The 56,643-nt window shown below is 54.2% G+C and carries 57 protein-coding genes (1 of these 57 only partly in view); 30 read left to right on the plus strand and 27 right to left on the minus strand.

Annotated elements, in window-relative coordinates:
- Nucleotides 1-75: 75 nt before the first annotated feature.
- The 10 genes from RT120_RS13350 to cpxP form a co-directional block, all read right to left on the minus strand.
- Nucleotides 76-1,380 (minus strand): SLC13 family permease, encoded by a 1,305-nt coding sequence (locus RT120_RS13350; RefSeq protein WP_312983199.1) that lies wholly within the window; start codon nt 1,378-1,380, stop codon nt 76-78.
- Between the two features lie 84 nt (nt 1,381-1,464).
- Entirely contained in the window at nt 1,465-2,187 is a 723-nt protein-coding gene (locus RT120_RS13355) for a GntR family transcriptional regulator (RefSeq protein ID WP_312983201.1), read from the minus strand.
- A gap of 67 nt (nt 2,188-2,254) precedes the next feature.
- Nucleotides 2,255-3,295, minus strand: a complete 1,041-nt coding sequence (locus tag RT120_RS13360) for an ADP-ribosylglycohydrolase family protein (RefSeq protein ID WP_312983203.1) — start codon at nt 3,293-3,295, stop codon at nt 2,255-2,257.
- Between the two features lie 11 nt (nt 3,296-3,306).
- The gene (locus RT120_RS13365) at nt 3,307-4,266 is read right to left on the minus strand and encodes an aminoimidazole riboside kinase (protein ID WP_312983205.1); all 960 of its coding nucleotides are present in this window, start codon (nt 4,264-4,266) and stop codon (nt 3,307-3,309) included.
- A 10-nt stretch (nt 4,267-4,276) separates the two neighbouring features.
- A complete protein-coding gene (locus RT120_RS13370) occupies nt 4,277-5,611 on the minus strand; it encodes an MFS transporter (RefSeq protein WP_312983208.1) in 1,335 nt (444 codons plus the stop codon).
- Between the two features lie 293 nt (nt 5,612-5,904).
- Nucleotides 5,905-6,669, minus strand: coding sequence for a CDP-diacylglycerol diphosphatase (locus RT120_RS13375; RefSeq protein WP_409515049.1), 765 nt, complete (start codon nt 6,667-6,669; stop codon nt 5,905-5,907).
- Between the two features lie 60 nt (nt 6,670-6,729).
- Nucleotides 6,730-7,719 (minus strand): sulfate ABC transporter substrate-binding protein, encoded by a 990-nt coding sequence (locus RT120_RS13380; RefSeq protein ID WP_312983209.1) that lies wholly within the window; start codon nt 7,717-7,719, stop codon nt 6,730-6,732.
- Between the two features lie 139 nt (nt 7,720-7,858).
- Complete coding sequence (gene pfkA, locus RT120_RS13385) at nt 7,859-8,821, minus strand: 6-phosphofructokinase (protein ID WP_312983211.1); 963 nt, start codon at nt 8,819-8,821, stop codon at nt 7,859-7,861.
- A gap of 180 nt (nt 8,822-9,001) precedes the next feature.
- Entirely contained in the window at nt 9,002-9,904 is a 903-nt protein-coding gene (fieF, locus tag RT120_RS13390) for a CDF family cation-efflux transporter FieF (protein WP_312983212.1), read from the minus strand.
- Nucleotides 9,905-10,049: 145 nt separating this feature from the next.
- Entirely contained in the window at nt 10,050-10,556 is a 507-nt protein-coding gene (gene cpxP / locus RT120_RS13395) for a cell-envelope stress modulator CpxP (protein WP_312983214.1), read from the minus strand.
- Between the two features lie 148 nt (nt 10,557-10,704).
- On the opposite strand from cpxP, the gene cpxR reads away from it, so the two are divergent.
- The 3 genes from cpxR (at nt 10,705) to trmL (ending at nt 13,333) form a co-directional block, all read left to right on the plus strand.
- A complete protein-coding gene (gene cpxR, locus RT120_RS13400) occupies nt 10,705-11,403 on the plus strand; it encodes an envelope stress response regulator transcription factor CpxR (RefSeq protein ID WP_125294970.1) in 699 nt (232 codons plus the stop codon).
- Entirely contained in the window at nt 11,400-12,773 is a 1,374-nt protein-coding gene (gene cpxA / locus RT120_RS13405; RefSeq protein WP_312983215.1) for an envelope stress sensor histidine kinase CpxA, read from the plus strand. Before cpxR ends, cpxA begins: the two co-directional genes overlap by 4 nt.
- A gap of 86 nt (nt 12,774-12,859) precedes the next feature.
- On the plus strand, nt 12,860-13,333 hold the full coding sequence (gene trmL / locus RT120_RS13410) for a tRNA (uridine(34)/cytosine(34)/5-carboxymethylaminomethyluridine(34)-2'-O)-methyltransferase TrmL (protein WP_312983217.1): 474 nt from the start codon (nt 12,860-12,862) through the stop codon (nt 13,331-13,333).
- On the opposite strand, the gene cysE is transcribed toward trmL, so the two are convergent.
- The 5 genes from cysE to RT120_RS13435 all read right to left on the minus strand — a co-directional run bounded on the left by cysE (nt 13,330) and on the right by RT120_RS13435 (nt 16,467).
- Nucleotides 13,330-14,151 (minus strand): serine O-acetyltransferase, encoded by an 822-nt coding sequence (gene cysE, locus RT120_RS13415; RefSeq protein WP_312983219.1) that lies wholly within the window; start codon nt 14,149-14,151, stop codon nt 13,330-13,332. The two genes, trmL and cysE, sit on opposite strands and share 4 nt — an antisense overlap.
- 75 nt (nt 14,152-14,226) lie before the next feature.
- The gene (gene gpsA, locus RT120_RS13420) at nt 14,227-15,246 is read right to left on the minus strand and encodes an NAD(P)H-dependent glycerol-3-phosphate dehydrogenase (RefSeq protein ID WP_312983220.1); all 1,020 of its coding nucleotides are present in this window, start codon (nt 15,244-15,246) and stop codon (nt 14,227-14,229) included.
- Nucleotides 15,246-15,713: a protein-export chaperone SecB gene (gene secB / locus RT120_RS13425; protein WP_002436726.1), complete on the minus strand. Its 468-nt coding sequence runs from the start codon at nt 15,711-15,713 to the stop codon at nt 15,246-15,248. The genes gpsA and secB overlap by 1 nt, the downstream gene beginning before the upstream one ends.
- A gap of 51 nt (nt 15,714-15,764) precedes the next feature.
- Nucleotides 15,765-16,016, minus strand: coding sequence for a glutaredoxin 3 (gene grxC / locus RT120_RS13430; protein WP_125294979.1), 252 nt, complete (start codon nt 16,014-16,016; stop codon nt 15,765-15,767).
- Between the two features lie 19 nt (nt 16,017-16,035).
- Complete coding sequence (locus tag RT120_RS13435) at nt 16,036-16,467, minus strand: rhodanese-like domain-containing protein (RefSeq protein ID WP_312983222.1); 432 nt, start codon at nt 16,465-16,467, stop codon at nt 16,036-16,038.
- Between the two features lie 245 nt (nt 16,468-16,712).
- On the opposite strand from RT120_RS13435, the gene gpmM reads away from it, so the two are divergent.
- Genes gpmM through RT120_RS13450 form a run of 3 tightly spaced genes read left to right on the plus strand, consistent with a single transcriptional unit; the run spans nt 16,713 to nt 20,492 of the window.
- Nucleotides 16,713-18,260 (plus strand): 2,3-bisphosphoglycerate-independent phosphoglycerate mutase, encoded by a 1,548-nt coding sequence (gene gpmM / locus RT120_RS13440; protein WP_312983224.1) that lies wholly within the window; start codon nt 16,713-16,715, stop codon nt 18,258-18,260.
- 9 nt (nt 18,261-18,269) lie between these two features.
- Nucleotides 18,270-19,550 carry a murein hydrolase activator EnvC gene (gene envC / locus RT120_RS13445; protein ID WP_312983226.1) on the plus strand — a complete coding sequence of 427 codons (1,281 nt, stop codon included), beginning with the start codon at nt 18,270-18,272 and terminating at the stop codon, nt 19,548-19,550.
- 3 nt (nt 19,551-19,553) lie between these two features.
- Entirely contained in the window at nt 19,554-20,492 is a 939-nt protein-coding gene (locus RT120_RS13450; protein ID WP_312983228.1) for a divergent polysaccharide deacetylase family protein, read from the plus strand.
- A gap of 14 nt (nt 20,493-20,506) precedes the next feature.
- Here RT120_RS13450 and RT120_RS13455 read toward each other — a convergent pair whose 3' ends face one another.
- From RT120_RS13455 to kbl, 3 genes are all read right to left on the minus strand, one after another.
- The gene (locus RT120_RS13455) at nt 20,507-21,310 is read right to left on the minus strand and encodes a glycosyltransferase family 2 protein (protein ID WP_312983371.1); all 804 of its coding nucleotides are present in this window, start codon (nt 21,308-21,310) and stop codon (nt 20,507-20,509) included.
- 163 nt (nt 21,311-21,473) lie between these two features.
- Nucleotides 21,474-22,502 carry an L-threonine 3-dehydrogenase gene (gene tdh / locus RT120_RS13460; RefSeq protein ID WP_312983230.1) on the minus strand — a complete coding sequence of 343 codons (1,029 nt, stop codon included), beginning with the start codon at nt 22,500-22,502 and terminating at the stop codon, nt 21,474-21,476.
- Nucleotides 22,503-22,511: 9 nt separating this feature from the next.
- On the minus strand, nt 22,512-23,708 hold the full coding sequence (gene kbl / locus RT120_RS13465) for a glycine C-acetyltransferase (RefSeq protein ID WP_312983231.1): 1,197 nt from the start codon (nt 23,706-23,708) through the stop codon (nt 22,512-22,514).
- A gap of 229 nt (nt 23,709-23,937) precedes the next feature.
- Here kbl and rfaD point away from each other — a divergent pair, with 229 nt between their 5' ends.
- Genes rfaD through RT120_RS13490 form a run of 5 tightly spaced genes read left to right on the plus strand, consistent with a single transcriptional unit; the run spans nt 23,938 to nt 28,973 of the window.
- On the plus strand, nt 23,938-24,870 hold the full coding sequence (rfaD, locus tag RT120_RS13470; RefSeq protein WP_312983233.1) for an ADP-glyceromanno-heptose 6-epimerase: 933 nt from the start codon (nt 23,938-23,940) through the stop codon (nt 24,868-24,870).
- 9 nt (nt 24,871-24,879) lie between these two features.
- Nucleotides 24,880-25,926 (plus strand): ADP-heptose--LPS heptosyltransferase RfaF, encoded by a 1,047-nt coding sequence (gene rfaF, locus RT120_RS13475; protein WP_312983235.1) that lies wholly within the window; start codon nt 24,880-24,882, stop codon nt 25,924-25,926.
- A gap of 2 nt (nt 25,927-25,928) precedes the next feature.
- On the plus strand, nt 25,929-26,900 hold the full coding sequence (gene rfaC, locus RT120_RS13480; RefSeq protein ID WP_312983237.1) for a lipopolysaccharide heptosyltransferase RfaC: 972 nt from the start codon (nt 25,929-25,931) through the stop codon (nt 26,898-26,900).
- Complete coding sequence (locus tag RT120_RS13485; RefSeq protein ID WP_312983238.1) at nt 26,900-27,808, plus strand: sugar glycosyltransferase; 909 nt, start codon at nt 26,900-26,902, stop codon at nt 27,806-27,808. Before rfaC ends, RT120_RS13485 begins: the two co-directional genes overlap by 1 nt.
- On the plus strand, nt 27,789-28,973 hold the full coding sequence (locus tag RT120_RS13490) for an O-antigen ligase family protein (protein ID WP_312983240.1): 1,185 nt from the start codon (nt 27,789-27,791) through the stop codon (nt 28,971-28,973). Before RT120_RS13485 ends, RT120_RS13490 begins: the two co-directional genes overlap by 20 nt.
- A 35-nt stretch (nt 28,974-29,008) precedes the next feature.
- On the opposite strand, the gene RT120_RS13495 is transcribed toward RT120_RS13490, so the two are convergent.
- Nucleotides 29,009-29,971, minus strand: coding sequence for a polysaccharide deacetylase family protein (locus RT120_RS13495; RefSeq protein ID WP_312983242.1), 963 nt, complete (start codon nt 29,969-29,971; stop codon nt 29,009-29,011).
- Between the two features lie 111 nt (nt 29,972-30,082).
- On the opposite strand from RT120_RS13495, the gene rfaQ reads away from it, so the two are divergent.
- The 7 genes from rfaQ to coaD all read left to right on the plus strand — a co-directional run bounded on the left by rfaQ (nt 30,083) and on the right by coaD (nt 37,115).
- On the plus strand, nt 30,083-31,159 hold the full coding sequence (gene rfaQ / locus RT120_RS13500) for a putative lipopolysaccharide heptosyltransferase III (RefSeq protein ID WP_312983244.1): 1,077 nt from the start codon (nt 30,083-30,085) through the stop codon (nt 31,157-31,159).
- Entirely contained in the window at nt 31,156-32,283 is a 1,128-nt protein-coding gene (locus RT120_RS13505) for a glycosyltransferase family 4 protein (protein ID WP_312983246.1), read from the plus strand. The genes rfaQ and RT120_RS13505 overlap by 4 nt, the downstream gene beginning before the upstream one ends.
- Nucleotides 32,284-32,285: 2 nt before the next feature.
- A complete protein-coding gene (locus RT120_RS13510; RefSeq protein WP_312983247.1) occupies nt 32,286-33,380 on the plus strand; it encodes a glycosyltransferase in 1,095 nt (364 codons plus the stop codon).
- 36 nt (nt 33,381-33,416) lie between these two features.
- Complete coding sequence (locus tag RT120_RS13515) at nt 33,417-34,403, plus strand: glycosyltransferase (RefSeq protein ID WP_312983249.1); 987 nt, start codon at nt 33,417-33,419, stop codon at nt 34,401-34,403.
- A 176-nt stretch (nt 34,404-34,579) separates the two neighbouring features.
- On the plus strand, nt 34,580-35,854 hold the full coding sequence (waaA, locus tag RT120_RS13520; RefSeq protein ID WP_312983251.1) for a lipid IV(A) 3-deoxy-D-manno-octulosonic acid transferase: 1,275 nt from the start codon (nt 34,580-34,582) through the stop codon (nt 35,852-35,854).
- Nucleotides 35,854-36,630, plus strand: coding sequence for a glycosyltransferase family 2 protein (locus tag RT120_RS13525; protein WP_312983253.1), 777 nt, complete (start codon nt 35,854-35,856; stop codon nt 36,628-36,630). Before waaA ends, RT120_RS13525 begins: the two co-directional genes overlap by 1 nt.
- The gene (gene coaD / locus RT120_RS13530; protein ID WP_312983255.1) at nt 36,627-37,115 is read left to right on the plus strand and encodes a pantetheine-phosphate adenylyltransferase; all 489 of its coding nucleotides are present in this window, start codon (nt 36,627-36,629) and stop codon (nt 37,113-37,115) included. The genes RT120_RS13525 and coaD overlap by 4 nt, the downstream gene beginning before the upstream one ends.
- A gap of 6 nt (nt 37,116-37,121) precedes the next feature.
- On the opposite strand, the gene mutM is transcribed toward coaD, so the two are convergent.
- The 4 genes from mutM to radC all read right to left on the minus strand — a co-directional run bounded on the left by mutM (nt 37,122) and on the right by radC (nt 39,319).
- Complete coding sequence (gene mutM, locus RT120_RS13535; protein ID WP_312983256.1) at nt 37,122-37,931, minus strand: bifunctional DNA-formamidopyrimidine glycosylase/DNA-(apurinic or apyrimidinic site) lyase; 810 nt, start codon at nt 37,929-37,931, stop codon at nt 37,122-37,124.
- 72 nt (nt 37,932-38,003) lie between these two features.
- Complete coding sequence (gene rpmG / locus RT120_RS13540; protein WP_003024094.1) at nt 38,004-38,171, minus strand: 50S ribosomal protein L33; 168 nt, start codon at nt 38,169-38,171, stop codon at nt 38,004-38,006.
- Between the two features lie 20 nt (nt 38,172-38,191).
- The gene (gene rpmB, locus RT120_RS13545) at nt 38,192-38,428 is read right to left on the minus strand and encodes a 50S ribosomal protein L28 (protein ID WP_002436699.1); all 237 of its coding nucleotides are present in this window, start codon (nt 38,426-38,428) and stop codon (nt 38,192-38,194) included.
- A 216-nt stretch (nt 38,429-38,644) separates the two neighbouring features.
- On the minus strand, nt 38,645-39,319 hold the full coding sequence (radC, locus tag RT120_RS13550; protein ID WP_312983259.1) for a RadC family protein: 675 nt from the start codon (nt 39,317-39,319) through the stop codon (nt 38,645-38,647).
- A 166-nt stretch (nt 39,320-39,485) separates the two neighbouring features.
- On the opposite strand from radC, the gene coaBC reads away from it, so the two are divergent.
- From coaBC to slmA, 3 genes are all read left to right on the plus strand, one after another.
- Nucleotides 39,486-40,700: a bifunctional phosphopantothenoylcysteine decarboxylase/phosphopantothenate--cysteine ligase CoaBC gene (gene coaBC / locus RT120_RS13555; RefSeq protein ID WP_312983260.1), complete on the plus strand. Its 1,215-nt coding sequence runs from the start codon at nt 39,486-39,488 to the stop codon at nt 40,698-40,700.
- Nucleotides 40,678-41,136 (plus strand): dUTP diphosphatase, encoded by a 459-nt coding sequence (gene dut / locus RT120_RS13560; protein WP_312983262.1) that lies wholly within the window; start codon nt 40,678-40,680, stop codon nt 41,134-41,136. The genes coaBC and dut overlap by 23 nt, the downstream gene beginning before the upstream one ends.
- Before the next feature lie 115 nt (nt 41,137-41,251).
- Nucleotides 41,252-41,848 carry a nucleoid occlusion factor SlmA gene (gene slmA, locus RT120_RS13565; protein WP_312983263.1) on the plus strand — a complete coding sequence of 199 codons (597 nt, stop codon included), beginning with the start codon at nt 41,252-41,254 and terminating at the stop codon, nt 41,846-41,848.
- A 32-nt stretch (nt 41,849-41,880) separates the two neighbouring features.
- Here slmA and pyrE read toward each other — a convergent pair whose 3' ends face one another.
- Nucleotides 41,881-42,522: an orotate phosphoribosyltransferase gene (pyrE, locus tag RT120_RS13570; RefSeq protein ID WP_312983265.1), complete on the minus strand. Its 642-nt coding sequence runs from the start codon at nt 42,520-42,522 to the stop codon at nt 41,881-41,883.
- Between the two features lie 80 nt (nt 42,523-42,602).
- Nucleotides 42,603-43,319: a ribonuclease PH gene (gene rph, locus RT120_RS13575; RefSeq protein ID WP_312983267.1), complete on the minus strand. Its 717-nt coding sequence runs from the start codon at nt 43,317-43,319 to the stop codon at nt 42,603-42,605.
- 123 nt (nt 43,320-43,442) lie between these two features.
- Between rph and RT120_RS13580 the strand changes: the two genes are divergently transcribed.
- From RT120_RS13580 to RT120_RS13590, 3 genes are all read left to right on the plus strand, one after another.
- Nucleotides 43,443-44,306, plus strand: coding sequence for a YicC/YloC family endoribonuclease (locus RT120_RS13580; RefSeq protein WP_312983269.1), 864 nt, complete (start codon nt 43,443-43,445; stop codon nt 44,304-44,306).
- Between the two features lie 144 nt (nt 44,307-44,450).
- Nucleotides 44,451-45,530, plus strand: coding sequence for a glycosyltransferase family 9 protein (locus RT120_RS13585; protein WP_312983271.1), 1,080 nt, complete (start codon nt 44,451-44,453; stop codon nt 45,528-45,530).
- A gap of 94 nt (nt 45,531-45,624) precedes the next feature.
- Nucleotides 45,625-46,242: a trimeric intracellular cation channel family protein gene (locus tag RT120_RS13590; protein ID WP_312983273.1), complete on the plus strand. Its 618-nt coding sequence runs from the start codon at nt 45,625-45,627 to the stop codon at nt 46,240-46,242.
- Between the two features lie 29 nt (nt 46,243-46,271).
- On the opposite strand, the gene murF is transcribed toward RT120_RS13590, so the two are convergent.
- Both murF and ligB read right to left on the minus strand, forming a co-directional pair.
- Nucleotides 46,272-47,708, minus strand: coding sequence for a UDP-N-acetylmuramoyl-tripeptide--D-alanyl-D-alanine ligase (murF, locus tag RT120_RS13595; protein ID WP_312983275.1), 1,437 nt, complete (start codon nt 47,706-47,708; stop codon nt 46,272-46,274).
- A 137-nt stretch (nt 47,709-47,845) separates the two neighbouring features.
- Complete coding sequence (gene ligB / locus RT120_RS13600; RefSeq protein ID WP_312983276.1) at nt 47,846-49,531, minus strand: NAD-dependent DNA ligase LigB; 1,686 nt, start codon at nt 49,529-49,531, stop codon at nt 47,846-47,848.
- Nucleotides 49,532-49,784: 253 nt separating this feature from the next.
- Here ligB and gmk point away from each other — a divergent pair, with 253 nt between their 5' ends.
- The 6 genes from gmk to RT120_RS13630 form a co-directional block, all read left to right on the plus strand.
- Complete coding sequence (gmk, locus tag RT120_RS13605; RefSeq protein WP_312983373.1) at nt 49,785-50,408, plus strand: guanylate kinase; 624 nt, start codon at nt 49,785-49,787, stop codon at nt 50,406-50,408.
- A gap of 54 nt (nt 50,409-50,462) precedes the next feature.
- Nucleotides 50,463-50,738, plus strand: a complete 276-nt coding sequence (rpoZ, locus tag RT120_RS13610; RefSeq protein WP_002436668.1) for a DNA-directed RNA polymerase subunit omega — start codon at nt 50,463-50,465, stop codon at nt 50,736-50,738.
- A 19-nt stretch (nt 50,739-50,757) separates the two neighbouring features.
- On the plus strand, nt 50,758-52,872 hold the full coding sequence (gene spoT, locus RT120_RS13615; protein ID WP_312983278.1) for a bifunctional GTP diphosphokinase/guanosine-3',5'-bis pyrophosphate 3'-pyrophosphohydrolase: 2,115 nt from the start codon (nt 50,758-50,760) through the stop codon (nt 52,870-52,872).
- Nucleotides 52,873-52,876: 4 nt separating this feature from the next.
- Complete coding sequence (gene trmH / locus RT120_RS13620; protein ID WP_312983280.1) at nt 52,877-53,599, plus strand: tRNA (guanosine(18)-2'-O)-methyltransferase TrmH; 723 nt, start codon at nt 52,877-52,879, stop codon at nt 53,597-53,599.
- Nucleotides 53,600-55,681 (plus strand): ATP-dependent DNA helicase RecG, encoded by a 2,082-nt coding sequence (gene recG / locus RT120_RS13625; protein ID WP_312983281.1) that lies wholly within the window; start codon nt 53,600-53,602, stop codon nt 55,679-55,681.
- Between the two features lie 429 nt (nt 55,682-56,110).
- Nucleotides 56,111-56,643, plus strand: the 5' portion of a protein-coding gene (locus RT120_RS13630) for a fimbrial protein (protein WP_312983283.1). 1 nt of this gene lie beyond the right edge of the window; only the first 533 of its 534 coding nucleotides appear in the window; it begins with the start codon at nt 56,111-56,113; its stop codon straddles the right edge of the window (only 2 of its three bases are visible, at nt 56,642-56,643).

Below are 56,643 nucleotides of genomic sequence, written 5' to 3' on the forward strand. Positions count from 1 at the left end.
TATCAGAATATGGTGCTGGTTTATTAGCGCTGAGTTTGTGGGGATCCCTCAGTGCCTCGGCAGGGTTTTTTGTTTTTATAGCTGGTGCAACAGCCGGAACCAGGCATAATCCAGCGGCAGTAAAATCAGGAACGTGACCACCGCCAGCGCCAGGCAGAGTTTGATCCCCGCCCTGGCAGGCACTTTACCCAGCGCCATTGCCACCACGATGGGCGACGCCTGATACGGCAGCAGCGGCGTTGAATAGCCCAGCACCTGAATCATAATCACCGACAGCAGCGGGAAACCCGTCGCCTGTGCGAAACTCTGCGCCAGCGTGGTAAACAGCGCCGGGACGCCGTTGGCGGTCATAATGAAGTTCAGCGCCGAAGTGATGCCGGTCAGCGCCACAAAGCTGGTAAAGGGCCGTTGCGGGTCAAGCGGCATCACTTTCAATAACGATTCCCCTACCACGCGCCCCAGGCCGGTTTCCGTCACGGTGATCGCCAGCCCGAGGATCCCGGCGACATAAATACAGGTGCGGAAATTCACCCCGCTGGCGAACTCATCGCCATTGATAAAGCCCACACGCGGCAGCAGCGTAATCACCGCCGCCGCCAGCCCGGTCCAGGCTGGCCCAACGCCGTGCCAGCTTTCGGTAACCCACAGCGTCAGCACCACCAGCAGCATCCAGGCCAGGCGTTTTTCCGCGCCGCTCATCGGCCCCATTGGCGCGAGGGTTTTCGGTGGCGTCGGCTTGCCGGGGAACATCCAGACAATCAGTACAATCAGCAGGAAGCCTTTCAGCAGGCCGAGCACCGGTGTATGCAGCAGCAGATAGGGCAGATAGTTAAGATGAATGCCGTATGAACCTTCCGCCGCGCCGCTCATCACCAGATTAGGCACGTTAGCGGGCAGAATGGTGGCGGAAAGCTGGAAGGTGCCGAAACCGACCGCCAGCGCCAGCCCGTACCAGCTGCGGGTGCCGTCTTCGATGCCAAAGCGTTTCGCCATCGCCGCCACGATAGGCATTAACAGCGCGATGCGGCCCATGTTAGACGGCATGACAAACGCCAGCGCATAGCTGAGCAGCACTACGCTTGCCACCATCAGCCACCAGGAGTCGTTAAGCCGCGCCGACAGCGCCCTTGCCACTCTGTCAGCCAGGCCGGTTTTACGGATTGCCACGCCCAGCACAAAGCCGCTGAATACCAGCCAGAACGCCGACGAGGCGAAGCCGCCGAACAACGTGTCTGCCGGGGCGATTTTCGCCACCATCGCCACGGTGAAGAACAGCAATGCGGTAATAAACTCCGGCAATAGCGAGGTGGCCCAGAGCACAATGGTGATGCCAATCACCAGCGAAGGAAGGAATAGCGGGTGGGAAAGCCAAAGCGACATACCTGTCTCCTGTCGTTTTTTGCAGCAAGTCTACGGGCAGCCCTGGGTTAAGTAAATCTCACCTTCCCCACCAGAACCGGCAGGTTAGTGATAATGAATCTCACCGAAGTAGTCAGACAGGACGTAATAGCGGCAGTATTCAAACGGGCGTTCCTGGCCCGCCAGAAAGGTCTGCCGCGCCACGGAGAGCAGCGGTTTATTTTCCGGGATTTGCAGCTTTTCGCACAAATCGGGCGTGGGAAGAATAGCGTCGACTTTTTCCGTCGCAGAATCGCTGCTGACATTCAGCAAACTATAGAGCGACGTATTGGCCAGATCGTCCGCAGTGAGGCTGAGCCCCGGAAAGAACGACAGATCCAGATAGATTTTTTCGTGGTTGAACGGGCGCTGGTTCAGGTAACGAATGCGGGAAATAAACAGGAAGTGGTGGTGCGACGGCAGGCTCAGGCCATCCGCCAGCGCATCCCGGGCGCGACGCGGGCCGATATCAAGAATGCGGTTTTCGATTGCCACGCTGGCATCGCGTAAGTCGCTGGTAATGCCGCGAAACGTATGACCGTAGCTGACGCCTTCCGGTACTGCGCTGACGACCGAACCGCTGCCGCGCTGGGACGTGATCACCCCGGCGTTGATCAGTTCGCTCCAGGCCTGTTTCACCACGATTAACGAGACGTTATAGGTGCGGGCAATCTCTTTCTGGGTCGGAAGCTGGCTGCCTAAGGCCCAGGTTCCATCCTGAATATGCTGGCAGATGATGTAGAACAGCTGCTTGTAGAGCGGTGTGAAACTTGCCTTATCGACCTGCAACCTGTTTACCTCGAATTTCCGCCAGCAGGGGGACGGTTAACCCGTCCCCGGCAAGGTAAACGCTCGGCTACCCCGCAATCTGCCTGGCAAGCTCAGCCAAATCGAAATTATTCATTCGATTGATGGTCGTTAAATAGTCGTCAGGGAAGGCATTCGCGCCGTGGAATGCGCCGGAAAGTGCCCCAACCATGGTGGCAACGGTATCGGTGTCATTGCCGATATTAACGGCGGAAATGATAGCATCAACCGCAGAATCGGGACAACACGCGAACAGGCCAAAGGCGGCGGGCACCGCTTCGCTGACATGCAGGCCAGTGCCGATGATATCGCTGATTTCCACAATCGCGGTTTCCCAACTGGCGTGCCGTTTACCGATGGCCACCGCCAGTTCGATACGCCGCGCCACCGACGGACCGGCGACCATCATCGCCCCCTGCTGCTGGGCCAGCGCGTAGCCGCGATCGGCACCGTAAATGCCCGCCGCAATAATGCTATCGGCGCTGGTAGTCGCCCGCAGCGCTTCGCTGGTCGCCGCCGCCATTGCCGCAGCGCCGGACATCGCCAGCACGTTGTTATGGGTGAAGCGGGTAATCTTCAGCGCCGCATCGATCGCCAGCTCCAGATCGCCAGGATGCAGAACCGCCGCTGGCCAAATTTTCATCGCCGCGCCGTTAGTGGCTTCGGCATTCCCTTTGTTGACGATCTGCACTGACTGCTTTTCGCCTTCCAGTTCGCCCTGCAATGACGCACGATTATCGTTGAACAGCGCTTTCATGGCCGCCCGGGTCGTTGGACCGGTGAAGTTGGCGTAGAAGGGATAGGCCAGCCAGCGGGTAAAGGCTTCGCGCATCACCTCGTCGGTGACCTGGCGCTGGTGGTTCAACAGTGCGTCGATAATGTATTTCGCCTGGATAAAGTCATCGGTGCACATTCCCGCGTCGTTGCAGCGGCCAAAGGTATCCGCAGGCGGTTTCTGAAAGGTGGTCACCCAGCCGCCAAAATAGTCTTTAATCTGCTGTTGGGTTCTGACTTCCGTCGCCGCGCCCATGGCATCAGCGGCGGCGGCACCCACTAAACAACCTAAAATTTTATTGTGATCAACGTGCATGACTAACTCCTTTACGAATGAACGGGGTCTACGCCGCACGGATGCGCGGCGAGAAAATCGGTTAACTGGTGGGGGTACGGCAGCGCGGTCATCGCTCCTTTGGCGGTAACCACCAGCGCACCACAGGCATTGGCGTGGCGGATGGCCGCGGCAAGCTCCATCATTCCCCAGCTTTCGCACCGGGAAAGGTGCAACAGCAGGCCGCCGACAAACGCGTCGCCCGCGCCGGTGGTGTCGATGACAGGAACCTGCGGTGCCGGGAAATGCTGCTCGCCCTGCGGGCAAATCAGATACGCGCCCGCTGCGCCCAGTGAAATCACGGTGGTGTCGCAGCCCATTTCCCGCAGCAGGTAGCGCGCGTCCTGCCAGCGAGCCACGCTGCCCAGACGGCACAGCTCATCGGCAGACACTTTGCAGATGCTGGCCAGCGCCACGGACCGCGCCATGAGCGCCGGGATCTCGCTGACGTCGCGCCACATGCTCTCCCGCAGATTGACGTCAAACATCACCTGACCGCCTGCTGCGCGCATGCGCCGCGCGCCTTCCAGGCAGGCTTCCCGCGCGGGTGAATCCGTGAGCCCGATTGAACTGAAGTAGAACCACTCACCGGGCTGGAAAACCGGCAAATCAGCGATGTCGACAAAGGTGTCGGCACTGGGCTTCACCAGGTAGGTGAAGCTGCGCTCGCCGTCAGGCGTTAAATTGACGATCAGCACTGCGCTGGTGAGGTGCGCATCAAGCCGCAACTGCGTGACGTCCGCGCCCTCTTTTTGCAGAACATCCTTCAGAAACCGCCCGGCGTCATCGTCGCCCAGGCGGCCAATGAATCCGCAGTTTCCGCCCTGGCGCGCGATACAGGCCGTCACGTTTGCCGACGCGCCGCCGGGGCATTTCAGATAGGTTTTGTCGGTGTCCGGCACTAAATCCACCGAGGCATCGCCAATAACCCAAACCTTTTTAGCGGGTTGCATATGCGCCTCCTTACACCGCACGCTGGGTAAGCTCAGCGCGGATTTCCCGGTAATAGTCGTTATTGATCAGGTACTTTTTCATCAGCAATCCAATCACCAGATGGAACACCGCCGGGATCAGGGTCATCATCAGCGCAATACCCATCAGCGCCCGGTCGCTCTGTACCGCATCCGCCTGATAGCCGAAATAGCTCAGCAAGAAGCCGAGGATGCCGCCCGCGATGCCCATGCCAAATTTCTGAAAGAACAGAATGCCGCCAAACGCCAGGCCAGAGACACGAAGGCCGTTCTTTTTCTCGCCGTAATCCACCGCTTCGGCAATCGACGACCAGAACACCGGCATTTGCATGTCGCAGAAGAAGTTGATCAGGAAATAGAAAACAAATGCGAGGATCAGGTTTTCATGCCCCACCACGAAATACATAGCGATACTCAGCACGAAGGTGATCAACTGGGTATAACGGAACATTTTGATTTTGTCGTAGAACTTGGTAACCCAGGTGGTGACGATCATCGCCAGTATTGAGGCCACGACGCCTACGGTCAGGAACGGAGAGATCAGGCTGTCGCCGCCGCCGAGAAAGTATTTTGCGTAATAGGCCGCAACCGAGCCGCGGATCACGTAGCCGCACATCAACAGCAGAATGACCACACCGAGAATAATCCACTGATCGTTACGCAGCAGATAAGTGAACTGCGTTTTCAGCGACATTGCCGGGATTTCCGGTTCGCTGCGCTCGCGGGTAGTGAAGAAGCAGAACACGAACAGCAGCGCACCCATAATGCCCATCAGGCCCATAGAGAGCTGATAGCCCAGCGCCTTATTGCCCTGCCCCAGCCATACCGCCAGCATCGGAACCACGATAGTCACCAGGAACGCGGCGATTTTAGTCATCACGAAGCGATAGCCGTTGGCACTCAGGCGTTCTACCGGATCATCGGTAATCACCCCGATCAGCGAAATGTAAGGGATGGTGATGGCGGTATAGACCAGCGTCATCAGAATGTAGGTAAAGTACGCCCACGCCAGTTTGGCGGTGTAGGCCACGTCGGGAGTGATAAACATCAGATACACCGCGAAGCCGAACGGGATGGCGAACCAAAGCATCCATGGTCGGTAGCGGCCCCAGCGGGTAGTAAATTTATCGGTAAGAATACCCATGGCCGGATCGATAATCGCGTCGATCATGCGCACGACAACAAACAGCACGCCGACATCCGCCGCCCGCAAGCCGTAAATGTCGGTATAGAAGTAGGCGAGCAAGAGCTGCATGGCGATGATAACGACATTAATCGCCATATCCCCTGCGCCAAAACCTATTTTTTCCACGATAGAAAGTTTCATGACGGTATCCCTGGTGAGCCCGGTCTGAAGACGCATGGCTGTGGGTTTTATTTAACTACCTGAAAGTGAAACGGTTAAATTTGCCTGGTGATGGGCAGTGCGCCGTTTATCTACGGCACACAGTCAGTGTAGGGATCGTTTAAAAGATATAAAGGTATACTCTTATATCTTTTGATCAGTTTCACAATAAATATTGCTCAGGCTGATTTATCCAGCCTGATAATGCGATCGCCTTGGCAAAAACGGGTGAGCGTGCCGCCGGTATCCACGACACGCCATAAAGCGCAGAAAAATTATTGTGAATTGAGCAGTGCGCAGTCGTGATCCTGCAACTTTTCGGCATTGGCGAGATTGAGGTTAAGCAGATTGCGTTCGGTCGCCAGTAACACAAAAGAGCCGTCGGGCTGCTGCGCCATCGCCAGCGCAAAGCGCCCCATATGGGCACGCGCTCCCGGCACTTCCTGGGCCAGCATGATGAAAGGGCTGCGCCGAACCAGCTCCGCCTCACTGACCCGGCGCACCAGATACGGCGTGTCATCAATGCCGCCAGGCAGCGGCAGCCACTGGCTGCTGATCCGCGCCGCTTCGTGGTTAAGCTTTTCGCGCACGTCCGGGCGCAGGCAGGAAATATGAATATGCAGATGGTTCTGGGTGCGACCCAGTGTCGAGTTTAAGGTCAGCGAGACGACGTTATTCGGCACCGCCGCGCCGCGCCGCTCGCTCATTACGCGCCGTGCCTGCCAGGCTTGCCAGAAATAATTCGGGGTTTTGGGATGCAGCAGCATCGGGCTTTCGATGCCGTTAATACGCCAGGTGGGCATAAGCAAATATTGCAGCGGGCCGTTGCGGTCTTTAAAAATCACAAAGCCGGCATCCATCTTCACTTCTTCGCAGGGGGCAGGATTGTCGTGCCGCTGTTGATTGGGCACGCACTGATGAAACACGATATCGCGCAGGGCGTCTGACTGGCCTTTGAAGTAAAACCACAGGCCGCCCGCTATCGCGGCGATAATCAGCAGGAGACAGACCAGAACGGTCAGCGCTTTTTTCATCTTCATGCCCTTTGCCTTCGTGAAGATGAAGTCTGGCACAAAAACGGCCCCGAAGGGCCGTCTGATTTAGCGTTTACTGATTTGGTCGAAGGTGCCGCCGTTGGAGAAGTGCTCTTTCTGCGCTTTGGTCCAGCCGCCAAACACTTCGTCAATGGTGAACAGCTTCAGTTTCGGAAACTCGCTTTCATATTTCTTCGCAACTTGCTCATCACGCGGGCGGTAGAAGTTTTTCGCGGCGATCTCCTGGCCTTCCGGCGTGTAGAGATATTTCAGATAGGCTTCGGCCACGGCCTGAGTGCCTTTTTTCTCTACCACTTTATCGACTACCGATACGGTCGGCTCAGCCAGGATAGATTCGCTCGGGGTAACGATCTCAAATTTGTCTTTGCCTAATTCGTTGGTTGCCAGCAACGCTTCGTTTTCCCAGGCAATCAGCACGTCGCCGATACCGCGCTCAACGAAGGTATTGGTTGAACCGCGTGCGCCGGAATCCAGCACTTCAACGTTTTTGAACAGCGCTTTAACGAATTCCTGTGCTTTAGCCTGATCGCCGTTGTTCTGATGGAGCGCGTAACCCCAGGCTCCCAGATAGTTCCAGCGCGCGCCGCCGGAGCTTTTTGGGTTTGGCGTGATCACGGAAACGCCCGGTTTCACCAGATCGTTCCAGTCTTTGATTTGTTTCGGGTTGCCTTTGCGCACCAGGAAAACAATGGTGGAAGTGTAAGGCGCGGAGTTGTCCGGCAGGCGTTTGATCCAGTTTTTATCAATGCGACCACGCTCGGCAATGGCGTCGACATCATAGGCCAGCGCCAGCGTCACGACGTCGGCTTCAATCCCATTGATGACTGACGTCGCCTGTTTGCCCGAACCGCCGTGTGACTGGCGGATCACCACGTTATCGCCGGTCTCTTTTTTCCAGTGCTCGCTAAAGGCTTTATTGTATTGATCGTACAGTTCACGCGTCGGGTCATAAGACACGTTCAGTAATTGAATATCCTTCGCCAGTACGCTGGTCGATGCCAGAAGCAATGTTAATCCCACGCCAAACTTATTCATCGCACGCTCTCTTCTAAATTGTGTGTATGAAAATAGCCTGCCAGAAATGCCTGAGATGATTAAAGAATAAAAAAAGATTGGCTATAACTTTAGGGAATAACATCAGGCAATAAAAAGCCGGGCGAACCCGGCTTTTTGATCAGTACAGTTTTTTGGCGCAGTCGAGCCAGTCGCCTTTGAAGGTACGCTTCATATTTTCGATAGCGTCGATGATGTCGTGGTGAACCATCTTCTCGTTCTGAATGCCCACGCAGCGACCGCCATGGCCCTGAAGCAGCAGTTCAATGGAATATGCGCCCATACGGGAAGCCAGAATACGGTCGTAAGGCACCGGAGACCCGCCACGCTGGATGTGGCCCAGTACTGTAGCGCGGGTTTCACGCTGGGTTTCAGCTTCAATGTAGCGCGCCAGTTCATCGATATCGCAGATGTGCTCGGTAATGGCCACAATGGCGTGTTTCTTGCCTTTCGCGATACCGGCTTTGATTTCCGCCACCAGGTCGTCGCGGTTGAACTCAACTTCCGGCAGAACGATAAATTCGCAACCACCGGCAATCGCTGCCGCCAGGGTCAGGTCGCCGCAGTAACGGCCCATCACTTCAACAATAGAAATACGCTGGTGAGAGGTAGAGGTATCACGCAGACGGTCGATAGCTTCAACCACGGTGCTCAGTGCGGTGAAGTAACCGATGGTGTAGTCAGTACCGGCAACGTCGTTATCAATGGTGCCCGGCAGGCCGATGCACGGAAAGCCCATTTCGGTCAGGCGCTTAGCACCCATATAGGAGCCGTCGCCGCCGATAACCACCAGCGCGTCCAGACCGCGTTTTTTCATGTTCTCGATAGCCACCGCGCGAATGTGTTCTTCGCGGAACTCAGGAAAACGAGCGGAGCCCAGGAATGTGCCGCCACGGTTAATCATGTCAGACACACTGTAACGGTCGAGCTGAACCATACGGTCTTCATACAGGCCGAGATAGCCGTCATAAATACCAAAAACTTCCAGACCTTCTGTCAGCGCGGCGCGCACCACGCCGCGAATGGCGGCGTTCATGCCTGGCGCATCACCGCCACTCGTCAATACCCCGATTTTCTTAATCATGACTACCTCTGAACGTAGAATACAATATTGAATCCTGTTGCCGGAAACGCCTGCATCACCAGGCGATGGACTAATGATGCAGATAGTATATCAATAGCTTCCAGCTGAATTGATTCAGGTCAGACCGAACGGCGGTAAATTATACAAAAAAAGCCGTTTGGCTCACTTTTCCAGCGGCTATTAAAGCTGAAAATTTCCCTGTCGCCCCTGCGGCACAACAGAGCAGGGATCCTGATGAATAATCACGTCCGATCCCGGAAAACGCCCCAGGATCGCTTGTTCCACTTGCTCAGCCACAATATGCGCCTGAACCAGCGGTAAGTTGTCGTCCATTTCCAGATGGATTTGAATAAAGCGGGTCGGCCCTGACTGCCGCGTGCGAAGATCGTGTGCGCCCCGGACACCAGGCCACGATGAAACAATGTCGATGATGACCTGATGCTCATCATCCGGTAATGCGCGGTCCAGCAGTGACTGGACGGCTTCATAGCCCATCCGTAACGCGCTATATAATATATAGATGCCAATACCCAGCGCAAACAAGGCATCAGCACGATGCCAGCCATACCAGGAAAGCGCAAGCGCCACCAGAATAGCGCCGTTCATCATAACATCAGATTGATAATGAAGCATATCTGCCCGCACCGCCTGGCTTTTGGTCTTACGCACCACCCAGCGCTGAAACGTCACCAGGATCAGGGTACTGATCAGGGCAATAACGGTAACGCTGATACCAATCTGCGGTGATTCCATCGGCGCGGGGTTCGCCAGCCGTTCGAAACCGGTCAGAAACAGAAATAGCGCCGAGCCGGAGATAAACATGCTCTGCGCCAGGGCGGCCAGCGACTCGGCTTTACCGTGGCCGAACGCATGTTCGTCATCGGCAGGCTGTAAGGAGTAGCGCACCACCAGTAGATTGGTCAGCGAGGCGGCGATATCCACCAGCGAATCCACCAGTGCAGCCAGAATACTGACCGAGCCGGTTTTCCACCAGGCAAAGATTTTGACAATCAGCAGCAGCGACGCCATGACCGTAGCGGCAATGGCGGCGCGGCTAACCAGACGCCCATAAGATTGATTCATAAAGACTCCCGCATGTCGATTCGCAAAGTATAACGAATCACGCGGTAAACTCAGACGGGTGCCAGGCGAAAGCAGGACAAAAAAAACCCCTCCGGTTAGGGAGGGGAAGACAGGGATGGTGTCTATGGCAAGGAAAACAGGGTTGTTACTGGTTACTACGGGTACTGCTACTAAACACGTTTGCCGAGGAGGACCGTTGCATTTGCGAGACTTCCCGCAACTGAAGCATGCGATACTGGTGCTTCTCGTTTAAAACCGCTTGCTGCTCCGGCGTTAACAGCCGGTACATTTGGTTGCGCACTTTCGCCATCTCGACCTGGCGCGCGACCTGCTCTTGTGCCATCTTTTCGGCCTGAGCCCGCACAGCGGTTTCATCAAAATTTTCTGCGGTGACCAGGCGATGCATGGTCTCCATTTCGCTAACATTAACAGGCGGCTGTTCATGCTTCGCCTGCTGCATGAGGTCGCGCATCTGTTGACGTTGCTTTTCGGTTAATCGAATGCCGTCAAACATATGGCTCTGCACACTGTTTCGTTGCGCCAGCCCTTCTGCGGGGTGCCAGTTATCGCCTGTAACGACTTCAGCAGCCTGGCTTGCGAACGTACTGAATGCCAGTGTTGAGGCCATGACGGCAGCGGTAACTTTGCGCATCACTGACTCCTGGAAACTTGGGTGCTGCGATTCAACGAGGACCAGTTTACGATTCAGGCTGCAAACATGCGTCAGGGGGTGTAAAACAACGTAAAGTCATGGATTACCGGGCCTTGATGACGTAATTTTTGCCTCGGAGGTATTAACAATGAATAAAATCCTGTTAGTTGATGATGATCGTGAACTCACTTCTCTTTTAAAAGAGCTTCTCGACATGGAAGGTTTTAATGTGCAGGTCGCCCACGATGGCGAGCAGGCGCTTAATCTTCTGGATGACAGCATCGACCTGCTTTTGCTCGACGTGATGATGCCGAAGAAAAACGGTATCGATACGCTTAAAGAGCTACGTCAGACTCACCAGACGCCCGTAATTATGCTGACCGCGCGCGGCAGCGAGCTGGACCGCGTGTTAGGCCTTGAACTGGGCGCGGATGACTATTTACCGAAGCCGTTCAATGACCGTGAACTGGTGGCGCGTATCCGCGCTATCCTGCGCCGTTCCCACTGGAGCGAGCAGCAGCAAAACAGCGACAACGGCTCGCCGAACCTGGAAGTTGATGCCCTGAGCCTGAACCCAGGCCGCCAGGAAGCCAGCTTCGACGGCACCGCGCTGGAACTTACCGGCACCGAATTCACCCTGCTTTATCTACTGGCCCAGCATTTAGGCCAGGTGGTGTCCAGGGAGCATCTCAGCCAGGAAGTGTTAGGAAAGCGCCTGACGCCGTTCGATCGCGCCATTGATATGCATATTTCTAATCTGCGCCGCAAACTGCCAGATCGTAAAGACGGGCATCCGTGGTTTAAAACCTTACGTGGACGGGGTTACCTGATGGTATCCGCTTCATGATTGGTAGCCTGACCGCGCGAATATTTGCGATTTTTTGGCTGACCCTGGCCCTGGTTTTGATGCTGGTATTGATGTTGCCGAAGCTCGATTCACGTCAAATGACCGAGCTGCTGGAAAGCGAGCAACGCCAGGGCGTGATGATTGAACAGCATGTCGAAGCTGAACTGGCTAACGACCCGCCCAATGATTTGATGTGGTGGCGCAGGCTGTTCCGCGCCATTGACAAGTGGGCACCGCCGGGTCAACGCCTGGTACTGGTCACCAGCGAAGGGCGCGTGATAGGCGCAGAACGCAGCGAAATGCAGATCATTCGCAACTTTATCGGCCAGGCAGACAACTCCGATCATCCGCAAAAGAAAAAGTACGGTCGCCAGGAAATGGTCGGCCCCTTTTCCGTGCGTGACGGTGAAGACAACTATCAGCTTTACCTGATCCGCCCGGCCAGCAACTCGCAATCTGACTTTATCAACCTGTTGTTCGACCGCCCGCTATTGCTGCTCATCGTTACCATGCTGGTCAGCTCGCCATTGTTGTTATGGCTGGCCTGGAGCCTGGCGAAACCGGCGCGTAAGCTGAAAAATGCCGCCGATGAAGTGGCGCAGGGTAATTTACGCCAGCACCCGGAACTGGAAGCCGGACCGCAGGAGTTTCTCGCGGCGGGAGCCAGCTTTAACCAGATGGTGACGGCGCTGGAACGCATGATGACCACCCAGCAGCGGTTGCTGTCTGATATCTCCCATGAGCTACGCACGCCGCTCACGCGCCTGCAACTGGGCACCGCGCTGCTGCGCCGCCGGGCTGGCGAAAGCAAAGAGCTGGAGCGCATTGAAACGGAAGCCCACCGGCTGGACAGCATGATCAACGACCTGCTGGTGATGTCGCGCAATCAGCAAAAAAATGCGCTGGTCAGCGAGACCATGAAGGCCAACCAACTGTGGCGCGAAGTGCTGGATAACGCCGCGTTTGAAGCCGAGCAGATGGGCAAATCGTTCGAAGTGGCTTACCCGCCAGGTCCATGGCTGCTGTATGGCAACCCAAATGCGTTGGAAAGCGCGCTGGAAAACATTGTGCGTAATGCCCTGCGCTATTCGCACACCCAAATTTGCGTCAGCTTCTCGGTGGATAAAGAGGGCATTACCGTCACGGTGGACGACGACGGCCCCGGCGTCAGCCCGGAAGACAGGGAGCAGATTTTCCGGCCGTTCTACCGTACCGATGAGGCGCGCGACCGGGAATCCGGCGGCACCGGGCTTGGCCTGGCGATTGTCGAAACCGCTATTCAGCAGCATCGTGGCTGGGTCAAAGCCGAAGACAGCCCGCTCGGCGGTCTGCGTCTGGTGATCTGGCTACCGCTGTATCGCCGCACCTGATAACCGCGTCTCTCTGCATAACGGAGAGACGCGTTTTTCTCCCCGCTCACTTCTGCTATTCTGCGCCCCTTGTTGATGGGGGCCTTATGCTTAATATCGTACTTTTCGAACCTGAAATTCCGCCGAACACAGGCAACATCATCCGCCTGTGCGCCAACACCGGTTTTAAACTGCATATCATCGAGCCGATGGGATTCACCTGGGATGACAAGCGCCTGCGCCGGGCGGGTCTGGATTATCATGAGTTTGCCGCCGTAACCCGTCATGCCAGCTACGAGACTTTCCTGGACGCGCAAAAACCGGAGCGCCTGTTCGCATTAACCACCAAAGGCACGCCCGCCCACAGCGCAGTGCGCTATGCCGCTGGCGATTATTTCGTGTTTGGCCCGGAGACGCGTGGGTTACCGGCGAGCGTGCTGGATGCCCTGCCCGCGCAGCAAAAAATTCGTATTCCGATGATGCCGGACAGCCGCAGCATGAACTTATCTAACGCGGTGTCGGTGGTGGTGTATGAAGCGTGGCGCCAGCTCGATTACGCAGGCGCCGTACTGCGCAGTTAAATACCGTCGCCGTATTCGAAGCCGTTATTCACGCCGTTGAAATGCTGATCCATATCCATGGCGGGCTTATCGCTTTCCGGCTTGCCGACAATACGCGCCGGTACGCCTGCGGCGGTGGTATGTGGGGGAACCGGTTGCAACACCACCGAGCCCGCGCCGATTTTCGCGCCGCGCCCGACCTCGATATTGCCGAGAATTTTCGCCCCGGCGCCAATCATCACTCCTTCACGGATTTTCGGATGGCGATCGCCACTGGTTTTACCGGTACCGCCAAGGGTTACTGATTGCAGGATGGAGACATCGTTTTCCACCACGGCGGTTTCACCAATCACAATGCCGGTGGCGTGGTCGAGCATAATACCGCGGCCAATTTTCGCCGCCGGGTGAATATCCACCTGGAAAGAAACCGACACCTGGTTTTGCAGGAAAATCGCCAGCGCGCGACGGCCCTGATTCCATAGCCAGTGACCGATACGGTACGCCTGCAACGCATGGAAGCCTTTCAGATACAGCAGCGGCGTGGAGTATTTATCTACCGCCGGGTCGCGGGTACGCACGGCCTGAATATCACAGGCGGCGGATTCAATCATCTGCGGGTCGGCGTCATACGCCTCTTCCACCACTTCACGGATCGCGATGGCGGGCATAATCGGCGACGCCAGTTTGTTCGCCAGCATGTAGCTCAGCGCGCTGCCGAGATTTTCATGTTTTAGCAACGTAGCATGGTAAAAACTGGCAAGCATTGGCTCGCAGTCGGCGAGCGCCCTCGCTTCGGCTTTTATGTTATTCCATACCAAATCCAGTTCTTCACACGGCATTGCTCTCTCCAGAAAAACAAGCAGCGCCCGGTAAAAGAACTTACCGGTGCGCGATAAAGGTAACAGTGGGCTCCATTAATGACTGCTTTTCTCGTCCTTGCGTGCTCGCCCGAGCAACGTTAATGCTGCCTCGCGCGCATTTTTTCCGCAATACAATACTTGATAAATTTCCTCGGTTATTGGCATCTCCACCCCAAAGCGCGCTGCTAACTCACGCACTTCTTTGGTGTTGCGATAACCTTCCACCACCTGGCCAATGGTCTGCTGGGCAGTGGTGACGTCCATGCCTTGTCCAAGCATCATGCCGAAACGGCGGTTACGGGACTGATTGTCAGTACAGGTCAGCACCAGGTCGCCCAGGCCCGCCATCCCCATAAAGGTAGTGGGATCGGCACCCAATGCGGCACCAAGACGCGTCATCTCGGTGAGCCCGCGGGTAATTAACGCGGTGCGCGCGTTCGCGCCAAAGCCGATACCGTCAGACATCCCGGCGCCAATCGCGATAACGTTTTTCACCGCGCCGCCCAACTGCACGCCGATGAAGTCCGGGTTGCTGTAAACGCGGAAGCTTTTCCCACAGTGCAGCAGCTGTTGAAGATCCTCAGTGAAGGTTTCATCGGTAGACGCCAGCGAAATCGCCGTCGGCAGGCCTGCCGCCAGCTCTTTGGCAAACGTCGGCCCGGAGATCACCGCCAGCGGGATATCCTCGCCCAGCGCTTCACGGGCAACGTCCTGCAACAGACGCCCGGTTTCCGCTTCCAGCCCTTTGGTGGCCCAGACCACGCGCGCATCACTGCGCATCAGCGGTTTAATCTGGCGCAGCACTTCGCCGAACACATGGCTTGGCACCACCACCAGAATATTGCGGCTGGCCGCCAGCGCGGTAGCGAGATCGCTTTCAAGATGGAGAGAGTCGGGGAAAGGCACATCCGGGAGAAACGCGGCGTTGCAGCGGTCAGCCTGTAACGTCGCGATATGTTTAGGATCGTGGCCCCAGAGCACAACCTGGTGGCCGTTTCTCGACAGGGTAATGGCAAGAGCGGTGCCGTAAGAGCCGGCACCGATGACTGTCATTGAAGCAGTAGTGTTATTCATCAGGCATCCTGATGGTCTTGCGCACCTTCGCCGGACTGCTGTTGCAGATAGTTCATGAACAACGCGTCGAAGTTAACCGGCGCAAGGTTCAGTTGCGGGAACGTGCCGCGGGAAACCAGGCTAGTAATACATTCACGTGCATACGGGAACAGAATGTTCGGGCAGTATGCACCCAGGCAATGCGCCAGCTGCGTGCCTTCGATGCCGCCAACGGAGAAGATGCCCGCCTGCTGTACTTCGCACAGGAACGCGGTGTCGTTTTCCAGCGTAGCGGTGACAGTTACGCGCAGAACCACTTCATAAACGTCGTCTGCTAACTGGTTGGATGCGGTATCCAGGTCCAGTTTGACTTCCGGCTGCCAGTCTTTCTGAAACACATGCGGCGCATTCGGTGCTTCAAAAGAAATATCCTTGGTGTAAACGCGTTGGATCTGAAAGGTCATTTCAGTGTTGTTTTGTTCTGACATGTGTAAACCCTTTATTGTTTGTCCTTCAAAGTGCCTTACGGCGAAGCAGCGCTAGCGCAACAGGGGATCGAGTCCACCACGCGCATCCAGCGCATACAAGTCGTCACAACCGCCAATGTGCTGTGCATCAATAAAAATTTGCGGCACCGTGGTGCGGCCACTGCGCTTAATCATCTCTTCCCGTTTAGCAGCGTCCCCGTCAATGGGTAGCTCTTCAAACGCGACGCCTTTGCTCGCCAGCAATGCTTTTGCACGATGGCAGTAAGGGCAAGTCACTTTGGTATAGATTTCGATATTGGCCATGGCGATACCTTAGCGTGAGTTATTTTCCGCGCACCAGTGGAAGGTTTTCACCACTCCAGCCTGCTACACCGTCTTTCAGCACGAATACACGCTCGAAACCGGCTTTCATCAGCGCGTTAGCGGATTCCTGGGCTGACATGCCGTTGCCATCAACCACAATAATCGGCTGCGCTTTATGCTTATCCAGCTCGCCCGTGTTATTGGCTTTGATTTCATTGGGCAGCATGTTGAGGGCGCTGGCGATATGGCCTTTGCGGAAATCGTCGCGCTGACGAATATCCACCACCACTGCGTCTTCTTTGTTGATTAAACGCGTCGCTTCACCACGCGAGATCACCTTCACTTTAGAAGTAAGGCTTTTGAACGTGGTAAAGAGCACCGCCCCCAGTAACGCGACCCAGGCGATACTAAGTATGGGGTGACGGCCAACGAATTGCATAATTTCTTGCATGGGGGGTAAAGGCTCCCGACTAAGTGAAAAAAACCAGGTGAGGAGTATACCTTTGCATTGGTCCAATTACAGCCAGCGCGCGACAGGTAATGCATATTCTGCGGGCTGTTACGGAAAAAATGACCAAAAGCGCCAAAAGGGACAGACTACCCGCCCGCTTTTTTTGATCTTCTGCGGCTATTCGTGCCAATAAGTTGTAGTAAAATTACGCAAATTTTTTATCTTTAAGCAATGAGGTTATCGCAATGTCGGTTTCTAAAAAACCAATGGTCCTGATGATTCTGGACGGCTACGGCTACCGTGAAGATCAGCAGGATAACGCTATTTTCAGCGCTAAAACGCCAGTAATGGACAGCCTGTGGGCAAAACGTCCGCATACCCTGATTGACGCATCAGGTCTGGAAGTGGGTCTGCCGGATCGTCAGATGGGCAACTCCGAAGTGGGCCACGTGAACCTGGGCGCGGGCCGCATCGTGTATCAGGATTTGACCCGTCTGGACGTTGAAATTAAAGAACGTACTTTCTTCTCTAATCCGGTACTGACCAGCGCGGTAGATACCGCAGTTGCTTCCGGCAAAGCTGTGCACATCATGGGGCTGCTCTCCGCAGGCGGCGTACACAGCCACGAAGACCACATCCTGGCGATGGTGGAACTGGCAGCAGAACGCGGCGCGGAAAAAATCTACCTACACGCTTTCCTGGACGGACGCGACACCCCGCCGCGCAGCGCCGAATCCAGCCTGAAACGCTTTGAAGAAACCTTCGCCGCCCTGGGCAAAGGTCGTATCGCCACTATTATTGGCCGTTACTACGCCATGGACCGCGACAACCGTTGGGACCGCGTAGAGCTGGCTTACGATCTGATGACCCTGGCACAGGGCGAATACCAGGCAGACAGCGCCGTTGCCGCTCTGGAAGCTGCGTATGCGCGTGACGAAAACGACGAATTCGTTAAACCAACCGTGATCCGCGCCGAAGACCAGCCAGACGCCGCGATGGAAGACGGCGATGCGCTGATTTTCATGAACTTCCGTGCTGACCGCGCCCGTCAAATCACCCGCGCGTTTGTTAACGCCGATTTCGACGGTTTCGCCCGTAAGAAAGTCGTGAAGTTCTCTAACTTCGTGATGCTGACCGAATACGCCGCCAACATCGACACCGCCTGCGCTTACCCGCCGAGCTCGTTGGTTAACACCCTCGGCGAATGGATGGCGAAAAACGACAAAACTCAACTGCGTATTTCTGAAACCGAAAAATACGCCCACGTTACGTTCTTCTTTAACGGCGGCGTGGAAGATTCCTTCGCGGGCGAAGATCGCATCCTTATCAATTCTCCGAAAGTGGCGACATACGACCTGCAACCGGAAATGAGCTCTGCAGAATTAACTGAAAAATTAACCGCCGCGATCCGCAGCGGTAAATATGACGCCATTATCTGCAACTACCCGAACGGCGATATGGTTGGTCACACCGGCGTGTTTGACGCAGCGGTGAAAGCGGTGGAAGCGCTGGATAACTGCATCGCTCAAGTGACTGAAGTTGTTGAGTCTGTTGGCGGCCAGCTGCTGATTACCGCTGACCACGGCAACGCCGAGCAGATGCGTGACCCGTCTACCGGCCAGGCGCATACCGCGCATACCAACCTGCCAGTTCCGCTGATTTATGTGGGCGGAAAATCGGTTAAAGCGGTAGAAGGCGGCAAATTGTCTGATATCGCGCCGACAATGCTGTCCCTGATGGGCATGGACATCCCGCAAGAGATGACTGGTAAGCCGCTGTTCATCGTGGAATAATCCCTCCCCATGAGGGGAAAGGTGCACTTTTCAATTCGGGGCATGAAACCACAGCGGTTTTGTTTAATGACCCTGCTATACGCCAGCGTGCTTAGCGCTGGCGTATTGTTATACCCATTTTCCGCCACGGCGGATGAGCGCGATCAGCTCAAATCCATTCAACAGGATATCGCCGCCAAAGAGCGCGCGGTACGCCAACAGCAACAGCAACGCAGCACGCTTCTGGCGCAGCTAAAAGCCCAGGAACAGGCTATCGCCGCCGCCACCCGTGCCTTGCGTGAAACCGAAAACAGCCTTGCGCAGCTGAATCGCCAGATCAGCGCAATGAACACCTCTATCGCCAAACTGGAAAAACAGAAAGCCTCGCAGGAGCGTAACCTCGCCGCCCAGCTCGACGCCTCGTTCCGCCAGGGCCAGCACACCGGCATCCAGCTCATTCTGAGCGGCGAAGAGAGCCAGCGCGGCCAGCGTTTGCAGGCCTATTTCGGCTACCTGAACCAGGCGCGTCAGGAAACTATCGCGCAGCTGCGCCAGACCCGTGAAGAAGTGGCGTCGCAGAAAGCCGAGCTTGAAGAGAAGCAGAGCGAGCAGCAAACCCTGCTGTATGAACAGCAGGCGCAGCAGGCGAAGCTTGAACAGGCGCGTAACGAGCGTAAGAAGACGATTAGCGGTCTGGAATCTTCTATCCAGCAGGGGCAGAACCAGCTTAGCGAGATGCGCCAGAACGAATCGCGCTTGCGCAACAGCATCGCCCGTGCGGAAGCAGCGGCTAAGGCTCGCGCCGAACGGGAAGCCCGCGAAGCCGAGCAGGTGCGTAGCAAACAGCAGGAAGCCAGCCGTAAAGGCACCACCTACAAGCCGACCGAAAGCGAACAGTCACTGATGTCGCGCACCGGTGGGCTGGGCTCGCCGCGCGGCCAGGCTTACTGGCCGGTACGCGGTTCTTTACTGCATCGCTATGGCGAACAGCTACAAGGTGAACTACGTTGGAAGGGGATTGTTATCGGCGCGTCGGAAGGCACGGAAGTTAAAGCCATTGCCGATGGCCGCGTGATCCTCGCCGACTGGCTGCAAGGCTACGGCCTTGTGGTGGTGGTTGAACACGGTAAAGGCGATATGAGCCTGTACGGTTACAACCAAAGCGCGCTGGTTAGCGTCGGGACCCAGGTTCGCGCCGGTCAGCCTATCGCGCTGGTAGGCAACAGCGGCGGTCAGGGCCGCCCTTCACTCTATTTCGAAATTCGTCGGCAGGGACAAGCCGTTAACCCACAACCGTGGTTGGGAAGATAAGTTTTGCTTCAATTTCGACGATTACTGCTTTCACTTGCCGCCAGTCTGGCGGTATTCACTCCGGCCATGGCGGGCAAACTGGCGATAGTGATTGATGACTTTGGTTATCGCCCACAAACCGAAAACCAGATCCTGGCTATGCCGCCCGCGATTTCCGTCGCCGTTCTGCCTAATGCGCCGCACGCCCGGGAAATGGCCACCAAAGCCCACAACAGCGGCCATGAGGTCTTGATCCACTTGCCTATGGCGCCGCTCAGCAAACAGCCGCTGGAAAAAGACACGCTGCGACCAGAAATGAGCAGTGATGAAATCGAGCGCATTATCCGCGATGCGGTTGGCAACGTGCCGCATGCCGTGGGTCTGAACAACCATATGGGCAGCGCTATGACCTCCAGCCTGTTCGGTATGCAAAAAGTGATGCAGGCGCTGGGGCGTTATAACCTCTATTTCCTCGACAGTATGACCATCGGCAACAGCCAGGCAATGCGCGCGGCGGCAGGCACCAGCGTGAAAGTCATTAAGCGCAAAGTGTTTCTCGACGACACCCAAAACGAAGCCGATATCCGCACCCAGTTTAATCGTGCTGTGGCGCTGGCGCGGCGCAACGGCTCTGCCATCGCCATCGGGCATCCCCACCCTTCCACCGTGCGCGTCTTGCAGCAGATGGTCTACAGCTTGCCTGCGGATATCACGCTGGTACGGCCGAGCAGCCTGTTGAATGAGCCGCAAACCGATACCTCGACGCCGAACCTGACGCCGCCGCCCTCTACTACGCCGCGTAATCCGTTCCGGGGCGTGAAGATCTGCAACAGCAAACAGCCGCCTGAGCCGGTGTACGCCACGCGCTATTTCTCCGTGATGGGTGAAAGCATCAGTCAGAGCGGGATGGCGAAGTACATCGTGAACCAGTGGCAGGGCTGGAAAACGCCGGCCATAAAATAACCCGCCGTGACGGGTTATTTTTGCAAAGAGGCGGAGTCTGTTTCATGCCCGGTTACGGGCGCTTTGCTATCGGCATGGGCATACCAGGCTTTAAAATATTTGAGAAAGCTGTAAAGCGTGGCGTAAAACCCCGTCACTGCGCCAACGCGCCCCTGGCGCCATGCGCCGCTAAATAAATACCATTTGAAGAATGCGCCAATGGCGCTAATAAAGCCGCGCGTAATCGACGGCCTGACGGCGGTATATTTCACCAGCCGCGTGGTATAGCCATTCAGTTTATTGATCACTTCGTGAAGCGTATAAAACGTATCATGGCGCACACGCCCCGGCATTTTTTCGCTGCAGGTATGCCCTTCAACCTGGTCATCCACCGGACGCAGATTAAATCGCGCATGCTGGCGATTAAACAAGCGGACCGGGAAGTCTGGAGAAGAGATGGGATACAGGGTTCTGACCTGCTCGCCTAATACATACCAGTAACGCGGCAAACGCCAGGCTTTATCTTTGGCAGGCTCATCGCCCGCTTTCAGAGCCAGAATGAAATTGACGGTTTGTTCATCCATAATTTCATCGCTGTCCATGCATAACACCCAATCATGGCTGGCGCGCTCAATCGCCACATTCATCTGCATACCGTGCATTGAATAAGGGTGATGAAAAGGCGTAATACCGAATTCGCGGCAGATTTCCAGCGTCTCATCGGTGCTGCCGGAATCTACCACAACCATTTCATCTGCCACACGAATAAGGGGCGGTAAAACTTCACGTAATAAGCGCGCGGAGTTATGCGTTAATAAACATACCGAAAGTGTAAACATCATCCTGACTCTGTCTTGTGGGATCCTATTAACCATAGAGGATCAATCAGAAAAAAAAGGCGAGTTTAGTGTGATTTTAGATAAGGTTTTTCGCAGGAAATGATATTACAGAATTTAGCATAAGAAAAAGCGCCCGAAGGCGCTTTCATTGTTAATCCCAGCGTTAATCCCAACTGAGAATAACTTTGCCGGACTGGCCTGAGCGCATAGCGTCAAAGCCTTTCTGGAAATCATCGATAGTGAAGCGATGAGTGATGATAGGCGTGAGGTCGAGCCCTGACTGGAGCAGTGCAGCCATTTTGTACCAGGTCTCGAACATTTCGCGGCCATAGATGCCCTTAATGAACAGGCCCTTGAAGATGACCTTGTTCCAGTCGATGGACATATCCGACGGCGGAATACCCAGCATGGCAATACGCCCGCCGTGGTTCATGGTATCCAGCATGGCGCGGAACGCCGGCGGCGCGCCGGACATTTCCAGACCGACGTCAAACCCTTCGGTCATTCCCAGGTCTTTCATCACATCGTGCAGGTTCTCTTTGGATACGTTCACCGCGCGGGTGACGCCCATTTTGCGAGCCAGCTCGAGGCGGTATTCGTTCACGTCGGTGATCACCACGTGGCGCGCGCCAACGTGTTTCGCGACTGCCGCCGCCATAATACCGATAGGGCCTGCGCCGGATACCAGCACGTCTTCGCCCACCAGGTCGAATGACAGCGCCGTGTGCACCGCATTGCCGAACGGGTCGAAGATAGAGGCTAAGTCATCAGAAATATTATCCGGGATTTTAAACGCGTTAAACGCGGGTAATACCAGATACTCGGCAAAGCAGCCCTGACGGTTGACGCCCACGCCGATGGTGTTGCGGCACAGGTGGGTACGGCCACCACGGCAGTTACGGCAATGACCGCAGGTGATATGCCCTTCGCCGGAAACGCGATCGCCAATCTTGAAGCCTTTTACTTCCTGGCCGATACCGACCACTTCGCCCACGTATTCGTGGCCGACAATCATCGGTACTGGAATGGTTTTTTGTGACCATTCGTCCCAGTTATAAATATGCACATCGGTACCGCAGATAGCCGTTTTGCGGATTTTGATTAACAGATCGTTATGTCCCACTTCCGGCTCGGGGGCATCATTCACCATCCAGATGCCTTCTTCTGCTTTCAGCTTCGATAATGCTTTCATGTCTTATCCTCAGGCAATCACGCCTAACTGTTTACCGATACGAATAAAGGCGTCGATCGCACGCTCAATCTGCTCGGTGCTGTGCGCCGCAGACATTTGGGTACGGATACGCGCCTGCCCTTTCGGCACCACCGGATAGAAGAAACCGGTGACGTAAATCCCTTCTTTTTGCAGTTCACGGGCAAAATTCTGCGCCACAACCGCATCGCCCAGCATCACCGGAATGATGGCGTGGTCTGCGCCCGCCAGGGTAAAACCGGCAGCGGTCATTTTTTCGCGGAACAGGCGCGCGTTGGCCCACAGCTTGTCGCGCAGCGCGTCGCCTTCGGCCAGCATTTCCAGCACTTTGATAGAGGCAGAAACAATTGCCGGTGCCAGCGAGTTAGAGAACAGATACGGGCGGGAACGCTGACGCAGCCACTCCACCACTTCTTTACGCGCTGCGGTGTAGCCACCAGACGCGCCGCCCAGCGCTTTACCGAGCGTACCGGTGATGATGTCAACGCGACCCATCACTTCACAGTATTCATGCGTGCCGCGACCATTTGCGCCGACAAAGCCCACCGCGTGGGAGTCGTCGACCATCACCAGCGCATCGTATTTATCCGCCAGGTCGCACACGCCTTTCAGGTTGGCGATAACGCCATCCATAGAGAACACGCCGTCGGTCGCGATCAGTACGTGACGGGCACCCGCTTCACGCGCCTCTTTCAGGCATGCTTCCAGCTCCTGCATATCGTTATTGGCATAGCGGAAGCGCTTCGCTTTACACAGACGCACGCCGTCAATGATCGAGGCATGGTTCAGGGCATCGGAAATGATCGCGTCTTCCGCACCCAGCAGGGTTTCAAATAACCCGCCGTTGGCATCGAAGCAGGAAGAATAGAGAATGGCATCTTCCATGCCGAGGAATTCAGCCAGCTTTTGCTCCAGCTGCTTGTGCGTGTCCTGGGTGCCGCAGATAAAGCGCACCGAAGCCATGCCGAAACCGTGGCTGTCCATGCCCTGTTTGGCGGCAGCGATCAGTTCAGGATGGTTAGCGAGACCGAGGTAGTTATTGGCGCAGAAGTTGATAACGTGGCTACCGTCCGCGACGGTGATATCGGCTTGCTGGGCCGACGTGATAATACGTTCTTCTTTATACAACCCTTCCGCACGTGCGGTTTCCAGGTCGGCATTCAACTGTTGGTAAAAATCCCCTCGCATTGCAATTCTCCAGGCTGGGCAAATTTCGGCACATATTACCCAAACTAATCATTTGATACGAGATGACGATTGGCGGAATGCGCGTTTTGCAGCATAAATCACGTCTGTGAAACAAACTTCGTAGACGGCGAAGAGGTCTAAAGCTGAAGGAGAGACGATGTGGTGATATGATTATCACCATTAGTGCCTGAGATAGTCTCATGGCCCCACTTTTTTAAAGGTTATACGTATGATCATTGTTACCGGCGGCGCTGGGTTTATCGGCAGCAACATTGTTAAGGCGTTGAACGACAAGGGCATCACCGACATTCTGGTGGTCGATAACCTTAAGGACGGCACCAAATTCGTTAACCTGGTTGACCTGACCATCGCAGATTATATGGATAAAGAAGACTTCCTTATCCAGATTATGGCGGGCGAAGAGTTTGGCGATATCGAGGCCATTTTCCATGAAGGTGCCTGCTCTTCCACCACCGAGTGGGATGGCAAGTACATGATGGATAACAACTATCAGTACTCCAAAGAAGTGCTGCACTACTGCCTCGAGCGTGAAATTCCGTTCCTGTACGCCTCGTCTGCCGCCACCTACGGCGGGCGCACTTCTGACTTTATCGAGTCCCGCGAATACGAAAAACCACTTAACGTCTACGGTTACTCCAAATTCCTGTTCGACGAATATGTGCGCCAGATCCTGCCGGAAGCCAATTCACAAATCGTCGGGTTCCGCTACTTTAACGTTTACGGGCCGCGTGAAGGCCACAAAGGCAGCATGGCGAGCGTGGCGTTCCATTTGAACACCCAACTGAACAACGGCGAAAGCCCGAAACTGTTTGAAGGTAGCGATGGTTTCAAACGCGACTTCGTTTACGTGGGCGATGTGGCGGCGGTTAACCTGTGGTTCTGGGAAAACGGCGTATCTGGCATTTTCAACCTCGGCACCGGGCGTGCGGAATCCTTCCAGGCCGTGGCCGATGCCGCGCTGGCTTACCATCAGAAAGGCAGCCTCGAATACATCCCGTTCCCGGACAAACTGAAAGGCCGCTACCAGGCATTTACGCAGGCCGACCTGACCAACCTGCGCGCCGCTGGCTACGATAAGCCGTTTAAGACCGTCGCCGAAGGTGTGGCGGAATATATGGCCTGGCTGAACCGCGACGCGTAAGTATCCCGTATGAAAATATTGGTGATCGGTCCGTCCTGGGTGGGCGACATGATGATGTCGCAAAGTCTCTATCGCACGCTCAAGGCGCGCTATCCCGAGGCGATTATCGATGTGATGGCGCCCGCGTGGTGCCGTCCGCTGTTATCGCGTATGCCGGAAGTCAACGAGGCGATCCCCATGCCGCTTGGCCATGGGGCGCTGGAAATGGGTGAACGTCGCAAACTGGGCCTCAGCCTGCGCGATCGTCGCTACGACCGCGCCTACGTGCTGCCAAACTCGTTTAAATCCGCGTTAGTACCCTTCTTCGCTAATATCCCTCAGCGCACCGGCTGGCGCGGTGAGATGCGTTACGGCCTGCTGAACGATGCGCGGGTGCTGGATAAAGCCGCCTGGCCGCTGATGGTTGAGCGCTATGTGGCGCTGGCCTATGACAAAGGCGTGATGCAGTCGGCGCGTGATTTACCGCAACCGCTGCTGTGGCCGCGTTTGCAGGTGAGCGAAGCAGAAAAACAGCAAATGCGCGCCACGTTCAATCTCTCCGGTGAACGACCGATTATCGGCTTTTGCCCCGGCGCGGAATTCGGCCCGGCGAAGCGCTGGCCGCATTATCACTACGCTGCGCTGGCAGAAAAACTGATCGCCCAGGGCTATCAAATCGCGCTGTTTGGCTCGGCGAAAGACAACGAGGCGGGTAACCAAATCATCGCCGCGCTGCCGAATGAGCAGCAGCCGTGGTGTCGCAATCTGGCCGGGGAAACCGCGCTGGAGCAAGCGGTCGTGCTGATTGCCACCTGCCAGGCCGTGGTGTCCAACGACTCGGGTTTGATGCACATCGCCGCTGCGCTGGATCGCCCGCTGGTGGCGCTGTATGGCCCGAGCAGCCCCGACTTCACGCCGCCGCTGTCCCATAAAGCGCGCGTGATCCGCCTGATAACCGGCTACCACAAAGTGCGTAAAGGCGAAGGCGAGCAAGGCTATCATCAAAGTCTCATCGACATTACGCCTGACCAGGTTAACGATGAGTTATCACGCCTGTTGGCCAATCAGGAAAATTAACCATGCGGGTATTGATAGTCAAAACCTCTTCCATGGGGGATGTGCTACATACCCTCCCGGCCCTGACGGACGCCATGCAGGCGTTCCCCGGGATCCGCTTCGACTGGGTCGTTGAAGAAGGATTCGTCCAGATCCCTGGCTGGCACCCCGCCGTCGATCGCGTTATCCCTGTGGCGATCCGCCGCTGGCGCAAAGCCTGGTTTTCATCTGATATCCGGGCAGAAAGAGAGACGTTTCGGAAATTGTTAAGATCCGTGCGTTACGATGTGGTTATTGATGCGCAGGGGCTGGTTAAGAGCGCGGCGCTGGTTACCCGACTGGCACAGGGCGAAAAGCACGGGATGGACTGGCACAGCGCTCGCGAGCCGCTGGCATCACTGTTTTATAAACACCGCCATGCCATTGCCAAACAGCAACACGCCGTCGAGCGCACCCGTGAACTGTTCGCAAAAAGTCTGGGGTATTCGCGCCCTGTACAGACAGGCGACTATGCCATCGCACAACATTTTCTCGGCGAGGCGCAGAACACACTGGAACCCTATCTGGTGTTTTTACACGCCACTACCCGGGATGATAAACACTGGCCGGAAGCGCGCTGGCGCGAGCTGATTACGCTGGTGGCGGATAGCGGGTTAAAGATTAAATTACCCTGGGGCGCACCGCATGAAGAAGCGCGCGCCCGGCGTCTGGCTGAAGGGTTTAACCATGTCGAGGTGCTGTCGCGGCTGAGCCTGGAACAAGTGGCTTACGTTCTGGCGGGCGCGAAAGGCGTTGTCTCTGTGGATACCGGTTTGAGTCATCTGACCGCTGCGCTGGATCGGCCTAATATCACGTTATACGGGCCAACCGACCCGGGGTTAATCGGTGGATACGGCAAGAACCAGCACAGTGTCATTTCTCATGACAACGGTAGCATGGCGGCGAATCAGGCCGACGACGTATTCAGGCTGATTAAGAGGCTAATGGATGTCTGATGGGTTCACTATTTAAGCAAATTTACCGCTACACGCGCCCGCGAGCTTTTCGCCACAATGAAAATCTTTGGCCTTATGCAAAAATTTCCCGCGCTGAGACAGGGGAAATTCGTTCCTTAAGTTACAAAGGCGTTTCCATTCCTCTGGCTGGGCTTAGCGAACTGAAAAATCACTATCAGGGTGATGTGCTGCTTACTGCTACGGGCCCTTCTACCAAAGAGATGGATTTTACCGTCGTACCGGAAACACTGCCGGTCATGGGTGTTAACGGCGCTTATGTCCTGCAAGGTCAGTTGCAGTACAGTTTGTATATCGTCGTGGATATGGAATTTTACGATCGCAAACCGGAAATGATAACGGCGATTGTCAGCAATCCCGATATTCTTTTTTTTACAACGCTCCACGGCGTGGCAAAAATTTACGATCGCCATCCCCGTGAAGCGATTAAATGCAAAATCGCGTTGATTGAAGATGCTTGCTATAAAATTTATCAGGGAAAAATCGCTGATGACGCGAAGTGGCATACCTACCAGGGAAGCAATACGGCGATTTTTGATGAGCAAAACAAAAAAATAGGCTTCTCAACCGATATCCGTAACGGTATTTTTGACGCAGGGACCGTGGTTTACTGGGCATTACAGGTACTTTTTTTCTTAGGTTTTAAACGTATCATCATCAGCGGGCTGGATATGAATAATTTTCATCAGCCACGCTTTTATGAAAACGACCAAACTCAACTTCCCTCTTATCTTGAAAACAAAGTGGAAAATATAGTATTTCCTGCGTTCTCACTGGCTTCACGAGTCCTTGAGCAGCATGGTGTATATGTTTTTAACCTTTCTCAAGAAAGCGCGGTTCCAGAATTGATTTTTAAAAAGGTTAAGTTGCATGTACTTTTCAAGCAATAAAATCACTTTAGAGCGATGCTATTTGTTTTTCTTTACGCTATTTTTATTCTTTAGCGCTATTTTTTGCATTTCGACAAGAGTGAACAATCTTTTTCATATTTCAGGAATTTTGTTTCTTATCACCCTGGTCATTTCTTCTGACGTTCGAAAAAAAACGCTACAAAAGAAAAACATTAGAACAGGCGTCTTTGCTATAGGTGTCTTCGTCATCTATTTTGGTATCTCAAACTTCTGGGGCGGCAACGATGAAACCCTGAGATCGGCGTTTACTCACGGCTTATACATCACGATATATACCATTATGCTGGTCAGCATGCTGGAAGATGCTCGTTACCGCCACAGAGCGATGACGGCTATTGTCTCAGGGCTTACCGTCCTGGCCGTTTATACATTATTCACCGATTTTAATTTGGTGCTGCATCTTCGCCAGGTTTCCGAAACCAACCCCGGCCCCACCAACGTCATCGACCTGGCGGGATACTGCGCAATCGGCTGTTTATTAAGCTTTATATTGTATAAAGAGAAAACCCAGCTACTGTATCTTTTGCCCGTAATCCCGTTATTCACTCTGCTGCTTTTGACCCAAAGCCGTGGGCCATTTATTGCATTAATTGTGTCTCTCGTTATTTTTTTCCACGTTCGGACAATGGTGCGTAAGCATTTAATTATTACCGCCGCGGCGATTATCGGACTGCTTTTAATTCTGTTTTATACCCAAGTCGGGGAACAATTCCTCTCACGTTTTGAGGCGCTACGCCAGCAAAGTGGTTTACGTTTTAGCATCTGGGCTCATACGCTTGAACTCATAAAATCAAACATCTGGTTCGGTAAAGGCTTTAACTATAATCTCGATTTTATCAATTACAGCGGCGAGCACATCACCACTACGCATAGCATCTATATCGGCGCTTTCCTTAAGGGTGGTATTATTGGCCTGGCGCTGTTCCTGGTTATCATTAACTATGGATTATTATGCGCCTGGTTTAAATTCATCAATAACCGTCGACTGGAAGCCTCAATTTTCTTGTTTTCGATCATTTTCATGATGTCCCAGGGAATGTTCATTATTAATAACCCCCGGGAATCGTGGATATTATTTTGGTTGCCTCTTGCGGTGGTCATCAGTAACACTACGTTTAAACGGGAAAACATCCCCGCTAAATAATAAATAAGCCGTCGCAAGACGGCTTTTTTATCAGGCTAGCGTTTATTTACCGCTTGTTGATAATACTCCGCTAACGTGAGTCCCGTCGCTTTTGGCTGCAGCCACGCGAAAAAGGCCTCAAGATTATCGTATAACCGCTCGATATCACTCTGCGTTTTAAAGGTGGGGCTCCCGCCGGGCATGTATTCTGACGAGTGAAGCATATACTCCACGTAATCACTGCCCTGCGCGAGCGTTTGCTCCACGACGCTTTTCATCGTATCCACATTGCCACCCATCGGGCGTAGCCAGTGAACAGAAGGCGAACGCACTTTTCCCCGTAAACGATCGTAACCCTGCTTAATGCTATTCATCATCGCAGAGTGCTTATACTGGATACTCATGGGTACTTCGAGTAACGGTGAGTTGCCCGGTTTACGAATATCATTTTCATCCAGAAAGTAGGCTGTCATCGGGAAATCGCGGTAATCCGTTCCCCCGGTCCCTGCCGGGTTTCCTTTGGCGGTTTTCCAGTTCACTTTTGGAGTCACGGAACAATCGACAAGATAGCCCTGTTCTACCAGCAGCCGGGCGTAGCGCTCATCAAATGCCCAGCGGCCAGCACGGTGGCTGACCATTTTCGTCTGGAACGTATCCTCCAGAAGGCGCGTCATATATTCCACTTTCTGACGCATCATCTCGGTGGCGTATTCGATTAAATAAGGCTTGTAGCGCCAGTCATCATCGGTTAACGGCTCCAGCGGCGGGCTGTTCCATGCATGAAGATGCATCCCGACCTCGCCGGTACCTCTGGCTATCACATCCCGGGCAAACTCGATATAAAACGGATCGATTGCCATTTCGTAGTTGGTTAAATAGACCGGCTTGAATCCATATTTCTCGCATAGCGTCTGAAAACGCGGCAAATAGCGCGCATTCTCCGTGGTGATGCTGTCGTGATTTTGCCAGAGGTTATCGCCCTCTGTATCAATCGTTATGAGAAATGCAGGATTGTGCATGGATAATTCCTTAAACACCGGTTATCGCGTCATGGTAGTGCAATCCAGGGCTTCTCTCAATGCGTGTGATAACCTAGAATCAACAACTTGTTATCTGATGAAGAATACATCATGACCGCAAGCGACCTCTCCGGTAAGCACTCTGTTCCCGCACGCATTTTAGTCATCAAGCTCCGCCATCACGGCGATATGTTATTGATTACGCCCCTTATCCACGTTCTTAAACAGCGCTATCCCGCCGCCGAGGTGGACGTATTACTGTATGAAGAAACGCGGGAAATGCTTTCCGCGAACAGCGATATTCATCAGATCTACGGTATCGACCGAAAATGGAAAAAGCAGGGCACCGCTTACCAGCTTAAACAGGAGTGGGCACTGCTTCAGGCGCTACGTCAGCGTCGGTACGATCTGGTGCTGAACCTGGCGGACCAGTGGCGAAGCGCCATCATTACCGCATTAACCGGTGCGCAAACCCGGGTGGGATTCGCCTTTGCTAAACGCGGCAGCCTGATATGGCGCAAAAGCCACACGCTGTTGGCCTCTACCGCGATGCATAACCGCCAGCATACCGTTGAGCAAAACGTGTCTATCCTTCAACCATTAGGCATGGATAGTCATGACGCCCCGGCAAAAATGGGGTATACCGACGCCGACTGGCAGCACTGTGAAGCGCTGCTTCCGGGTGATTTTCGTGAGCGCTACGTGGTGATTCAACCGACATCGCGCTGGTTCTTTAAATGCTGGAGCGAAGCAAAAATGAGCGAGCTGATTAACTCGCTATCGGCGCAGGGCCACGCCATTGTGCTGACCTCCGGGCCGGACGCGAAAGAATTAAAGATGGTTGAAACTATTCTTGCGGGTTGCCCTGACGCCCGCGTGCACTCGCTGGCAGGCAAATTAACCTTGCGCCAGCTAGCGGCGTTAATTGACCATGCGCGACTGTTTATCGGCGTGGATTCCGTTCCCATGCATATGGCTGCGGCGTTACATACGCCGCTGGTCGCACTGTTTGGCCCGTCGAAACTCACTTTCTGGCGACCCTGGCAGGCACAGGGGGACGTGATTTGGGCAGGCGACTATGGTTCACTTCCCGATCCTGACGCCATCGATACCGGCACCTCACAACGTTATCTCGATATGATCCCTACCCAGGCCGTGATTGACGCCGCCCGGAGATTACTGGCATGAAAAAATTCCGCCTGGCGTTAGTCAGACAAAAATACCGCCCGGACGGCGGCGCTGAACGCTTTGTGTCGCTGGCGCTCGAAGCGCTGGACGACCAGGATATCGACCTGAACGTCATCACCCGTGAATGGCAGGGGCCGGTAAACCCTGGCTGGCACATCCATATCTGCAACCCGCGTAAATGGGGGCGGATTAGCCGGGAGCGCGGCTTCGCTAACGCGGCGCGGGCGCTATGGGAAACCAAACAGTTCGATATTGTGCAAAGCCATGAGCGGATACCGGGATGCGATTTGTATCGCGCCGGAGATGGCGTGCATCGCCGCTGGCTTGAGCAGCGCGCCCGCATCCTGCCAGGCTGGAAAAGCCGTTTGCTGTTCAGCGATCGCTATCATCGTTACGTGATGAATGCAGAGCGGGAAATGTATACCGATTCCGCCTTACGCGGCGTTATCTGCAACGCCGAAATGATTAAACGGGAAATCATCGAAGACTTCGGCGTGCCGGAAAGCAAAATCCGGGTCATCTATAACGCCATTGATAACACCCGCTTTACACCGCCGGACGCGGCCACGTTTATCGCCCTGCGTGAACAGTGGCAATTGCCCGTTCAGGCCACCTGCCTGATTTATATCGGCTCCGGCTTTGAGCGTAAAGGGCTGGACGCCGCAATTCGGGCTATCGCACCTACCGATCGCCACCTGCTCGTGGTGGGCAAAGATAAAGATCAAAAACGCTACCAGTCGCTGGCGAAAACGCTGCGCTGCGATAATCGCGTCCACTTTTTCGGCGTGCAGCAGGAAACGCTGCCGTTTTATCAGATGGCGGACGGCCTGCTGCTGCCCACGCTCTACGATCCGTTCCCGAACGTTATTCTTGAAGCGATGGCCTGCGGGTTGCCGGTGATTACCAGCACTGGCTGCGGCGGCGCTGAATTTATCGAAAACGGGCGTAACGGCTACGTGTGCGATGCGCTGGATATCGGTGCGCTGCAACAGGCGGTGATGGCGCTACCCGCGCGTGCGCTGGACTCACAGCAAGGGGCCCGTGCCCGGGAGCGTATTATGGGCTGCACCGCGCAACATCTTTCTGCGCAGCTCATCGCCTTTTATCAGGAGTTATTAAGATAACCATGCGGATTTTGTTTGTTATCGATGGTTTACCCGGCGGCGGTGCGGAGAAAGTCGTGATTACGCTTGCGGAGCAGTTTCTGCGCGAGGGTGAGCGCGTGTCGTTGTTTTCACTGCGCGACGTCTGCGAGTACGCCTTGCCGGAGACTCTCGACTATCGGGTGATTGCCGATCGGTGCCGTAAGCCCTGGCGTAAAATGACTGAGTTATCGCGCCGCGCCCGGCAACTGGATGACGCCATTAAAGAAGCGGAAAAAGAGGGTCAGTTCGACCTGGTGGTGTCTAATCTCCATAAAACCGATCGCATCGTGTCCCGCAGCGCCGTTCTGGCTCATCGCAATCTGTGGTTTTGCCTGCACGGCGTTTTTTCCGCCTCTTATCTGGGGCATCGTACCGGGTTCAGCCGCTGGCAGAAGCAGCAGAAGATTAAACGGGTTTACCAGCATCGCAACGTGATTACCGTGTCTGACGCGGTTGGGCGTGACCTGGTTGAACAATGCGGGGTTACGCCTGCGCAGCTTAAAACGATCTATAACCCGTTTGATATCGCCGCCATTCGCGCCAGCGCACAAGCGCCCTGCGAGATGGCCGGGCAGGATTATCTGATCCACGTTGGACGTTTTCATCTGGCAAAACGCCATGACCGTTTAATCGAGGCCTACGCGAAGAGCGGAATTACTGCGCCATTGCTGCTGCTCGGCCAGGGTAAACCCGAGCAGGAAGCGAAGCTGCGGGAGCTGGCCACGCGCCTGGGCGTCGGTGAGCGGGTGATCTTCAAAGGCTTCCAGCCTAATCCCTGGACATGGATGAAACATGCGCGAGTGCTCGTGGTCAGCTCGGATAGCGAAGGGTTTGGCAACGTGCTTGTGGAGGCGCTGTTGCTGGGTACGCCCGTGGTCAGCACCCGCTGCCCTGGCGGAGTGACGGAAATCCTCACCGATGAATTCGCGCGCGGTCTCTCTGACCTGAACAGCGATGCACTGGCCCGGACTCTGCAAAGCATTTATGATAACCCGCCGCTAATCGACCCACAGCGGCTGGAAAAATTCAGCGTAGAAACTATCTGCAATCAGTATCGTCAGCTGTCATCATCCTGACGGGAAATACGTCCTCTTGATTTTACTGGATCGTTTATGAGTCAAACACCTTTACTCAGTATTGTGGTCGCCGTGTACAACGGTGAACAATTCCTTTCACAGTTCTTTGAATGTATTGAACAACAGGCGCTTGAAAGCTACGAGCTGATTTTGGTTAACGATGGCTCAACCGATGCCAGCCAGAGCATAATGGAAGCGTGGCAACCCCGCTTGCAGAACGTGAAAATCATCCAGCAGGCGAACCAGGGCGTGTCGGTCGCGCGAAATAGCGGCCTCGAACTGGCAACCGGTAAATACCTGACGTTCCCGGACATCGATGACAAGCTTTACCCGGAAATGTACCGCACTCTGCTGGAGATGGCGGAAAAAGGCGCGCTTGACGTCGCCACCTGCAATGGCCGTTACGTGTACGAAAAAAACCGCGAAAGCCATCCTATTTTCCCGCTCAACCGCCTTGCGTCCACCGATGTGCTGCCCGGCCACGTGTGGCTTAAACAGGCGCTGGACTCGCGCAAGTTTCTGCACGTCACCTGGCTTAATATCTACCGCCGTGAATTTATCAACCAGAATGGCTTCCGTTTCGAGCCGGGGCTGCGTCATCAGGATATTCCCTGGACCACGGAAGTGCTGCTGGCGGCGCAACGCGTGCAATATACCGACCAGCAGTTCTACGATTACTACATTCATTCCGCCTCGGTTTCGCATAAGCCCGATACCGATGACACCCTGATCCGCTCCGCGCATCACTACATGAAGATCCTCGAGATGCTGGATGCGATTAACGAGCGTTATCACGACAAAACCCAGCATATCGCGGCCTGCCGCTGGCAAATTGCCAAAGAAGGCCTGGGGATAATCCATACCATTGATTGCATGAAAGATGACGCTAAAAAGAAAGGACTCATCAAAGAGTTTTTCGATCGCGGCATCTGGGGATTGATCTGGAAAAACGCCCACGATCTTCGCCTGCGCTGGCGTCTGGGCCGCCGCTATTTCCGCCTTAAAAAAGCGTTAAAGGCGTAAGGCGCATCCTCATACATTTATCCTGGTGCCATACAGACAGAGCGCCTTAAGCTAAATGGGTAACCTGAGTCATGGGCAAGTTAATGGCGCGGGCCTGAAAGGCGCCAAAATAATAGCTTTAACCGGCTTAAATGCTTAGAATTTGCCCGCCGATTAAGAAAATTACGGATATTCGCTTGGAATCGTTGTATACCGCTTTACTCTATCTTATTCAGCCCTTCATCTGGGTACGGTTGCTGCTTCGCAGCCGTAAGGCTCCGGCGTACCGTAAACGCTGGGGTGAACGCTATGGTTATTGCCGGAATAAGGTGGCGCCTGACGGTATATTGCTGCACTCCGTTTCCGTGGGTGAGACGCTGGCGGCTATCCCGCTGGTGCGCGCCCTGCGCCATCGCTACCCGACGCTGCCGATCACCGTGACGACCATGACGCCAACCGGTTCCGAGCGCGTGCAGTCTGCCTTCGGTAAAGATGTTCATCACGTCTATCTGCCCTACGATTTACCCTGCGCCATGAATCGCTTCCTGGACAACGTTCGCCCCAAGCTGGTGATCGTAATGGAAACCGAGCTGTGGCCGAACATGATTGCCGCGCTGCACCAGCGCAAAATCCCGCTGGTGATCGCCAACGCACGTTTGTCTGAGCGTTCCGCAAACGGCTATAAAAAGCTGCGCGGTTTTATGCGCCGCTTGTTGAATAAAATCACGCTGATCGCTGCGCAAAATGAAGAGGACGGCAATCGCTTTCTGGAGCTGGGCCTGAAGCGCAACCAGCTCGCCATTACCGGCAGCCTGAAATTCGACATTTCCGTGACGCCAGAGCTGGCGGCCCGGGCCGTCACGCTGCGCCGCCAGTGGGCACCGCGCCGTAAGGTGTGGATCGCCACCAGCACCCACGATGGCGAAGAAGCGATTATCCTTGAGGCGCACAAAGCGCTGCTCAAAACCTTCCCGGACTTATTGCTGATCCTGGTGCCGCGCCATCCGGAGCGGTTTAAAGATGCCCGCGATCTGGTACACAAAGCCGGATTCAGCTTCACCCTGCGCAGTACCGGCGAAATTCCGTCCGGCAGCACCCAGGTGGTGATTGGCGATACCATGGGCGAGCTGATGCTGCTTTACGGCATTGCCGATCTCGCCTTTGTCGGCGGCAGCCTGGTAGAGCGCGGCGGCCATAATCCGCTGGAACCTGCCGCACATGCCATCCCGGTGCTGATGGGCCCGCATATTTTCAACTTCAAAGATATTTGCGGACGCCTGCTGGAAGCGGGAGGATTAATTATCGTCAACGATGCGCCAGCGCTGGTAAAAGAGATTTCTACTCTGCTGACCGATGAAGACTACCGTTTGTGGTATGGCCGTCACGCGGTAGAAGTTCTGCATCAGAACCAGGGCGCGCTGACGCGTTTGTTGCAGCTTCTCCAACCCTATCTGCCGCAGCGGAGCCATTGATGCCTGCGCGCCTGTCGGTCGTGATGATCGCGAAGAACGCCGGAGATGTTCTAGCGGAATGCCTGGCATCGGTGGCGTTTGCCGATGAAATTATCCTGCTTGATTCCGGCAGCACCGATAACACGCTGGATATCGCCCGTGACGCAGGCGTTACCGTTGTCTCATCAACTGACTGGCCGGGCTACGGCATTCAGCGCCAGCGTGCACAAGCGCTGGCGACCAGTGATTATGTTTTGATGATCGATACCGATGAGCGCGTAACGCCCGAGCTAAAGCAAACCATTCTTGCTGTCCTGGAAAACCCACAGCAAGGCACGGTATACAGCATGGCGCGCCGCAATTATTTCCTTGGCCGCTTTATGCGTCACAGCGGCTGGTATCCTGACCGTGTCACCCGCCTCTATCAGCGTGAACGTTACCGCTATAATGACAATCTGGTGCACGAATCGCTGGATGCGCCCGGCGCTAACGTTATCGCGTTAAAGGGCGATTTATTGCATCTGACCTGTCGCGATTTCGCCAGCTTCCAGCAAAAGCAGCTTAACTATGCCACCGCATGGGCTCAGGAACGCCATCAGAAAGGCAAACGCAGCTCTATCGCCGGGATTATGGGCCATACGCTGGGTGCGTTTATCAAAACCCTGATTATTCGCGGCGGCGTGCTGGACGGCAAACAAGGGTGGTTACTGGCGGTGGTGAATGCCCAGTACACATTTAACAAATACACCGAGCTGTGGGCGCTGAATCACGGCTATACACAAAAGACCGCTATATGAGCACAAAAGCGATTTACCCCGGTACCTTTGACCCGATCACCAATGGTCACATCGATATTATTACCCGCGCCGCAGGCATGTTCGATAAGCTGATTATCGCTATCGCCGCCAGCCCAAGTAAAAAACCGATGTTCACGCTTGATGAGCGTGTGGCGCTGGCGAAAGACGCGACGGCACATTTAACCAATATTGAAGTGGTGGGGTTCAGCGATTTAATGGCTAACTTTGCCCGGGCGCAGCAGGCCAACGTATTGGTTCGCGGGTTACGCGCCGTGGCAGATTTTGAGTATGAAATGCAGCTCGCGCATATGAATCGTCATTTAATGCCCGAGCTGGAGAGCGTGTTTTTGATGCCCTCAAAAGAGTGGTCGTTTATTTCGTCCACGCTGGTAAAAGAAGTGGCGCGCCATCATGGCGATGTCACGCACTTTTTACCGGAGAAAGTGTGTCAGGCGCTGCTCAGTAAACTGGCGGCCGGGCACTAATCGGCATTACTTCTGGCAATGTCGGCACCAGTACGTGCGGCGTTGCCCGTGTTTTCCGGCCTGAATCGGCGTTCCGCATACCCGGCACGGCTCACCTTCCCTTCCGTAAACCTGTAGCTCCTGAGCAAAATAACCCGGCTTTCCGTCACTTTGTAAAAAGTCACGTAGCGTGGTGCCGCCCTGCTCAATGGAACGCAACAGCACGGCTTTTATCGCAGCCGCCAGCAGTTCGCACTCTTCTTTTGAGAGCGCCTGTGCCAGCTTATCGGGATGGATCCCGGCGGCAAACAGCGACTCACTGGCGTAAATATTACCGACGCCAACCACCAGTTTGTTATCCATCAGCCAGGACTTAATCGCGACTTTTTTACGGGCGCATTTTTGATGCAGGTATTCGCCGTTAAATTCGTCGCTCAGCGGTTCCGGGCCGAGGTGCGCTAAGACGTTGTGCCCTTCCAGCGATGCCGTCCAGAGCCATGCGCCGAAGCGACGCGGGTCGGTATAACGCAGCACTTTACCGTTGCTCATCAACAGGTCAACGTGGTCATGCTTTTCCGCGGGCATTTCATGGGGCAACACACGCAGACTACCAGACATGCCCAGGTGAACGATGATCCAGCCATCAGGTAATTCGATGAGCAGATATTTGGCGCGCCGCTGCACGCTGATAACCGGCTTATCGCTGAGCGCATGGATTTCATCAGAAACCGGCCAGCGCAGGCGGCCATTACGCACAACGGCGTGAACAATAGTTTCACCGACCAGATGCGGTTCAATACCGCGACGGCTGGTTTCCACCTCAGGTAATTCAGGCATCGTTTCCCCTTTTCACGGTCACAGAAAGCAAAAAACCCGGCATAAGCCGGGTTTTCATACAAAGCACTAAAATTATTTAATTTTAGCTTCTTTGTAAAGCACGTGCTGACGGACAACTGGATCGAACTTTTTCAGTTCCAGTTTTTCCGGCTTAGTACGTTTGTTCTTCGTAGTGGTATAGAAGTGACCAGTACCAGCAGAAGAAACCAGCTTGATTTTCTCACGAATACCTTTAGCCATGATTTATTTCCTCTAAGTACTTAGTACTTTTCGCCACGGGCACGCAGTTCAGACAGAACTGTATCGATGCCTTTTTTATCGATTACACGCATACCTTTAGCAGATACGCGCAGGGTGACAAAACGCTTCTCGCTCTCAACCCAAAAACGGTGAGAGTGCAGGTTCGGCAGGAAACGGCGTTTAGTCGCGTTCAGTGCGTGGGAACGGTTGTTACCGGTCACCGGACGCTTGCCAGTAACTTGGCAGACTCGGGACATGTCTATTCTCCAAAAATCAAATTAGCTCGAGCTTCGTATGGGGTATTGGCGCCTCGTCAGGCTTTACAGCCCGGTTATCGCAGTTCTAAGCGAACCCACGATTGCCAGGCCCAAATGCCAAACCCGAGATTCTCAAAGGTGGCGTAGTATACGCTGTGTAAGCCGGGTGCTCAAGTCCCGAACAGACAAAGATCCCATTGGATCGCCGAAACTTACCTAAACCCAGCCCCGTTCCGCAAACGAAACGTACTCTCCACGGCCAATAACCAGATGATCAAGCACACGAATATCCATGTAATTGCAACATTTTATGATGCGTTCGGTTATCGATTTATCTGCCTGGCTGGGCTCGGAATGCCCAGACGGATGGTTATGGGCAAGGATCACCGCTGCGGCGTTCATCTTCATGGCTTCCCGCACAATTTCACGCGGATGCACCTCAACATGGCTGAGCGTGCCGGAAAACATCCGGCTATGTTTGATCACACGATTCTGATTATCCATAAAGATCACCATAAATATTTCGCGCTCTTCATCCGTCAGTTGGCTTTGCAGGAACTCGCGCGTCATATTTGGGCTAAGCAACGGTTTCTCTTCTTCTATCCTTGATTCGGCATAACGCCGCGCCAGCTCAGCAATAGCGCGCAGTTGCGCATAGGTCGCCTCGCCGACCCCGCCAATTGGTCGAAAGCTTTCCAGTGGGGCGGACAGCAATCTCCGCAACGAACCAAAGTGGTCGTACAGTTTTTCAGCCAGTTCCATCACTGTCATCCCTCGTTTGCCGGTACGCAGGAAAATCGCCAGCAACTCAACGTCAGTCAAAGATTTCACGCCGGAGCGTTGTAACTTCTCGCGTGGGCCATCCCAGGGTTGTTTCTTTCTTTTGCTCATCATCACTCCTTGCCGTACCAGGGGATCATGGCACAGTTTTTATACGCTCTCGACGCGACGATGATGAGGTTGCGCGACATCTCGCAAACTCATTTTCGCGCATTGCCCGCCATTTTGGGGATTGTGATAAAATAGCCACTTTCCGATACGGCTACAGGAACATGTCATGACGAGTATTGCCGGTAAAAAAATCGTTCTCGGGGTAAGCGGCGGCATCGCAGCTTATAAAACACCAGACCTGGTGCGGCGTCTTCGCGAGCGTGGTGCAGACGTCCGGGTTGCAATGACGGAGGCGGCTAAAGCCTTTATCACCCCCATGAGCCTGCAAGCCGTATCGGGTTACCCTGTGTCAGACAGTTTGCTGGACCCGGCGGCAGAAGCAGCGATGGGCCATATTGAGCTGGGGAAATGGGCTGATTTGGTAATGCTCGTCCCGGCAACGGCAGATTTAATCGCTCGCGTCGCTGCGGGTATGGCAAATGATTTAGTCACCACGATTTGCCTCGCCACGCCTGCGCCTGTGGCTGTCGTCCCGGCAATGAACCAGCAGATGTATCGCAATCTCGCTACCCAGCATAATCTCAACGTGCTCGCCGAGCGCGGAATGATGATTTGGGGGCCGGATAGCGGCAGTCAGGCGTGCGGCGACGTTGGACCGGGGCGTATGCTCGATCCGCTGGTGCTGGTGGATATGGCGGTTGCCCATTTTTCACCTGTCAAAGATCTGCAACATTTGAACATCATGATAACCGCCGGTCCGACCCGAGAACCGCTCGACCCGGTGCGTTACATCACCAACCACAGTTCCGGCAAGATGGGCTTCGCCATTGCAGCCGCAGCGGCGGCGCGTGGCGCCCACGTCACGCTGGTGAGCGGCCCGGTGTCCCTGCCGACGCCGGCGGGCGTTGAGCGCATTGATGTTACCACCGCCCTGGAAATGGAAGCCGCCGTGCAGGCGCGCGCGCAGCAGCAGCAGATTTTTATTGGCTGCGCCGCCGTGGCGGACTACCGCGCCGCCGCCGTTGCCGATGAAAAAATCAAAAAACAGGGTGATGAGCTGGTCATCAAAATGGTGAAGAACCCGGATATCGTTGCTGGTGTCGCCGCGCTGAAAAACCAACGGCCTTATGTCGTCGGGTTTGCCGCCGAAACGAATAATGTGGAAGAATATGCGCGGCAAAAACGCGTTCGTAAAAACCTCGATTTGATTTGCGCGAATGATGTCTCGCAAAGCGGTCAAGGGTTTAACAGCGACAGCAACGCCTTGCACCTTTTCTGGCAGGATGGCGAAATTACGTTACCACTTGAGCAGAAATCGCTGCTTGGTCACCGTTTACTGAACGAGATAGTTACCCGTTATGATGAAAAAAATCGACGTTAAGATCCTGGACCCGCGTGTGGGCAAAGAGTTCCCGTTGCCGACCTATGCCACTTCCGGCTCTGCGGGTCTTGATCTGCGCGCCTGCCTTGATGCCGCCGTTGAACTGGCGCCAGGCGCGACCACGCTGCTGCCGACCGGGCTGGCTATCCATATCGCTGACCCTTCACTGGCGGCGGTGATCCTGCCTCGTTCCGGTCTCGGGCATAAGCACGGCGTAGTATTAGGCAACCTGGTGGGATTGATTGATTCCGATTATCAGGGTCAGTTGATGATTTCTGTCTGGAACCGCGGGCAGGATAGTTTTACCATCGCGCCGGGCGAACGTATTGCACAAATGATCTTCGTCCCCGTCGTTCAGGCGGAATTTAATTTGGTGGAAGATTTTGACGCCACCCTTCGTGGAGAAGGCGGCTTCGGTCATTCCGGGCGGAGCTAATTCGCCCCTATCGTTACGCGTCCCATTAATAACAAACAAAACCGCGAGCAATAGCTTGCGGTAATAATGTGGATGCTCGCCTGACAATTGCGTTTTTTCAGGGGTATTTGAGATCATGGCAGAAAAACAAACCGCGAAACGGAATCGTCGCGAAGAAATACTTCAATCTCTGGCACAAATGCTTGAATCAAGCGATGGCAGTCAGCGCATTACCACAGCAAAGCTGGCCGCCTCGGTTGGCGTTTCGGAAGCGGCGCTTTATCGTCACTTTCCCAGCAAAACGCGTATGTTCGATAGCCTTATTGAGTTTATCGAAGATAGCCTGATTACCCGCATTAACCTGATCCTCAAAGATGAGAAAGACACGACGTCGCGCTTGCGTCTTATCATGCTGTTGATTCTGGGTTTCGGCGAAAAAAATCCCGGGCTCACCCGTATTCTGACCGGCCATGCGTTAATGTTTGAACAGGATCGCCTGCAAGGGCGTATTAACCAGTTGTTCGAGCGTATTGAAGCACAGTTGCGTCAGGTTTTGCGTGAGCGGAAAATGCGTGAAGGCGAAGGGTATGAAAACGACGAGACACTGCTGGCTGGTCAACTACTGGCGTTTTGCGAAGGTATGCTGTCACGCTTTGTGCGCAGCGAGTTTCGCTATAGTCCAACTGCGGATTTCGATGCGCGCTGGCCGTTGTTGGCTTCACAGCTTCAGTAAATAAGGCCGGGTTTCCGGCCTTTTTAACTTCATTAAATTCCATATTCCTCGCGATACGCCTGCACCGCTGCCAGATGGTCGGCCATTTCCGGGCGCTCCTCCAGGTACGCAATCAGCTCTTTCAGCGTGATGATGGAGATAACCTGGCAACCGTAGTCGCGCTCTACTTCCTGAATCGCAGAAATATCCGCGCGTCCACGTTCCTGGCGATCGAGGGAAATCAGCACGCCCGCAAGCGTAGCGCCATGCGCCTGAATAATTTCCATGGATTCGCGGATCGCCGTACCCGCAGTAATCACGTCGTCAACCAGCATGATACGACCTTCCAGCGGGCTTCCCACCAGAGTTCCGCCCTCACCGTGATCTTTGGCTTCTTTACGGTTGAAGCAGTACGGCACGTCCCGGTCATGGTGCTCGGCGAGCGCCACCGCCGTAGTGGTGGCAATCGGAATGCCTTTATAAGCCGGTCCAAACAGCAAATCAAAATCGATGCCGGAATCTACCAGCGCCTCAGCGTAAAAGCGCCCTAACAACGCCAAATCACGGCCAGTATTGAACAGCCCGGCATTGAAGAAATAAGGGCTTTTACGGCCAGACTTCAGCGTAAACTCGCCAAACTTCAATACCTGTTTGTTGAGTGCAAATTCAATAAACTGGCGTTGATACGGTTTCATGGATTTGCTCCTTCTAAAGCTTGCATATGAGTTGTACGAATAAATGGCAAAAAAAAGGCGACTCACCGGTCGCCTAACGATTAATTTTCTAACGCCGCCTTCTGCGACGCGACAATCGATTCGATTCCCCCACGGGCTAACGCCAGCAGCTCAAGCAGCTCTTCGTGGGTGAAGGGTTCGCCTTCAGCGGTACCCTGAACTTCAATGATGCGACCATCTTCAGTCATCACCACGTTCATGTCGGTTTCTGCGGCGGAGTCTTCCACGTATTCCAGATCGCAGACCGCTTCACCGGCGACAATCCCAACGGATACCGCAGCCACCATGCCTTTCAGCGGGTTGCTTTTCAGCTTGCCGTTCGCCACCAGCGCATTGAGTGCATCCGCCAGCGCCACGCAGGCACCGGTGATCGACGCGGTACGGGTACCGCCATCGGCCTGGATGACATCGCAGTCGAGAGTAATGGTGAATTCGCCCAACGCCTTGAGATCGACAGCAGCACGCAGAGAACGGGCAATCAGCCGCTGGATTTCCAGCGTCCTTCCGCCCTGCTTGCCTTTGGCCGCTTCGCGCGCGTTACGGGTATGGGTGGAACGCGGCAACATGCCGTATTCCGCAGTGATCCATCCCTGGCCCTGGCCTTTCAAAAAGCGCGGTACACCTTCATCAATAGAGGCCGTACACAGAACTTTGGTATCACCAAACTCGACCAGCACGGAACCTTCAGCGTGTTTAGTATAATGACGTGTCAGAGTGACAGGACGCACCTGATTGGCGCTACGACCAGCTGGACGCATGGGTTTTCTCCGGCTTAGAACGAATGTGGCTGCGCATTATACGGACTTCACGTGCTTATTCCTATCCTGCCAGGCTATGGGTGGCTATAATCCCCTCATCATTCTCATCAAACGGGAACATCTATGATCCGCAGTATGACCGCCTACGCCCGGCGTGAAACCAAGGGTGAATGGGGCAGCGCCGCCTGGGAATTGCGCTCCGTCAATCAGCGCTACCTGGAAACCTATATTCGTCTGCCGGAGCAATTTCGTAGCCTTGAGCCCGTTGTTCGCGAGCGTATTCGCAGCCGCCTGACCCGTGGCAAAATCGAATGTAATCTGCGTTACGAACCCGACTCCAGCGCCCAGGGCGAACTGATCCTCAATGAAAAGCTGGCAAAACAGCTGGTCGTTGCGGCGAACTGGGTGAAAATGCAAAGCGATGAAGGCGAAATCAACCCGGTTGATATTCTGCGCTGGCCTGGCGTGATGGCAGCCCAGGAGCAGGATCTGGATGCGATTGCCGCTGAAATCCTCGCGACTCTGGACGCCACGCTGGATGATTTCATCGTCGCCCGTGAAACTGAAGGCCAGGCGTTAAAAGCCCTGATTGAGCAGCGCCTTGAAGGTGTAAGCACTGAAGTGAAAAATGTGCGCGCCCACATGCCGGAAATTATGCAGTGGCAGCGCGACAAGCTGGTCGCCAAACTCGAAGACGCTCAGGTGCAGTTAGAAAATAACCGCCTTGAACAGGAACTGGTGTTGCTGGCGCAGCGCGTTGATGTGGCGGAAGAGCTGGATCGCCTTGAAGCGCACGTCAAAGAGACCTACAACATCCTCAAGAAAAAAGAGGCCGTGGGCCGCCGCCTTGATTTCATGATGCAGGAGTTCAATCGCGAATCGAACACACTGGCATCAAAATCGATTAATGCCGATGTCACTAATTCCGCAATTGAATTGAAAGTGCTGATCGAGCAGATGCGCGAGCAGATACAGAATATCGAGTAATCGTCCCCTTAAAGCCTGCAGATATGCAGGCTTTACTCGTTCCTTCCCACCCCGTACTTAGCCTGCCCGCTGCCTTGCTGCGGCAGGGCGTCTTTGTTATCTTGAACACCAATATTTTTATATCCCCCTGGTTTATCCAACTCTATGCAGGCATTAAGACAATTCAACCGCGCAAAAAACGATGCGTTGCGCACTGTGAAGTTAAAACTGCTTAATGCCTGGCTGAACGCCACATTCCGACCACAGCCGTGGGAGCCTGAAAAGGTAAAACGCGTTCTGCTGTTGCGTCTGGACGATAAAATCGGCGATATGATTGTGACCACCGGGACGGCTAAACGCCTGGCCGATCAGGGTTATGAAGTCTCGGTGCTGACCGGTAACATCTGTGCCAGCCTGCTACAGCATTGCGATGCGGTAAAACAGGTCTATCGCTATGAAAGACGCATGTCTTTACAGCCGCTGCGCCAGCAACGCTTTGATGTCGTCATCGATTTTGATGATGTGTTTAGCCATGAAAGGCTTAATTTGCTTTATCGTCTGGCGCCTCGCCATGTGATTGGTTTTAACAAGCCCGGCTGCGCGCAATATACCCAGCAAATTGAATTGCTGAATAGCGAAAAGCACATCACGGAACGGCACCGTAAGGTCCTGTCTTTATTTAATCTGCCCGATGCGCCCTTCCAGTATTATCTGGGCAGCGATCCAAAAGCCCTGGTCGGGATTAATGATTATTTAACTCGCCCTGCCGATGGCTTGCTTATTGCGATTAACCCTTTTACCGGTTCGGAAGACAAAGATTTTTCCCGGGAACAGGTGCAGGGGTTAATTAACTGGTTGAAACAGCATCATGCTGCGGTACGCATTCTGCTTATTGGCCGTAGCGATAAACTGCAAAGCCTGGGGATTGCAAATGCCGAGTTTGTACCTGACAGCACGATTAATACCGCTGTAGAAATTGTCAGGCATGCCGATCTGGTGATCAGCCCGGATACCTCTATCGTGCATATGGCCTGTACGTTTAATACACCGCTAGTGGCGGTTTATAACACCCGCCGCCTTAAAGACACGGGGCTGGTGGGCTATAAGATTTGGGCTCCAAACTATCCGGGCGCGGTGCAATTAGTCACCGAGACGCCAACAATAAGCGACATGCCCCTGAGTATTTTATGCGACGCTATCGATAAAAAGCTTATCGAACTAAAGCTTCAGCGTCAGAAATCATAAATTAAACTAATCCGAAAGCGTTCAGTTTAGAAAATCTCAATCGTGACACAGAGCACAAAACGCTACTCTTTTACCCTCATTTTCGGGGGTGATCATGCTGCTTCATATTCTGTATTTAATTGGTATAACCGCTGAGGCCATGACCGGCGCGCTGGCAGCGGGGCGTCGTCGTATGGATACGTTTGGCGTCATTATCATCGCAACGGCTACCGCGCTTGGGGGCGGTTCAGTAAGAGACATTTTACTGGGCCATTATCCTTTAGGCTGGGTAAAAAACCCGGAATATGTGGTTATTGTTGCCGTCGCTGCCGTACTGACCACGATTGTGGCCCCCGTGATGCCGCATTTACGCCGCCTGTTTCTGATCCTTGATGCGTTGGGCTTAATCGTCTTTTCCATTATTGGCGCGCAAATCGCGCTCGATATGGGCGAAGGGCCAGTTATCGCATCAATCGCCGCCGTGGTAACCGGCGTGTTTGGCGGCGTCCTACGGGATATGTTCTGCAAGCGTATCCCTTTAGTTTTCCAGAAGGAGCTTTATGCAGGCGTCTCGTTCGCCGCCGCGGTGCTCTATATTGGGTTGCAGCATTACCTCTCTAACCAGGACGTCATTATTATCAGCACCCTACTGTTTGGTTTTACGGCACGGTTACTGGCTCTGCGATTCAGACTCGGCTTACCGGTATTCCATTACAAGCATTCAGCGCACTAGCGGTACTGCGTAAGAACCAGCGAGAGCCGTCACGCCAGCGGCTCGCTATCCGCAACGGCCTTTATCCAGCGCACTAAATCGTGAATACGGGTACTGTGCGATCCTTTAAACAGGATGACGTCCCCCTCCTTGATTTCGCGAATCAGCAGGGGCCTTAACTCCAGATGGGCAGTCACAAACGCGCTCTTTTTCTCAGGCACCAGAGCATCCCAGCATTGCCGATAAGCCTCTCCTACCATGAAAACACAATCGATATGCGATCGGTTTATGAGGGCAGCCAGCTCGGTATGATAGCGCTCAGAATGAGTGCCTAACTCAGCCATTTCCCCCAACACGGCAATGCGCCGTCCGGCGGGTTTTATTTCGCTTAATCGTTCTAATGCGGCGCTCATCGAACCGGGGTTGGCATTGTAAGCATCGTCAATAATGGTGACCTGACGCCCTTTCAGGTTCAGCGCTTTTTCTTCGCCCCTGCCCGCCAGCGCTCTAAACTGATGGAGCCTGTCCAGCACTGGCTCCAGCAGAAGATTGAGCGCATCTACCGTTGCCAGAACCGCGAGGCTGTTGAGGGCGATATGTTTACCGCCTGCGCTGAGGGTATATTCCAGTATCGAATCGTTGGCGCGTACCTTAACGCTCTGCTGCTGTGCTTGATAATCAAGCAGTTGAAAGTCGCAATCCGGGTGAGCGCCATAGGTAACAATTGTGAGTTTGCGCTTTTTAGCGGCCTGATAAACCGTATCCCACTCCTGCATATCGCGATTGAGTACAGCGATACTTCCTTCTGCCATGCCCAGAAAAATGGCGCTCTTGGTCACCGCAATATCATGCAGCGTATCCTTTTCGCCTAAATGCGCGGGCTGAATATTGGTAAACACAGCAACATGCGGACGCGCCATACGGGAACTGACCGCCATACGCCCGATGGCCATTTCCAGTACGACATAAGGCGTGTCCCAGGGCATTGACGCCAGATTCCAGGCCACACCGCGCGGAAGGTTGGCGTTATGAGCGCTCTGACGCACCGGCCCCCAGGGCATCAGCGCTTCAGCCAGCATTGCCACGCAGGTGGTTTTCCCGGCGCTGCCCGTCACGCCAATAATCTGGCCTTGCATACGATCGCGGGCGTAACGCCCCATGCCCAGCACCGCCTCTGTGCTGTCGGCAATCTGGAGTACAGGGACGCGGTGTTTACCCAGCAATTCCGGCGCGGTGGTCATAATACAGGCGGGCAAAGGATGCATTTGCATCGCGGCCTCTTCAGGCATTCCGCACTTATCAAGTTCGGTACGCACCACGGCAATGTTCCCCGGCTGCATTGCTGGTGCGTAAATCGATACCCCTGTTGCTGCCCAATGTTCTACGGGAGATCGAATCCACGTTCCTGATGCCGCCAGCGCGACTTCATCAGCGGTCCAGAAGCCATGCTCATGGGAATGAGGGGAGAGAGCAACATCGTCTGACATTTTATCTTCTTCGCGCATGATTTAACCGTTGGTGTGAAGCCCCTGAAATTATTCTGATAACTACTCTGTTGAGATGTATTTACCGGGTTTATTCTTTGCCTGCAATGTAAAACCCCGTTGCATCCGGTAGATAGACATTATTCCTGGCTAAATCCCGTTATCCCCTGGTGCGCCAGCACATCGACAAGCGCGGCAATGTACGGGTGCCGTATAAACTGCATTATTTTACGCGCTCTTTCCGCCCCTACGCCTGGTAATTGCTGCCAGCTCAACTCATCCCGGTTCACAACTTCATCCCAGTGACGATCGGGCAAAAGAGTAAACGCGGCGGCAGGCAAAGGTAGACCAAGCGATTTCAACCACAGCCGAAAAGGTTGTTGGCGAGCCAGGTTAAACCGATGCCACGTCTCCAGAGCACGCTTTGCTGAAAAACCAGGTGTGCCCTGCAACTGCTGTTGGGTCAATTGAAGCCATGAATAAACATGCTCAAAGTGAAAGGCATCGACCAACTGTTGCCAGCCCGCCTGATTCACACCGGATATTGCCAGTGCCGAAGAGGAACTTATCCAGACCAGCCGCGATATAAACTGCTCGTGGCAGTCCGGCGTGTCATAAAAGCAGCTTAACGAGTGGTAATGGTTCTGTTCTGGCGGTTGTGGTTTATGCCGCTCAACACCGCGCCATACAATGCTTTTAACTTGCGGGATCCCCCGGCCTGCCAGGCTCACAAGTACCCGATCGCCTGGCGCAATATCCCATTCCTGCCAGCGGCGGACGGAGCCAATATTGACCCGTTGTATCTTTTTATCATCTACCGTTACCGGTTCAAGAAGCGCCACCACAGAAATTTTACCGCTGCGCCCGACGGTAAATTGAACATCCCGAACCCGTGTCGTCTGGGCTTCAGGATCGTATTTCCACGCGATAAGCCAGTCGCCCTGGCCCGGCTGCCAGTTTTGCGCCTGCGGTTCCCGGCTCTGCCGGACCACCACGCCATCGGTCACAAACGGCAACGGGCTGGTAAACCAGCGTTTACGCCAGTTCTCGATATCACTGATGGTTTCCACAGGCCAGGACCATTGCTGAGCTAACTGAAACCCACCTTCTGCCAGACGCTGTAGCCGCTCAGGCATCGTGTTCGGACCGCCAGGCCATCCCCAGATGAAAATATCCAGCTCGCTCAACAGCGGTGATGTTCCATGCCGTAGCATTGCGCCAGCAACTTTAGCACGCGCGTTAACGCCGCCCGATCGTTGTTGAATGTGCTCTGGCTGGCGAAGGAAAATTTCGCCCTGCAAAATGCTGTCTGCCAGCGGACCCGTGGTTGATTTTGGGATAGCCGGAATCGCGTTGACTTTCTCAAGCCATGACTGCCCTTTTAGCCCATCGCCCCGGCTAATGGCCTGAACCAGTTTGCCTTTGCGGTAGACCAGCGTCACCGCCACGCCATCGACTTTCGGCTGGACCCAGAGCGCCTCGCGCCTCTGCATCCAGTCGGCAAGCGCGTTTTTGTCTGCCGCTTTGCGTACCCCGGTATGCGCCACAGGATGAAGGGTGTTCCCGCCTTTAGCCGTTATCGCTTTTTCCTGATCCAACACGTGCGGAAAACACCCCTCCCATTGCAGCAGCTGCGCGCGCAAAGCATCATACGTTTCATCGCTTACTTTGCTCTCGCCCTGCTGCCAATATGCGTCATCCCAGTCTTTTATCTGTTTTTTCAGCGCCGTCATGTCCTGAGATGCGCGTCCTTCTGACCACGCAGGACAATCGCAATAGCCCATCGTCGAAAACAACACCAGCATAATAATTAGGTATCCCTTCATAGCGCCTCCCCTGAGTAATGCCATTGATATAAAGCAGCCGGAGCGCGGCGTCATACTGCAAAAATTACCTTTGCGAGAAAGCCTCCAGGACATTTCACGGATATGGCAAACCGACATGGGAAAGCGCGAGATTTCGCGCAAAAAGCAACGAAACCGTGGGAAAAGTGTGACGGGGGCTACGTCGTTGCGTATCGGCGTGTATAATAAGCCGGTATACACTCTTCCTTTTGCATACCGAATCGTTAAGACACCCATGGCTCAAGGCACGCTTTATATTGTTTCCGCACCCAGCGGCGCGGGAAAATCCAGCCTTATTCAGGCTTTATTGAAAACGCAACCGCTGTACGACACACAAGTTTCTGTTTCACATACCACCCGCAATCCACGTCCGGGTGAAGTGCATGGCGAACACTACTTTTTTGTGAACCATGAAGAATTCAGAACAATGATTGCCCGGGAAGCATTTCTGGAGCATGCCGAAGTTTTCGGAAATTACTACGGCACCTCTCGCGAAACCATCAAGCAGGTCTTATCAACAGGCGTAAATGTGTTTCTGGATATCGACTGGCAAGGCGCACAGCAAATCCGCCAGAAGATGCCACAGGCGCGCAGCATTTTTATTCTGCCGCCGTCAAAGGATGAGTTGGACAGACGCCTGCGTGGCCGTGGACAGGATAGCGAAGAGGTTATCGCAAAACGGATGGCTCAGGCCGTTGCTGAGATGAGCCATTACGCAGAGTATGATTACTTAATCATCAATGATGATTTCGATACGGCGCTGGCGGATTTAAAAACTATCCTGCGCGCCGAACGTCTGCGTATGAGCCGCCAGAAGCAGCGACATGACGCTTTAATCACCAAACTATTGGCAGACTGAAGATAGTTTCAGTATCATGCCCAGTCATTTCTTCATCTGTGGAGCTTTTTATATATGGCACGCGTAACTGTTCAGGACGCTGTAGAGAAAATTGGTAACCGTTTTGACCTGGTACTTGTCGCTGCGCGTCGCGCTCGTCAGATGCAGGTTGGCGGCAAAGATCCGCTGGTACCGGAAGAAAACGATAAGACGACCGTGATTGCACTGCGCGAAATCGAAGAAGGCCTGATCACCAATCAGATCCTTGATGTTCGCGATCGTCAGGAGCAGCAGGAGCAGGAAGCCGCCGAACTGCAGGCTGTGACCGCTATTGCTGAAGGCCGTCGTTAATTAACCTGTCGGGTCGCCCTTGTATCTGTTTGAAAGCCTGAATCAACTGATTCAACACTACCTGCCGCCAGACCAAATCAAACGTCTGCAGCAGGCATACCTTGTTGCGCGTGATGCCCACGAGGGTCAAACACGCTCAAGCGGTGAACCCTATATCACCCATCCAGTCGCCGTCGCCTGTATTCTGGCCGAGATGAAACTCGACTACGAAACACTGATGGCCGCGCTTCTGCATGATGTGATTGAAGATACCCCTGCGACTTACCAGGACATGGAGCAACTGTTTGGCAAAAGCGTTGCTGAACTGGTCGAAGGGGTGTCAAAGCTTGATAAGCTGAAGTTCCGCGATAAGAAAGAAGCGCAGGCCGAAAACTTTCGCAAGATGATTATGGCGATGGTGCAGGATATTCGCGTCATTCTCATCAAACTCGCTGACCGTACCCACAATATGCGCACGCTGGGCTCATTGCGCCCGGATAAACGCCGCCGCATCGCCCGTGAAACCCTGGAAATCTATAGCCCGCTGGCTCACCGTCTTGGTATTCATCATTTGAAAACCGAGTTGGAAGAACTGGGTTTTGAGGCACTCTATCCGAACCGTTACCGCGTGATTAAAGAAGTGGTGAAAGCCGCACGCGGTAACCGTAAGGAGATGATCCAGAAAATCCTCGCGGAAATAGACGGGCGTTTACAGGAAGCAGGTATCCCCTGCCGCGTGAGTGGTCGCGAAAAACACCTGTATTCCATTTACTGCAAAATGGTGTTGAAAGAGCAGCGTTTCCACTCCATCATGGATATCTACGCCTTCCGCGTGATTGTTCATGATATGGACACCTGTTATCGCGTGCTGGGCCAGATGCACAGTCTGTATAAACCGCGCCCGGGCCGCGTCAAAGATTATATCGCCATTCCTAAAGCGAATGGCTATCAGTCGCTTCATACCTCAATGATTGGTCCGCACGGCGTGCCGGTCGAAGTGCAGATTCGCACCGAGGATATGGATCAGATGGCGGAAATGGGGGTCGCGGCGCACTGGGCTTATAAAGAGCACGGCGAAAGCAGTACCACCGCGCAAATCCGCGCCCAGCGCTGGATGCAAAGCCTACTGGAACTCCAGCAGAGCGCGGGCAGTTCGTTTGAATTTATCGAGAGCGTAAAATCCGATCTGTTCCCTGATGAGATTTACGTTTTCACCCCGGAAGGGCGCATTGTCGAATTACCGGCTGGCGCTACGCCGGTGGATTTCGCCTATGCGGTGCATACCGACATCGGCCATGCCTGCGTCGGCGCACGTGTCGACCGCCAGCCTTATCCGCTGTCGCAGTCACTGTCCAGCGGCCAAACCGTAGAAATCATTACCGCGCCGGGTGCCCGTCCTAACGCCGCCTGGCTGAACTTCGTGGTGAGCTCTAAAGCACGCGCCAAAATTCGCCAGATGTTGAAAAACCTCAAGCGCGACGACTCTGTCAGCCTGGGTCGCCGACTGTTAAATCACGCCCTGGGTGGAAGTAAGAAACTGGCGGAAATCCCGCCGGAAAATATTCAGCGTGAGCTTGAACGTATGAAGCTGGCAACGCTCGACGATCTGCTGGCGGAAATCGGTCTTGGCAATGCGATGAGCGTTGTTGTCGCTAAAAACCTGTTCCAGGGCGATGCGTCATCCGCGCCGCAGCCTGCCGCATCCGGCCATAGCACACTGCCTATCAAAGGCGCGGACGGCGTTCTGATTACCTTTGCTAAGTGCTGCCGCCCAATTCCAGGCGACCCGATTGTCGCTCACGTCAGTCCTGGCAAGGGCCTGGTTATTCATCACGAATCCTGCCGTAATATCCGTGGCTATCAAAAAGAGCCCGAGAAGTTTATGGCGGTGGAATGGGATAAAGAGACCGAGCAGGAATTTATCACCGAAATTAAGGTCGATATGTTCAATCACCAGGGCGCACTGGCGAATCTCACTGCGGCAATTAACACCGCCGGTTCAAATATTCAAAGTTTGAACACTGAAGAGAAAGACGGGCGCGTTTACAGCGCATTTATCCGCCTGACGGCGCGTGACCGCGTCCAGCTGGCGAATATTATGCGTAAGATCCGCGTCATGCCCGATGTGATAAAAGTCACCCGTAACCGAAACTAACCTTATGAATCCACAGCGTTATGCGCGTATCCGAGAGATGCTCGCCAGGCGCCAGCCTGACCTGACGGTCTGCATGGAGCAGGTCCATAAGCCCCATAACGTTTCTGCGATTATTCGTACCGCCGATGCCGTCGGCGTGCATGAAGTCCATGCGGTATGGCCGGGTAGCCGTATGAGCACCATGGCTTCTTCCGCAGCGGGCAGCAATAGCTGGGTCGAGGTGAAAACGCATCGCACCATTCAGGATGCCGTTAGCCAGTTAAAAGGCCGCGGCATGCAAATTCTTGCTACCCATCTGTCTGACAAAGCAGTCGATTTCCGCGAAATTGACTATACCCGGCCAACCTGCATTCTGATGGGCCAGGAAAAAACCGGCATCACAAAGCAGGCGCTGGAACTGGCGGATCAGGACATCATCATTCCGATGATCGGGATGGTGCAATCTCTGAACGTATCGGTCGCCAGCGCGTTAATCCTCTACGAAGCCCAGCGCCAGCGTCAGAACGCCGGGATGTACCAGCGTAAAAACAGTATGCTTGCCGATGAAGAGCAACAGCGATTGCTGTTTGAAGGCGGTTACCCTGTGCTGGCGAGAGTCGCTAAACGCAAGGGGCTGCCTTATCCGCGCGTGAATGCGCTCGGTGAGATTGAGGCCGATGTGGCATGGTGGACCACCATGCAGGCAGGTAATAAACCCGCCCATCGCGCTATCAAGGATCTGGCGTAAATGAAAGGCCGCTTGCTCGACGCCGTGCCGCTTAGCGCTCTGACGGGCGTAGGGGCAAGCCAAAGCAGCAAGCTGGCGAAGATCGGCTTGCATACTGTGCAAGACCTGCTGCTTCATCTCCCCCTGCGCTATGAAGATCGCACCCAGCTTTACCCTATCGGCGAGCTTCTGCCAGGTATTTACGCCACGGTGGAAGGCGAAGTCCTGAACAGCAATATCACTTTTGGCGGGCGTCGCATGATGACCTGTCAGATTAGTGATGGTACTGGCATCCTGACGATGCGGTTTTTCAACTTTAACGCCGCGATGAAAAACAGCCTGGCGACCGGACGCCGCGTGCTGGCCTATGGAGAAGCGAAGCGCGGGAAATACGGCGCAGAGATGATCCACCCGGAGTACCGCACTCAGGGCGACCAGAGCGCGCCGGCGTTACAGGAAACGCTCACTCCGGTTTATCCCACGACCGAAGGCGTGAAACAGGCAACGCTGCGCAAACTTACCGATCAGGCACTGGCGTTGCTGGATACCTGTGCAATCGCTGAACTCCTTCCTCCAGAACTTGCTCAGGGCATGATGAGCCTGCCAGAAGCGTTGCGTACGCTGCATCGCCCACCGCCCTCAATGCAGTTAGCCGATCTGGAAAGCGGTAAACATCCCGCACAGCACCGTCTGATCCTGGAAGAATTGTTGTCTCATAACCTGAGTATGTTGGCATTGCGGGCTGGCGCGCAGCGTTATCATGCGCAGCCGCTAACCGCCAACGATAAACTGAAACAGCAGTTACTCGCCGCCCTGCCCTTTAGCCCGACTGGCGCGCAGCAGCGCGTGGTCGCGGAAATCGAGCATGATATGGCGCTGGATTTCCCAATGATGCGCCTGGTACAAGGGGATGTGGGATCCGGTAAAACGCTGGTTGCCGCGCTTGCCGCGTTACGCGCTATCGCTAACGGCAAACAGGTGGCGATGATGGCCCCGACAGAATTGCTTGCCGAACAGCACGCCAACAATTTTACCGCCTGGTTTGAGCCGCTGGGAATCAAGGTCGGCTGGCTGGCGGGCAAACAAAAAGGCAAAGCGCGGATTGCGCAACAGGAAGCAATCGCCAGCGGCCAGGTGCAAATGGTGGTTGGCACCCATGCGATTTTCCAGGAGCACGTACAGTTTAACGGCCTGGCGCTGGTAATTATCGACGAACAACATCGCTTTGGCGTCCATCAACGTTTAGCGCTGTGGGAAAAGGGTGAACAACAGGGCTTTCATCCTCACCAGTTGATTATGACCGCCACGCCGATCCCGCGAACCCTGGCGATGACTGCCTACGCCGATCTGGATACGTCCGTCATTGACGAACTCCCTCCAGGTCGTACGCCGGTAACTACCGTGGCGATTGCCGACACACGACGCGCCGACATTATTGAACGGGTGCGTAACGCCTGTATTAACGAAGGACGCCAGGCCTACTGGGTTTGTACGCTGATTGAAGAGTCCGATCTGCTTGAAGCGCAGGCTGCCGAAGCCACATGGGAAGAGCTGAAAATCGCGCTGCCGGAATTAAAGGTTGGCCTGGTGCACGGTCGCATGAAGTCGCAGGAAAAACAAAGTGTCATGCAGACATTTAAGCAGGGTGAACTTCATCTGCTGGTGGCGACGACGGTGATTGAAGTCGGCGTTGATGTCCCTAATGCCAGCCTGATGATTATCGAAAACCCTGAACGCCTCGGCCTTGCGCAGCTTCACCAGCTTCGGGGCCGCGTCGGGCGTGGTGCAGTTGCCTCTCATTGCGTGCTGCTCTATAAATCTCCGCTCTCAAAAACAGCGCAGCTGCGATTGCAAGTGTTGCGCGACAGCAATGACGGTTTTGTCATTGCGCAAAAAGATTTAGAAATTCGTGGCCCGGGCGAATTGTTAGGTACGCGGCAAACCGGCAACGCGGAGTTCAGAGTCGCGGATCTGTTGCGCGACCAGGCACTGATCCCAGAAGTTCAGCGTATCGCGCGCCATATTCACGACCGTTACCCTGAACAAGCAACAGCGCTAATTGAACGCTGGATGCCAGAAACTGAAAAATACTCTAATGCTTAATAATCAATTACACTTTTAAGCGATATTAAATCTATTTCCTTCACTCATAAAACCTCCCCTCATTAACGTCATCATCCATATAACCATATAATATCAATCCAATAAAAATTCACCTGAACAATTAAATCTGTTCTTATGCGAACTGTTTTTTGCATCGCTACGCAATGAGTTCTTTTAAAAACAGAAGAAGTAAAGCATATGAATTTTAATTTATGGGCCTGGTCAATTAATTACACAGATAAAGCGTCTTCTCTATACGCCGGGTGATTGACAGCATTTTCACCAGCACCTGATAATCACGCATCATTTAAACCTCTGCTAAAAAAATAAAACTGACAATCGTCGGGGGTTAAAAATTATTAATTTCTGCACGCAGGGATTAATAATAGCTGTAACCTGTACAGCACAATTTAACTAAGGGATAGTGTAATGAAAAAAATAGGATTAGTTATCGCTGCAAGCGGATTATTTCTGTCCGGTGCCGCCCTCGCGACGGATAATGATTTATCTGCAACCCTTGCGATTACTGGAGATGTACATAGTAATGCCAACTGCACTGTTGAACTCGACAGAAGCACGATGAATTTAGGCCGCCATGATATTAGCACTCTGCCCACGCAGGGCCATTATGAGGCTGATATTGCGACAACCAATGTCGCAAGACTGGTTGGTGATGGTTGCCTGAGCAAAACGGGCTCCGATCTGGCGCTTAAATTTATCGGTATGGCCGATGCCGAGCAGGGTAACGCCTTTACCAACTCGGTAACCGGTAGTGCAGCGGCACAAGGTATCGGCATTGGTGTATACGGCGCTAATGGTGCGGTTATTTCACCGAACACCAGCACGGTAATCGCATTGAATAAACAATATTTATTTTCCGCTGGCATGGTGAAAATGAACAACAGTACGCCTGCACCAGGGCTTGTACATTCATCGATTACGGTACAGATCGAGCGTCTTTA

Origin of the sequence: Atlantibacter sp. (genome assembly GCF_032062175.1) — a bacterium.
Classification (GTDB): domain Bacteria; phylum Pseudomonadota; class Gammaproteobacteria; order Enterobacterales; family Enterobacteriaceae; genus Atlantibacter.

Bases quoted from the DNA above. Each gene is read 5' to 3' on its own strand.
- RT120_RS13350 (WP_312983199.1), bottom strand. From the start codon at position 1,380: ATGTCGCTTTGGCTTTCCCACCCGCTATTCCTTCCTTCGCTGGTGATT.
- RT120_RS13360 (WP_312983203.1), bottom strand. From the start codon at position 3,295: ATGCACGTTGATCACAATAAAATTTTAGGTTGTTTAGTGGGTGCCGCC.
- RT120_RS13365 (WP_312983205.1), bottom strand. From the start codon at position 4,266: ATGCAACCCGCTAAAAAGGTTTGGGTTATTGGCGATGCCTCGGTGGAT.
- RT120_RS13370 (WP_312983208.1), bottom strand. From the start codon at position 5,611: ATGAAACTTTCTATCGTGGAAAAAATAGGTTTTGGCGCAGGGGATATG.
- RT120_RS13375 (WP_409515049.1), bottom strand. From the start codon at position 6,669: ATGAAGATGAAAAAAGCGCTGACCGTTCTGGTCTGTCTCCTGCTGATT.
- RT120_RS13380 (WP_312983209.1), bottom strand. From the start codon at position 7,719: ATGAATAAGTTTGGCGTGGGATTAACATTGCTTCTGGCATCGACCAGC.
- pfkA (WP_312983211.1), bottom strand. From the start codon at position 8,821: ATGATTAAGAAAATCGGGGTATTGACGAGTGGCGGTGATGCGCCAGGC.
- fieF (WP_312983212.1), bottom strand. From the start codon at position 9,904: ATGAATCAATCTTATGGGCGTCTGGTTAGCCGCGCCGCCATTGCCGCT.
- cpxP (WP_312983214.1), bottom strand. From the start codon at position 10,556: ATGCGCAAAGTTACCGCTGCCGTCATGGCCTCAACACTGGCATTCAGT.
- cpxR (WP_125294970.1), top strand. From the start codon at position 10,705: ATGAATAAAATCCTGTTAGTTGATGATGATCGTGAACTCACTTCTCTT.
- cpxA (WP_312983215.1), top strand. From the start codon at position 11,400: ATGATTGGTAGCCTGACCGCGCGAATATTTGCGATTTTTTGGCTGACC.
- trmL (WP_312983217.1), top strand. From the start codon at position 12,860: ATGCTTAATATCGTACTTTTCGAACCTGAAATTCCGCCGAACACAGGC.
- cysE (WP_312983219.1), bottom strand. From the start codon at position 14,151: ATGCCGTGTGAAGAACTGGATTTGGTATGGAATAACATAAAAGCCGAA.
- gpsA (WP_312983220.1), bottom strand. From the start codon at position 15,246: ATGAATAACACTACTGCTTCAATGACAGTCATCGGTGCCGGCTCTTAC.
- secB (WP_002436726.1), bottom strand. From the start codon at position 15,713: ATGTCAGAACAAAACAACACTGAAATGACCTTTCAGATCCAACGCGTT.
- grxC (WP_125294979.1), bottom strand. From the start codon at position 16,016: ATGGCCAATATCGAAATCTATACCAAAGTGACTTGCCCTTACTGCCAT.
- RT120_RS13435 (WP_312983222.1), bottom strand. From the start codon at position 16,467: ATGCAAGAAATTATGCAATTCGTTGGCCGTCACCCCATACTTAGTATC.
- gpmM (WP_312983224.1), top strand. From the start codon at position 16,713: ATGTCGGTTTCTAAAAAACCAATGGTCCTGATGATTCTGGACGGCTAC.
- envC (WP_312983226.1), top strand. From the start codon at position 18,270: ATGAGGGGAAAGGTGCACTTTTCAATTCGGGGCATGAAACCACAGCGG.
- RT120_RS13455 (WP_312983371.1), bottom strand. From the start codon at position 21,310: ATGTTTACACTTTCGGTATGTTTATTAACGCATAACTCCGCGCGCTTA.
- tdh (WP_312983230.1), bottom strand. From the start codon at position 22,502: ATGAAAGCATTATCGAAGCTGAAAGCAGAAGAAGGCATCTGGATGGTG.
- kbl (WP_312983231.1), bottom strand. From the start codon at position 23,708: ATGCGAGGGGATTTTTACCAACAGTTGAATGCCGACCTGGAAACCGCA.
- rfaD (WP_312983233.1), top strand. From the start codon at position 23,938: ATGATCATTGTTACCGGCGGCGCTGGGTTTATCGGCAGCAACATTGTT.
- rfaF (WP_312983235.1), top strand. From the start codon at position 24,880: ATGAAAATATTGGTGATCGGTCCGTCCTGGGTGGGCGACATGATGATG.
- rfaC (WP_312983237.1), top strand. From the start codon at position 25,929: ATGCGGGTATTGATAGTCAAAACCTCTTCCATGGGGGATGTGCTACAT.
- RT120_RS13485 (WP_312983238.1), top strand. From the start codon at position 26,900: ATGGGTTCACTATTTAAGCAAATTTACCGCTACACGCGCCCGCGAGCT.
- RT120_RS13490 (WP_312983240.1), top strand. From the start codon at position 27,789: ATGTACTTTTCAAGCAATAAAATCACTTTAGAGCGATGCTATTTGTTT.
- RT120_RS13495 (WP_312983242.1), bottom strand. From the start codon at position 29,971: ATGCACAATCCTGCATTTCTCATAACGATTGATACAGAGGGCGATAAC.
- rfaQ (WP_312983244.1), top strand. From the start codon at position 30,083: ATGACCGCAAGCGACCTCTCCGGTAAGCACTCTGTTCCCGCACGCATT.
- RT120_RS13505 (WP_312983246.1), top strand. From the start codon at position 31,156: ATGAAAAAATTCCGCCTGGCGTTAGTCAGACAAAAATACCGCCCGGAC.
- RT120_RS13510 (WP_312983247.1), top strand. From the start codon at position 32,286: ATGCGGATTTTGTTTGTTATCGATGGTTTACCCGGCGGCGGTGCGGAG.
- RT120_RS13515 (WP_312983249.1), top strand. From the start codon at position 33,417: ATGAGTCAAACACCTTTACTCAGTATTGTGGTCGCCGTGTACAACGGT.
- RT120_RS13525 (WP_312983253.1), top strand. From the start codon at position 35,854: ATGCCTGCGCGCCTGTCGGTCGTGATGATCGCGAAGAACGCCGGAGAT.
- coaD (WP_312983255.1), top strand. From the start codon at position 36,627: ATGAGCACAAAAGCGATTTACCCCGGTACCTTTGACCCGATCACCAAT.
- mutM (WP_312983256.1), bottom strand. From the start codon at position 37,931: ATGCCTGAATTACCTGAGGTGGAAACCAGCCGTCGCGGTATTGAACCG.
- rpmG (WP_003024094.1), bottom strand. From the start codon at position 38,171: ATGGCTAAAGGTATTCGTGAGAAAATCAAGCTGGTTTCTTCTGCTGGT.
- rpmB (WP_002436699.1), bottom strand. From the start codon at position 38,428: ATGTCCCGAGTCTGCCAAGTTACTGGCAAGCGTCCGGTGACCGGTAAC.
- radC (WP_312983259.1), bottom strand. From the start codon at position 39,319: ATGAGCAAAAGAAAGAAACAACCCTGGGATGGCCCACGCGAGAAGTTA.
- coaBC (WP_312983260.1), top strand. From the start codon at position 39,486: ATGACGAGTATTGCCGGTAAAAAAATCGTTCTCGGGGTAAGCGGCGGC.
- dut (WP_312983262.1), top strand. From the start codon at position 40,678: ATGATGAAAAAAATCGACGTTAAGATCCTGGACCCGCGTGTGGGCAAA.
- slmA (WP_312983263.1), top strand. From the start codon at position 41,252: ATGGCAGAAAAACAAACCGCGAAACGGAATCGTCGCGAAGAAATACTT.
- pyrE (WP_312983265.1), bottom strand. From the start codon at position 42,522: ATGAAACCGTATCAACGCCAGTTTATTGAATTTGCACTCAACAAACAG.
- rph (WP_312983267.1), bottom strand. From the start codon at position 43,319: ATGCGTCCAGCTGGTCGTAGCGCCAATCAGGTGCGTCCTGTCACTCTG.
- RT120_RS13580 (WP_312983269.1), top strand. From the start codon at position 43,443: ATGATCCGCAGTATGACCGCCTACGCCCGGCGTGAAACCAAGGGTGAA.
- RT120_RS13585 (WP_312983271.1), top strand. From the start codon at position 44,451: ATGCAGGCATTAAGACAATTCAACCGCGCAAAAAACGATGCGTTGCGC.
- RT120_RS13590 (WP_312983273.1), top strand. From the start codon at position 45,625: ATGCTGCTTCATATTCTGTATTTAATTGGTATAACCGCTGAGGCCATG.
- murF (WP_312983275.1), bottom strand. From the start codon at position 47,708: ATGTCAGACGATGTTGCTCTCTCCCCTCATTCCCATGAGCATGGCTTC.
- ligB (WP_312983276.1), bottom strand. From the start codon at position 49,531: ATGAAGGGATACCTAATTATTATGCTGGTGTTGTTTTCGACGATGGGC.
- gmk (WP_312983373.1), top strand. From the start codon at position 49,785: ATGGCTCAAGGCACGCTTTATATTGTTTCCGCACCCAGCGGCGCGGGA.
- rpoZ (WP_002436668.1), top strand. From the start codon at position 50,463: ATGGCACGCGTAACTGTTCAGGACGCTGTAGAGAAAATTGGTAACCGT.
- trmH (WP_312983280.1), top strand. From the start codon at position 52,877: ATGAATCCACAGCGTTATGCGCGTATCCGAGAGATGCTCGCCAGGCGC.
- recG (WP_312983281.1), top strand. From the start codon at position 53,600: ATGAAAGGCCGCTTGCTCGACGCCGTGCCGCTTAGCGCTCTGACGGGC.